General features: G+C 39.9%; 51 protein-coding genes. 22 read left to right on the top strand and 29 right to left on the bottom strand.

Going from position 1 to position 55248, the window contains the following annotated elements; all coding sequences use genetic code 11:
• Positions 1–326: 326 nt before the first annotated feature.
• Both H5090_RS16335 and H5090_RS16330 read right to left on the bottom strand, forming a co-directional pair.
• Positions 327–2111: a choice-of-anchor I family protein gene (locus tag H5090_RS16335; RefSeq protein WP_182696219.1), complete on the bottom strand. Its 1785-nt coding sequence runs from the start codon at positions 2109–2111 to the stop codon at positions 327–329.
• Between the two features lie 83 nt (positions 2112–2194).
• Complete coding sequence (locus H5090_RS16330; RefSeq protein ID WP_182696218.1) at positions 2195–3424, bottom strand: acyltransferase family protein; 1230 nt, start codon at positions 3422–3424, stop codon at positions 2195–2197.
• 144 nt (positions 3425–3568) lie between these two features.
• On the opposite strand from H5090_RS16330, the gene H5090_RS16325 reads away from it, so the two are divergent.
• The gene (locus H5090_RS16325; RefSeq protein WP_182696217.1) at positions 3569–4411 is read left to right on the top strand and encodes a LytTR family DNA-binding domain-containing protein; all 843 of its coding nucleotides are present in this window, start codon (positions 3569–3571) and stop codon (positions 4409–4411) included.
• Positions 4412–4439: 28 nt separating this feature from the next.
• Here H5090_RS16325 and glmU read toward each other — a convergent pair whose 3' ends face one another.
• The 20 genes from glmU to rpmH form a co-directional block, all read right to left on the bottom strand.
• Positions 4440–5798, bottom strand: a complete 1359-nt coding sequence (gene glmU / locus H5090_RS16320; protein ID WP_182696216.1) for a bifunctional UDP-N-acetylglucosamine diphosphorylase/glucosamine-1-phosphate N-acetyltransferase GlmU — start codon at positions 5796–5798, stop codon at positions 4440–4442.
• A 304-nt stretch (positions 5799–6102) separates the two neighbouring features.
• A complete protein-coding gene (locus H5090_RS16315) occupies positions 6103–6525 on the bottom strand; it encodes a F0F1 ATP synthase subunit epsilon (RefSeq protein ID WP_004335277.1) in 423 nt (140 codons plus the stop codon).
• A 13-nt stretch (positions 6526–6538) separates the two neighbouring features.
• Positions 6539–7924, bottom strand: a complete 1386-nt coding sequence (atpD, locus tag H5090_RS16310) for a F0F1 ATP synthase subunit beta (protein ID WP_004335274.1) — start codon at positions 7922–7924, stop codon at positions 6539–6541.
• A gap of 33 nt (positions 7925–7957) precedes the next feature.
• A complete protein-coding gene (gene atpG / locus H5090_RS16305) occupies positions 7958–8818 on the bottom strand; it encodes a F0F1 ATP synthase subunit gamma (protein WP_024597176.1) in 861 nt (286 codons plus the stop codon).
• 60 nt (positions 8819–8878) lie between these two features.
• Positions 8879–10420 (bottom strand): F0F1 ATP synthase subunit alpha, encoded by a 1542-nt coding sequence (atpA, locus tag H5090_RS16300; RefSeq protein ID WP_004335270.1) that lies wholly within the window; start codon positions 10418–10420, stop codon positions 8879–8881.
• Positions 10421–10434: 14 nt separating this feature from the next.
• Positions 10435–10968: a F0F1 ATP synthase subunit delta gene (gene atpH / locus H5090_RS16295; protein WP_004335267.1), complete on the bottom strand. Its 534-nt coding sequence runs from the start codon at positions 10966–10968 to the stop codon at positions 10435–10437.
• A gap of 16 nt (positions 10969–10984) precedes the next feature.
• The gene (gene atpF / locus H5090_RS16290; RefSeq protein WP_004335264.1) at positions 10985–11455 is read right to left on the bottom strand and encodes a F0F1 ATP synthase subunit B; all 471 of its coding nucleotides are present in this window, start codon (positions 11453–11455) and stop codon (positions 10985–10987) included.
• A 41-nt stretch (positions 11456–11496) separates the two neighbouring features.
• Positions 11497–11739: a F0F1 ATP synthase subunit C gene (gene atpE, locus H5090_RS16285; RefSeq protein ID WP_007585980.1), complete on the bottom strand. Its 243-nt coding sequence runs from the start codon at positions 11737–11739 to the stop codon at positions 11497–11499.
• A 61-nt stretch (positions 11740–11800) separates the two neighbouring features.
• Entirely contained in the window at positions 11801–12658 is an 858-nt protein-coding gene (gene atpB, locus H5090_RS16280) for a F0F1 ATP synthase subunit A (RefSeq protein WP_024597178.1), read from the bottom strand.
• A gap of 14 nt (positions 12659–12672) precedes the next feature.
• Positions 12673–13053: an ATP synthase subunit I gene (locus H5090_RS16275; protein ID WP_004335240.1), complete on the bottom strand. Its 381-nt coding sequence runs from the start codon at positions 13051–13053 to the stop codon at positions 12673–12675.
• 142 nt (positions 13054–13195) lie between these two features.
• Positions 13196–14122, bottom strand: coding sequence for a ParB/RepB/Spo0J family partition protein (locus H5090_RS16270; protein ID WP_154904168.1), 927 nt, complete (start codon positions 14120–14122; stop codon positions 13196–13198).
• Positions 14123–14142: 20 nt separating this feature from the next.
• A complete protein-coding gene (locus tag H5090_RS16265; RefSeq protein WP_004335235.1) occupies positions 14143–14928 on the bottom strand; it encodes a ParA family protein in 786 nt (261 codons plus the stop codon).
• A 14-nt stretch (positions 14929–14942) separates the two neighbouring features.
• Entirely contained in the window at positions 14943–15563 is a 621-nt protein-coding gene (gene rsmG / locus H5090_RS16260; RefSeq protein WP_004335232.1) for a 16S rRNA (guanine(527)-N(7))-methyltransferase RsmG, read from the bottom strand.
• 15 nt (positions 15564–15578) lie between these two features.
• The gene (gene mnmG, locus H5090_RS16255) at positions 15579–17468 is read right to left on the bottom strand and encodes a tRNA uridine-5-carboxymethylaminomethyl(34) synthesis enzyme MnmG (RefSeq protein WP_004335230.1); all 1890 of its coding nucleotides are present in this window, start codon (positions 17466–17468) and stop codon (positions 15579–15581) included.
• Between the two features lie 428 nt (positions 17469–17896).
• Positions 17897–18346 carry a flavodoxin domain-containing protein gene (locus H5090_RS16250; protein ID WP_024597180.1) on the bottom strand — a complete coding sequence of 150 codons (450 nt, stop codon included), beginning with the start codon at positions 18344–18346 and terminating at the stop codon, positions 17897–17899.
• Between the two features lie 1062 nt (positions 18347–19408).
• A complete protein-coding gene (gene mnmE / locus H5090_RS16245; protein WP_182696215.1) occupies positions 19409–20773 on the bottom strand; it encodes a tRNA uridine-5-carboxymethylaminomethyl(34) synthesis GTPase MnmE in 1365 nt (454 codons plus the stop codon).
• 134 nt (positions 20774–20907) lie between these two features.
• Positions 20908–22545 (bottom strand): membrane protein insertase YidC, encoded by a 1638-nt coding sequence (yidC, locus tag H5090_RS16240; RefSeq protein ID WP_182696214.1) that lies wholly within the window; start codon positions 22543–22545, stop codon positions 20908–20910.
• Positions 22546–22553: 8 nt separating this feature from the next.
• The gene (yidD, locus tag H5090_RS16235) at positions 22554–22829 is read right to left on the bottom strand and encodes a membrane protein insertion efficiency factor YidD (protein WP_182696213.1); all 276 of its coding nucleotides are present in this window, start codon (positions 22827–22829) and stop codon (positions 22554–22556) included.
• 129 nt (positions 22830–22958) lie between these two features.
• A complete protein-coding gene (gene rnpA / locus H5090_RS16230; RefSeq protein WP_004335217.1) occupies positions 22959–23381 on the bottom strand; it encodes a ribonuclease P protein component in 423 nt (140 codons plus the stop codon).
• A gap of 7 nt (positions 23382–23388) precedes the next feature.
• Positions 23389–23523, bottom strand: a complete 135-nt coding sequence (gene rpmH, locus H5090_RS16225; RefSeq protein ID WP_004335215.1) for a 50S ribosomal protein L34 — start codon at positions 23521–23523, stop codon at positions 23389–23391.
• Between the two features lie 518 nt (positions 23524–24041).
• Between rpmH and dnaA the strand changes: the two genes are divergently transcribed.
• From dnaA to H5090_RS16190, 7 genes are all read left to right on the top strand, one after another.
• Positions 24042–25424, top strand: a complete 1383-nt coding sequence (dnaA, locus tag H5090_RS16220; protein ID WP_004335207.1) for a chromosomal replication initiator protein DnaA — start codon at positions 24042–24044, stop codon at positions 25422–25424.
• 13 nt (positions 25425–25437) lie between these two features.
• Positions 25438–26541, top strand: a complete 1104-nt coding sequence (gene dnaN / locus H5090_RS16215; RefSeq protein ID WP_004335206.1) for a DNA polymerase III subunit beta — start codon at positions 25438–25440, stop codon at positions 26539–26541.
• A gap of 15 nt (positions 26542–26556) precedes the next feature.
• The gene (gene recF / locus H5090_RS16210) at positions 26557–27651 is read left to right on the top strand and encodes a DNA replication/repair protein RecF (protein WP_024597182.1); all 1095 of its coding nucleotides are present in this window, start codon (positions 26557–26559) and stop codon (positions 27649–27651) included.
• 12 nt (positions 27652–27663) lie between these two features.
• A complete protein-coding gene (gyrB, locus tag H5090_RS16205; RefSeq protein WP_182696212.1) occupies positions 27664–30090 on the top strand; it encodes a DNA topoisomerase (ATP-hydrolyzing) subunit B in 2427 nt (808 codons plus the stop codon).
• Positions 30091–30230: 140 nt separating this feature from the next.
• Entirely contained in the window at positions 30231–31133 is a 903-nt protein-coding gene (glyQ, locus tag H5090_RS16200) for a glycine--tRNA ligase subunit alpha (RefSeq protein WP_004335201.1), read from the top strand.
• Position 31134: 1 nt separating this feature from the next.
• Positions 31135–33204 (top strand): glycine--tRNA ligase subunit beta, encoded by a 2070-nt coding sequence (gene glyS / locus H5090_RS16195; RefSeq protein ID WP_182696211.1) that lies wholly within the window; start codon positions 31135–31137, stop codon positions 33202–33204.
• 74 nt (positions 33205–33278) lie between these two features.
• The gene (locus H5090_RS16190) at positions 33279–33728 is read left to right on the top strand and encodes a hypothetical protein (protein ID WP_182696210.1); all 450 of its coding nucleotides are present in this window, start codon (positions 33279–33281) and stop codon (positions 33726–33728) included.
• A 130-nt stretch (positions 33729–33858) separates the two neighbouring features.
• On the opposite strand, the gene tusA is transcribed toward H5090_RS16190, so the two are convergent.
• From tusA to fadB, 3 genes are all read right to left on the bottom strand, one after another.
• Positions 33859–34098 (bottom strand): sulfurtransferase TusA, encoded by a 240-nt coding sequence (tusA, locus tag H5090_RS16185; RefSeq protein WP_182696209.1) that lies wholly within the window; start codon positions 34096–34098, stop codon positions 33859–33861.
• 292 nt (positions 34099–34390) lie between these two features.
• Positions 34391–35560, bottom strand: a complete 1170-nt coding sequence (fadA, locus tag H5090_RS16180; protein ID WP_004335189.1) for an acetyl-CoA C-acyltransferase FadA — start codon at positions 35558–35560, stop codon at positions 34391–34393.
• Between the two features lie 4 nt (positions 35561–35564).
• The gene (gene fadB / locus H5090_RS16175; RefSeq protein WP_138489862.1) at positions 35565–37724 is read right to left on the bottom strand and encodes a fatty acid oxidation complex subunit alpha FadB; all 2160 of its coding nucleotides are present in this window, start codon (positions 37722–37724) and stop codon (positions 35565–35567) included.
• Between the two features lie 192 nt (positions 37725–37916).
• On the opposite strand from fadB, the gene H5090_RS16170 reads away from it, so the two are divergent.
• The 8 genes from H5090_RS16170 (at position 37917) to H5090_RS16135 (ending at position 45714) form a co-directional block, all read left to right on the top strand.
• Complete coding sequence (locus H5090_RS16170) at positions 37917–39803, top strand: transglycosylase SLT domain-containing protein (RefSeq protein WP_149601906.1); 1887 nt, start codon at positions 37917–37919, stop codon at positions 39801–39803.
• Positions 39804–40113: 310 nt separating this feature from the next.
• Positions 40114–41436, top strand: coding sequence for a Xaa-Pro dipeptidase (pepQ, locus tag H5090_RS16165; RefSeq protein WP_182696208.1), 1323 nt, complete (start codon positions 40114–40116; stop codon positions 41434–41436).
• A gap of 88 nt (positions 41437–41524) precedes the next feature.
• A complete protein-coding gene (locus tag H5090_RS16160) occupies positions 41525–42139 on the top strand; it encodes a YigZ family protein (protein WP_182696207.1) in 615 nt (204 codons plus the stop codon).
• Between the two features lie 96 nt (positions 42140–42235).
• On the top strand, positions 42236–43687 hold the full coding sequence (locus H5090_RS16155; protein WP_004335179.1) for a TrkH family potassium uptake protein: 1452 nt from the start codon (positions 42236–42238) through the stop codon (positions 43685–43687).
• 45 nt (positions 43688–43732) lie between these two features.
• A complete protein-coding gene (locus H5090_RS16150; protein WP_024597190.1) occupies positions 43733–44392 on the top strand; it encodes a flagellar brake protein in 660 nt (219 codons plus the stop codon).
• Positions 44393–44857: 465 nt separating this feature from the next.
• Entirely contained in the window at positions 44858–45070 is a 213-nt protein-coding gene (locus H5090_RS16145) for an EF-hand domain-containing protein (RefSeq protein WP_004335175.1), read from the top strand.
• 140 nt (positions 45071–45210) lie between these two features.
• Positions 45211–45423 (top strand): calmodulin, encoded by a 213-nt coding sequence (locus tag H5090_RS16140; RefSeq protein ID WP_004335174.1) that lies wholly within the window; start codon positions 45211–45213, stop codon positions 45421–45423.
• A 75-nt stretch (positions 45424–45498) separates the two neighbouring features.
• On the top strand, positions 45499–45714 hold the full coding sequence (locus H5090_RS16135; RefSeq protein WP_024597191.1) for an EF-hand domain-containing protein: 216 nt from the start codon (positions 45499–45501) through the stop codon (positions 45712–45714).
• 81 nt (positions 45715–45795) lie between these two features.
• On the opposite strand, the gene trkA is transcribed toward H5090_RS16135, so the two are convergent.
• The 4 genes from trkA to def form a co-directional block, all read right to left on the bottom strand.
• Positions 45796–47172 (bottom strand): Trk system potassium transporter TrkA, encoded by a 1377-nt coding sequence (gene trkA, locus H5090_RS16130; protein ID WP_154904167.1) that lies wholly within the window; start codon positions 47170–47172, stop codon positions 45796–45798.
• 86 nt (positions 47173–47258) lie between these two features.
• Positions 47259–48554: a 16S rRNA (cytosine(967)-C(5))-methyltransferase RsmB gene (rsmB, locus tag H5090_RS16125; RefSeq protein WP_004335167.1), complete on the bottom strand. Its 1296-nt coding sequence runs from the start codon at positions 48552–48554 to the stop codon at positions 47259–47261.
• Positions 48547–49500, bottom strand: a complete 954-nt coding sequence (gene fmt / locus H5090_RS16120) for a methionyl-tRNA formyltransferase (RefSeq protein ID WP_182696206.1) — start codon at positions 49498–49500, stop codon at positions 48547–48549. Before fmt ends, rsmB begins: the two co-directional genes overlap by 8 nt.
• Before the next feature lie 21 nt (positions 49501–49521).
• Positions 49522–50028: a peptide deformylase gene (def, locus tag H5090_RS16115; RefSeq protein WP_004335162.1), complete on the bottom strand. Its 507-nt coding sequence runs from the start codon at positions 50026–50028 to the stop codon at positions 49522–49524.
• A gap of 118 nt (positions 50029–50146) precedes the next feature.
• On the opposite strand from def, the gene H5090_RS16110 reads away from it, so the two are divergent.
• The 6 genes from H5090_RS16110 (at position 50147) to hemF (ending at position 55094) form a co-directional block, all read left to right on the top strand.
• A complete protein-coding gene (locus tag H5090_RS16110) occupies positions 50147–51265 on the top strand; it encodes a LysM peptidoglycan-binding domain-containing protein (protein WP_182696205.1) in 1119 nt (372 codons plus the stop codon).
• A gap of 31 nt (positions 51266–51296) precedes the next feature.
• On the top strand, positions 51297–52388 hold the full coding sequence (gene dprA, locus H5090_RS16105) for a DNA-processing protein DprA (protein WP_024594983.1): 1092 nt from the start codon (positions 51297–51299) through the stop codon (positions 52386–52388).
• A gap of 1 nt (position 52389) precedes the next feature.
• Positions 52390–52863, top strand: coding sequence for a DUF494 family protein (locus H5090_RS16100; protein WP_004335158.1), 474 nt, complete (start codon positions 52390–52392; stop codon positions 52861–52863).
• Between the two features lie 114 nt (positions 52864–52977).
• Positions 52978–53553 (top strand): type I DNA topoisomerase, encoded by a 576-nt coding sequence (locus H5090_RS16095; RefSeq protein ID WP_004335155.1) that lies wholly within the window; start codon positions 52978–52980, stop codon positions 53551–53553.
• A gap of 25 nt (positions 53554–53578) precedes the next feature.
• Positions 53579–54142, top strand: a complete 564-nt coding sequence (locus H5090_RS16090; RefSeq protein WP_004335153.1) for an L-threonylcarbamoyladenylate synthase — start codon at positions 53579–53581, stop codon at positions 54140–54142.
• Position 54143: 1 nt separating this feature from the next.
• The gene (gene hemF / locus H5090_RS16085) at positions 54144–55094 is read left to right on the top strand and encodes an oxygen-dependent coproporphyrinogen oxidase (protein WP_182696204.1); all 951 of its coding nucleotides are present in this window, start codon (positions 54144–54146) and stop codon (positions 55092–55094) included.
• The last annotated feature ends 154 nt before the right edge of the window (positions 55095–55248 follow it).

Raw genomic sequence — 55248 nt, 5'->3', positions numbered from 1 at the left:
TGTCAACACTTAAATTTAAACTTTCTAAAAAGATTCAATCTAAGTTTTACTTAACACCCTGAGTTGTTCGTGCCTCGCTATGCGTTGCTGTTTCCCGTCTCAGTGGGGTCGCATTATAGGGAGATTCGAGCGGGGGTCAATGTTTTATTTCAGCTTTTTGACAATTAAATGAATTTAGTATGAAAGCTATACAAATAAAGGGCTACAGGATACTTTTAGTTTAAAAAACACGCACAATATAAGTATCTATTGATGAGGTATTAGTAAGGTTTAAACTAAGCTGTATGTTAAACAAACAACACACAGCTTTATTTTAAATTAAAGGTTTATTTAGATGCTATTTCCCATACGGCAATGGAGCCTGATATTTCATTTCCAACGATTAATAGTGGGTTTCCTGTAGCACTTTGCTCAGCTGGAACGAATTCCATTCCTTCAGGCGCTAAATCGCCTGTAATATTAGCGTCTTTAATTAAGCCTCTATTATAGAAGTAGTCTTCAAACTGCACATTATATGGATTGGTAATATCATAAACCATAATCCCACCCATACGCTCAAGCCCTATAAAAGCAAATGTACGATCGTCAATTTTACCAATAGTCAGCGCTTCTGGCTCTGCGCCTTTATCATCTGAGCGTGAGTCACCTTTGTTTTCATCTTCATTGTTGTTAAATGCTTCACCATGAACCGATGCAGTAATTCGACCTATATCATCGCCTGAATCAAACACCACCAGCCCATTGCTGTCCAAAATGGTAAACGAACGTGCACCATAAGCATAAAGCGATTCGTATTGACCATCATTATTAGTATCGCCTTTTATTGTTGTTACTTTTAAGCGACCAATATCGTTATCGTCGTTATTTAAGTAATCAAAATTAGCTGCAAGCGTTAAGTCTTCAACGCGGCTCTCATCTATATAAGCTAAGCAGCCGTCGTCTTTATCGTAATCAAGTCCGCCCTTTGCTATACAGTCTGCTTCATCCGTTGTATCAAAAAAGTATTCTCTTGCGTCACCTTCGTTGGCAGTGACTATAAAGTTAGCGCCTTTCCAACTAAAGCTTGAGATAGTATCGGGCTGGTACATACCATAGAGCCCTGGGTATGATTTAAAATTAACGCCGCCATCTTTATCTGAGGCATCAAGTTGTAAGCTTGACCAATCTTTAAAGCCTAAGCCCTTTAGCTCAAGGCTGTTGTCTTGTAGGTTAACTATTGCAAGTGCATTGTTTTCTTGAATAGATACATAAGCGTATTTGTTATCTTTAGAAATGCTAACGTACTCGGGCTCTAAATCCATAGCTACTGTGGTATTTATCAGATTACCGTTAATAGTACGACCATTGGGGTTTGCAAAAACGACCCCTTGCGCTTCTAGTTCGGTTTGTTTGTTGTTATAGGCTTTAAAATCAATATTTATTGCCGTATCGGCTATTACATTATTTGTTATATCGATAATACTAATAGAACCTTCAGGATCTACGCTGTAGTCGCCACTTGGTTCACCTTCGTTAGCAACCACTGCCTTTGCGCCATCATGGGTGAACGTCACCATGTCTGGTAAAAATCCGACTGTAACATTTTTAATAAATACAGGTGAGTCGCCGCTTATATCGTAAAAAGCAATTTGACCTGCATCACCCGTGCTTTTAGCAGCCATTGCGAGCGCTAGTAAATTATTATTTTCATCAATAGCAATGCTGTTTGCATCGCCTTGGGTATGCTCGTTTAAAGACAACGTAATAACGGACGTTAAATTTGTGGCGCTGATAACCCCTTCGTTATCTTTAACGAGTGCGGCAGTATCAAAGGTATCGGCGGGTAAAATATTAATAACAGCGTCATCGCCTGAACTGTTAATAGCGTAAATCCATTTTTTAGATGCTTGGTAAGCAACTATTTCAGCGGCACCTTCTGGACTTTGTGCATTTAATACTCCTCTTCCTACGAGGCTAATATTTAATACTGAATTAGCATTTACACCATTTATCCCATTTGCGCCTTGTTCTCCCTGTAATCCTTGAGAGCCGTTTTGGCCATCGTCACCATCAAGTGAGCAACCAGTAAGAACAGATATAAGTGACAGCGCAATAATTGATTTTTTAAACATGTGATTTTCCTTAGTATTGTATTTGCTAAATATCAACACACAGGCATGACAAGATTATGGCAATTTTAATACAGCCCCTTAGCCTAAGTAATTAGCTTATACGCTAGCGGAGTTATTAAAATTAAAGCAGCCGTATAGCCAAGTATTTTTACAGTCGGGGAATAATCTCGTTTAATTGCAACCCCTAGCAAAGGTCTAAGTACATCAATACGTGTAATACCCCATGTAATAACACCGCAAAAAGACCAAGTCCCTGTAATAATGATGAATGGTTCAGCACCAGGCCCTAAACCTAAAGGCTGTAGTAAAAAACACAAAATAATCAAAATGCTTTGATGCAATAAATAAAAGGGAAACACCCATACATTGAGCTGTTTTAAATAGTAAGTATTAAAATTTAAGAATCGGTGAGCGAGCGCAAGTACAAAAAATACACCTACAACACGTTGAATATTGTAGCTAGCGCTTAAAATAAAATGAGGAAGAGTAAACACCTTCTGATAACTTAATATTATAAGTACAAACAAAACCGCAAAACTCAAAGCTAGTAATACTAATTTTTTATTTAAGCAGTTCCAAAAGTAAGTGTTTTTGGCAAGTATGTATCCTGTGAGTAGCAGTATTAAGCCGTTAGTCTCTCTAATTGAATCGCCAGTTAAGTAATGGCTTGTAAATAGTACGGCAATAGTGAGCAAGGTAATTAAAAGCCCAAATGACATATCCCCTTTAACAAAGGTTTTTAAAGGCGTAATAAAAGGCAAGCGTGCAAAAAGAGTTAAAACAATAATGATCAGCATAAATTGCCACAACGAGCGCAAATACCATAAGTGATTTACATCCACATTCGGCCACACTCCAGACTGATAATTAATAAAAAGCGTATTGTTAGTCTCTATAAAAGCTAAATAAAATTGCCAATAGCTAATATCAATAACACCTTGCTGTGACATTTCTGCAAACAGCTGTAAAGGCACTATTAACCATAACCCCACCAGCAAGGGTAACAGTAAAAAAATAGAGCGGTATAAGGTGAAATGTAACCAAGACTTAAAGCTGCGTACTTTATCAATCATAAAACGCAGTGCTACGCCCGATATAAACCAAATGAGCAACATGCGCCAAGGTGAAAACACCAACATTAAATATTCAACATACTGTGATGTATAATTACTTTTAAAATGAAATCCCCAGTTTTCACTATACAACATGCCAATGTGATAAAAAATTAGCGACGCAAATGCGATTATCCTAAGCCAATCAAGATAATATTTACGCGAATTAACTAATGAAGGTTGTTGTACTTGAGTGCTCATGCTTTTACTACTTTATGTATGTTATGCGTTATTCATACCTAAAGCTCTCGCTAAAACTATCTATAAGTGCTTATATTACAAGCAATAGTGATAAAAGGTGGTATACAGGGATAAGCGTGCCACGTCAGCAATAAGCATATATTTATGAACCTACAGCACTTTCAACGTTTTCAAAGCATTTACGCATCAGTATTACTGTGTGCTTACGTATTAATTAATAATACAGTAAACGCTACAACCCAAATAATGGAAGCCCAAAGAGAAGGAGCTTTAACTTTTTTAATGTGGGAGCCATTTATTTGGGAGTATTCAAGTGCCTTGAGTACTTTGCTTATATTCCCTATTTTAATTTGGTTTTTAAGACACTTATCTTTTAATTGGCAAAATATTACGGCCTCATTAGGTATGTACTTTGCTGCCTCTATTATATTTAGCGTGTTACACGTTGGTATTATGGTAGGGGTTCGTAAATTCATATATTTGTTGAATGATGGGTCTTACAACTTTGGACTTAGCTGGTTTGAGCTTATTTATGAATACCAGAAAGACGCTATAAGCTTTGTGTTTTTCATCGTACTTATCAAAGTATATCAATATGTGGTGCAGCAGTTACTAGGTGAAGCCTCTTCAATTGAAGAAAGTGAGCAGCAAACAACATCGACCATAAACCGCCTATTAGTTAAAAAGCTCGGAAAAGAATTCATTATAAAAATAGAGGATGTTGATTGGCTTGAATCGTCGGGTAATTATGTAAACCTACATATAGGCTCACGTATATATCCGTTAAGGGCAACGCTTACAGCATTAAGTAAACAACTTGAAGTGCAGGGGTTTTGTAGAATTCACCGCAGCCATGGCGTAAAACTCGATAAAGTGGAGTCTATTACACCACTATCCAGTGGCGACAGTGAAATAAAATTAACTACAGGTAAAGTACTAAACCTATCTAGACGCTATAAAGAGCAATTTAAACTTCAACTAAAATAAAAAAGGCTACCTAAGTAGCCTCTAATTGTTATTTTTTAACTGGGCGTTTCCAACCCGTTAAATTACGCTGTTTAGAGCGTGCAATTGCTAATTGGTCATCTTCAACGGTACTGGTGATCACAGAGCCTGCACCAATTGTTGCAGTTGCACCTATATTTACTGGGGCAACAAGTGATGAATTAGAACCAATAAAGGCGTTATTCCCAATAATAGTTTTTGCTTTATTAACACCATCGTAGTTACAGGTAATAGTGCCAGCGCCAATATTCACTTTTTCACCAATTTCAGCATCACCTAAATAACTTAAGTGGTTGGCTTTAGAGCCTTTACCTAATCTGGTTTTTTTCATCTCTACAAAGTTACCAATGTGCGAGTCTTCTTCCATTACAGCGCCAGGGCGAAGGCGAGCATAAGGACCAAGCGTACATTTATCAGCAACTGTAGCATCTTCAATCAGAGTATTAGCTTTAATGACAACGTTATCGCCAATACTACAATTTTTAAGTACGCAGTTAGGGCCAATTTGTACATTGTTACCAAGCGTGACTGTGCCTTCAAAAATAACGTTTACGTCGATAAGTACATCTTCACCGGTAGTAACTGTTCCACGCACATCTATACGGGCAGGGTCGGCAAGTGTTGCGCCATTTAACATTAACTCTTCTGCTTGCCATGCTTGGTAAGCGCGCTCTAAGCCTGCAAGTTGTACGCGGTTATTTGCGCCTTCAACTTCCATTGCATGATCTGGTTGCGCTGAAGTGATCTCTACGCCTTCACTGTGAGCCATTGCAACGATATCTGTTAAGTAGTACTCGCCTTGTGCATTATTGTTAGATAAGTTACCTAACCATGTTTTTAATAGCTTACCGTTAACAGCCATAATGCCTGTATTTACTTCGTTAATAAGTAACTGCTCTGAGCTTGCATCTTTTTGCTCAACAATACCGACTAACTTACCACCAACACGAAGCATGCGACCATAGCCATTTGGGTTTACCAAATTTACCGTTAATACCGCTAAACCATTTTTAGGTGTTGCAGCTAATAAACGCTCTAGAGTTGATTGTTTTGTTAGCGGTACATCGCCGTATAAAATCAATACTGTGTCTTCATCGTTAATATGAGAGTTGGCTTGCGCTACTGCGTGGCCAGTACCGAGTTGTTCTGCTTGAAGTACCCAATTTACATCGTTATCGGCAAGTTGTTGTTGTAATAGATCGCCGCCGTGTCCGTAAACTAAGTTTGTAGTCGTTGCACCTAATGCCATCGCATTATCAATAACGTGCTGTACCATTGGTTTACCTGCAACATTGTGCAAAACTTTAGGTAGAGCAGAGCGCATACGAGTACCTTTACCCGCAGCAAGAATAACAGTTGTTAGAGCCATTAAAACAATTTCCTTTTTCCGTTGTTTTAGCTAAATAAGTATTATGTTTGTGCAGAAGATTACGTAAATCACTTCTTGTGCAGATACTCAGTAGGTTAGTTTATTCGTACTGAATCTTGACTGAAAAACACACTTAATTGGATGACGTTATTGTAGCGAGGATTGGTGAAGGATATAAGTGATAAAGCACAGATAATAGTCTGATAGACCTGTTATTTAACAATTATAAATAAGCGATACACCATGTTTAAATTACAGACACAAAAAAGCCCACATAAAGTGGGCTTTTCAAAACCGGATAGGCTTACTTGTGACGTAATTGCTGAATTACGCGTAACTGAGCAACTGCTTCTGCCAGTCGCGTAGCCGCTTGTTGATAATCAAACTCAACAGCTGACGAATTCGCCATATGTTCTTCAGCTTCACGTTTAGCTTTTTGTACAGAATCTTCATCTAAATCTTCACCACGAACCGCAGTATCTGCAAGAATCGTGATGTGATTTGGTTGAACTTCTAATGTACCGCCAGCAACATATAACACATCTTCGTGACCATATTGCTTAACTAAACGTACCATACCAGGTTTAAGGGCAGTTAGTAGTGGAGCATGACCTAGGTTTACACCCAGCTCGCCTTCACTACCAGATACTTGAATCGATTCAACAAGACCAGAGAACAAGCTCTGCTCTGCGCTTACTACGTCAAGATGTACAGTCATAGCTGTCATACTACCCTCCTAGTTACATGCCTTTGGCTTTTTCTTGAGCTTCTTCGATAGAGCCAACCATGTAAAACGCTTGCTCTGGAAGCTCATCAAACTCGCCGTTTAAAATGCCTTTGAAGCCAGCAATTGTATCTTTCAGTGATACGTATTTACCTGACGCGCCTGTAAACACCTCTGCCACGAAGAATGGCTGAGATAGGAAACGTTGGATTTTACGTGCACGAGATACAAGTTGCTTATCTTCGTCAGAAAGCTCGTCCATACCTAGGATTGCAATGATGTCTTTAAGTTCTTTGTAACGCTGAAGAACTGTTTGAACGCCACGTGCTGTATCGTAGTGCTCTTGACCAATTACTTGTGGGTCAAGTTGACGCGAAGATGAATCAAGTGGATCTACCGCTGGGTAGATACCAAGTGATGCGATATCACGTGAAAGTACTACTGTTGCGTCTAAGTGAGCAAAGGTAGTTGCTGGAGATGGATCCGTTAAATCATCCGCTGGTACGTATACCGCTTGGATTGATGTAATTGAACCCGTCTTAGTTGAAGCGATACGCTCTTGAAGCACACCCATTTCTTCAGCAAGTGTAGGCTGGTAACCTACCGCTGACGGCATACGACCAAGAAGTGCAGATACTTCAGTACCAGCAAGTGTATAACGGTAGATATTATCTACGAAGAAAAGTACATCGCGACCTTCATCACGGAACTTTTCAGCCATAGTAAGGCCTGTTAACGCTACGCGTAAACGGTTACCTGGAGGCTCGTTCATCTGACCGTATACAAGCGATACTTTATCAAGTACGTTTGAATCGTTCATCTCATGGTAGAAATCGTTACCCTCACGTGTACGCTCACCAACACCTGCGAATACTGAGTAGCCGCTGTGCTCGATTGCGATGTTACGGATAAGTTCCATCATGTTTACAGTTTTACCAACACCGGCACCACCGAATAAACCAACTTTACCACCTTTAGCAAACGGACATACAAGGTCGATAACCTTGATACCAGTTTCTAAAAGCTCAACTGAACTTGATTGCTCTTCGTATGAAGGCGCTGCACGGTGAATAGACATACGGTCTTCTTCGCCGATTGGACCCGCTTCATCGATTGGCTCACCAAGTACGTTCATGATACGACCAAGTGTTGCTTTACCAACTGGAACTTGAATCGATTCACCTGTATTCATAACTAAAGCACTACGACGTAAACCATCAGTAGTACCCATAGCGATAGTACGCACTACACCGCCACCTAGCTGTTGTTGAACTTCTAAAGTCAAACCAGCTAAATCGCCATCTGTTACTCTTAGTGCGTGGTATACCGCTGGCACGCTATCTTGTGGAAATTCAATATCCACAACGGCGCCGATAATTTGGACGACCTTACCTAAACTCATGTCTATTCCTCTCGTTAATCTTTACCCGAAGCATTAAACTGCTGCTGAGCCAGAACAAATCTCACTAATTTCTTGTGTGATTGCTGCTTGGCGAGCCTTGTTATAAACAAGCTGTAGCTCGTCCATAAGGTCACCTGCGTTATCAGTTGCAGCTTTCATTGCAACCATACGAGCAGCCTGTTCTGAGGCAGCATTTTCTACCACACCTTGGTATGCTTGAGACTCAATAAAGCGTACTAACAAAGACTCTAAAATAGCCTCTGGGTTTGGCTCGTATAAGTAATCCCATGTGTGAGCAGATACTTCTTCTTCAGCTTTTGGCAAAGGGAGTAACTGATCTATAATTGGCTCTTGCTTCATGGTGTTAACGAATTTGTTATATACCAAGAATAAACGGTCTATTTTGCCTTCAGAAAATGCATCAAGCATAATTTTTACAGGACCAATAACGTCTTGTACTGAAGGTTTATCTCCTAGGCCCGCTTTTTTAGCGAGTAGTTGACCACCAAAACGTTGAAAGAAGCCTGCTGCCTTACTACCTAAAGTAGCAAATTCAGCATCAACACCTTTCTCTTTCCACGCTTTAACATCAAGTGCAACTTTCTTAAACTCGTTTGAGTTTAGACCGCCACACAGACCACGGTCTGTAGAGATAACAATATAACCAACTCGTTTCACTTCACGTTCTTTTAAGAACGGGTGAGTAAAATCAAGATTTGCTTGAGCAACACGACCAATTACTTCACGTAATTTATTAGCGTATGGACGGCTTGAAGCAACGCGTTCTTGCGCCCTTTTCATTTTAGACGCAGCAACCATTTCCATTGCGCTAGTGATCTTTTGAGTATTTTTAATACTCCCGATCTTGCTTTTAATCTCTTTTCCGCTGGCCATGACTCTCTCTCCGAATCAAGGTGTGCTTTAGTTTCCTAAAGCGCACCATTAATAACTAAATTACCAAGTTTGCGTAGACTTGAACTTCGTAAGAAGTTCTTTAAGCTGCGCTTCGATCTCGGCATTCAAGTTACCAGTTTCATTGATTTGAGCCACAAGCTCTGCGTATGTGCTAGTTGCATAAGAAAGTAAAGCTGCTTCAAAGTCACCGATTTTCGCGATTTCGATGTCTTGAAGGAAGCCTTTTTCAGCAGCAAATAACGATAAAGACATTTCAGCAACAGACATTGGCGCGTACTGTTTCTGCTTCATTAGCTCTGTTACACGCTCACCATGCTCAAGTTGAGCACGAGTTGCATCATCAAGGTCAGACGCGAACTGCGAGAACGCAGCTAATTCACGGTACTGAGCTAGGGCTAGACGAATACCGCCACCTAGTTTCTTAACGATTTTAGTTTGTGCAGCACCACCAACACGCGATACCGAGATACCAGCATTTACTGCCGGACGGATACCTGAGTTGAATAAGTCAGTTTCTAAGAAGATCTGACCATCGGTGATAGAGATAACGTTAGTCGGTACGAACGCAGAAACGTCGCCGCCTTGAGTTTCAATGATTGGCAATGCCGTCAATGAACCAGTTTTACCTTTCACTTCACCATTAGTGAACTTTTCAACGTAATCTGCGTTTACACGCGATGCACGCTCTAAAAGACGAGAGTGAAGGTAGAATACGTCACCTGGGTATGCTTCACGGCCTGGTGGACGCTTAAGTAGTAATGAAATTTGACGGTAAGCAACTGCTTGCTTAGACAAATCATCATATACGATTAATGCGTTTTCACCACGGTCACGGAAGTATTCACCCATAGTACAGCCCGCGAACGGTGCTAAGTACTGAAGTGCCGCAGATTCAGAAGCAGATGCAACAACTACGATAGTATTTGCTAGTGCACCATGCTCTTCTAATTTACGAACTACGTTTGCAATAGTAGATGCTTTTTGACCAATCGCAACGTACACACACTTAACGCCTGTGTCTTTTTGATTGATGATTGCATCGATTGCTAGTGCAGTTTTACCTGTTTGACGGTCACCGATGATAAGTTCACGTTGACCACGACCAACTGGAATCATCGCATCGATAGATTTATAACCAGTTTGAACTGGCTCATCTACTGATTTACGCTCGATTACACCAGGTGCAATTTTTTCTACAGGTTCAAACCCGTCGTTATCTAAAGCGCCTTTACCATCGATTGGAGCACCTAGTGTGTTTACAACACGACCAAGTAGACCAGGACCAACAGGAACTTCTAAAATACGACCAGTTGTATATACTTTTACGCCTTCAGTAAGGTCAGCGTACGGACCCATTACTACTGCACCAATTGAGTCGCGCTCAAGGTTTAGTGCGATAGCATAACGGCTGCCAGGAAGCTCAATCATTTCACCTTGCATACAGTCAGCAAGACCGTGGATGCGGATGATACCGTCAGTAACAGATACAATAGTACCTTCGTTACGAGCTTCACTTACAACTTCGAACTTCTCAATACGTTGTTTGATCAGATCTGAAATTTCAGTGGAATTAAGTTGCATGCTCTTTTTCCCAATTACGATTGTAGTGTTGTAGCTAAGCGGCTTAATTTACCGCGAATAGTACCGTCGATTACAGTGTCGCCAGACCTAATAATAAGTCCACCAACCACTGACGCGTCTTCACTACAATTCAGCTTAACTTTGCGTGCGAAACGTTTTTCAAGTGCCGCTACCAATGACTCTTGTTGCGCAGCAACAAGAGGAGTTGCAGAAATCACATCTACTTCGATTTCTTTATCGTATTCTGCTTTAAATTCAGCAAATAACTCAGCAACGTCAGGTAGAGCTGTCAAACGTCCATTTTCAGCCATCACCTTAACTAGGTTCTGACCTTGTTCGTTGAGCTGCTCAGCACAAAGTTGAATAAATAATTCAGCTTGTGCAGTAGCTGTAGGCATACCTGCTAAAGCAGATGATGCTTGTTCATTGCTGGCTACGTGGCCTGCAAAGAACAACATATCATTCCAGCTTTCTAGAGTGCCTTTCTCAACGGCAAGTTCAAAAGCCGCTTTAGCGTATGGGCGAGCGATAGTAGTCAAATTAGACATGCTCATACCCTCCTAATTACAGCTCAGCGACAAGTTTTTCAACGATGTCACTATGTGCGGCTTGATTAATTTCACGCTCTAAAATACGTTCTGCACCAATCACTGCCAGAGTTGCTACTTGCTTACGTAGCTCTTCTGTTATGCGATTACGTTCAGACTCAACTTCAGAGTGCCCTTGAGCAATGATACTTTCACGCTCTTGCTGACCACGAAGTGTTTCTTCGTCAACAATTAGCACTGCACGCTTTTTAGCTTGATCAATGATATCAGCCGCTTGAGCTTTTGCATCTTTAAGCTGTTCAGCAGCTTTCTTTTGCGCAAGTTCTAAGTCTTTTTCGGCTCTATCAGAGGCAGCTAAACCATCTTCGATTTTTTTCTGGCGAGCTTCAATTGCACCGTTCAATGGTGGCCATACGTATTTCATACAAAATAATACGAACACCGTAAACGCAATCAATTCACCGATAAGAGTGGCGTTTAAATTCACAACCGCTCCTCCTTAAATAGTAAGCTGTTCAAAAAATAAAATTAAAGTACGAACAACAATACCATAGCGATACCAACACCAATCATTGCTACAGCATCGATTAGACCAGCAAGAATAAACATCTTAACTTGTAGCGAAGGTGCAAGCTCAGGTTGACGCGCACATGCTTCAAGGAATTTACCGCCCATGTTACCAAAACCGATTGCTGTGCCGATTGCACCAAAACCGATTAGTAAAGCTACTGCGATGTATTTTAAGCCTGTTAATAATTCTAAAGCTTCCATTTATTTCTCCAAAGTTTCAATTGTAAAGTTAAAAGTAAAAGTAAAATTGTAAATCTAAAAATTAGTGATTATCTGAACTTGCCATGCTTAGGTATACAATCGTAAGCATCATAAATACGAATGCTTGCAATACAATTACTAAGATGTGGAATACAGCCCAAACAAAATGCAATGGTAATTGCATAAATCCGATAGCGCCGATCAAGATGAAAATCAATTCACCTGCATATAAGTTACCAAACAGACGTAGCGCTAATGAAAACGGTTTAGAAACCAGCGCAATCAGTTCAAGTAATAAGTTAAACGGGATTAAAAGGATTTGTAGTGCAGTATTATTTGAACTAAACGGGTGAAGTGTTAGTTCTTTAATAAAACCACCGATTCCTTTTATTTTAATTGAGTAGCCTATCATTAAAATAAATACACCCAGCGCTAGCGCTGCAGTCATATTAATGTCAGTCGTTGGTACAATTTTCATGTACACATCGTGTGAATCCATACCAAACGCAGTTTCACCAACAAAACCAGCTAATGCAGGTAAAAAGTCAACCGGTATTAAATCCATTAAGTTCATTAAAAATATCCAAACGAATATTGTTAATGCTAATGGTGCAATAAGCTTGCTTTTACCATGGAAAGTATCACGTACGTTGTCACCAACAAACTCTACTACCATTTCAATGAAACATTGAAATTTTCCAGGTACACCTAGTGTTGATTTTTTAGCGGCACTACGAAAGATCCATAAAAATATAAGACCTAAACCGATAGACCATGCGAGGGTATCTATATGCCATGTCCAGAAACCACTATCCGTACATGCTTTATTGAAGGCGAGACCTGTATCGGTCGAACACATCTTAGCATTGGTCAAATGGTGCTGGATATGGCCAGATAGAGTAACTTCTTCTGCTGCCATGTTATATCCCAAAGTTAATGTTTAAAAAAAACGGGTGCGAACAATCCAGTAAAGAGCGCCAGTATATAAGTACTAAAAAAGGGTAATAAAATTACCGGAAAATGCTTCAGTACTAGCGCAAACAATACAATTGTTAGCATAAATTTTAATCCGTTGCCGCGTTTCAACGAGGCATACGCTTGATTTGCTCGACTTGCACCCATATGTCTGAATGCATAAAGACCAAATACAAAGTGCGGAAGTACTGCGACAACTCCACCAGCGAGTGATGAAAGCGCTGCATTGACTCCCGAACTAAAACAAATAATTACAGCAGCAACTAATGCTACAACACCCTGAAGGCAAATTAACTTTAATACGGCAAGTCGATATGGACTCGCTAACTTATCAGTCACGTTTAGTTAACCTTTATTGCGTTCTAATTGTTAGGGTGTGAAAACTGGCGAAATTATACTTAATCCTGCCAGATTTGCAACTTGAGTAGACGCTTTGTAACACGAAATAGCTACAAATGTCCCTTTTTAGACATGTAGAAAACTAATGGTGGGTATTGTCTTGATTAATGCGATTTAAAATGCCGTCAAGTTCGTCCAAATTAGTATAAGAAATAACAAGCTTACCTTTGCCTTTTTTGTTGTAATTTATTTCTACTTTGGCACCTAGGTTTTCAGCGAGTTGTTGCTCTAACTGTTTAACATCTGGATCTTTTTCAGCTATTTCTTTAGCTGGCACGGGTTCTAAAATTGAACGAACTAACTTCTCGGTTTCACGAACGGTTAGTGCTTTAGCAACAGCTAAACGAGCAGCATCTGATTGTGCTTCTCCCTCAAGGGCTAATAAACAACGAGCGTGCCCCATTTCAATGTCGCCATGTTCTAACAGAATTTTTACATCACTGTTTAAATTATTTAAACGAAGTAAGTTAGTCACTGTAGTGCGTGATTTGCCAACCGCATCTGCTACTTGTTGATGTGTTAGTTCAAACTCATTGAGTAAGCGATTTAACGCAACCGCTTCTTCCATGGCATTTAAGTCTTCACGTTGAATATTTTCTATTAGCGCAATAGCTACAGCAGCTTCATCTGGTACGTCTTTAATAATACAAGGTACTGTTTCAAGCTTAGCTATTTGCGCTGCACGCCAACGACGCTCACCGGCGATAATTTCAAAACTATTATGTGCAATAGGGCGCACGACTATAGGTTGAATAATACCTTGTGAGCGAATAGAACTAGCAAGCTCTTCTAGTGCCTCTTCGGACATGTCTTTACGAGGTTGATATTTACCAGAGTGTAAAAACTCGATTGGGAGTTTTTGTAATTCACTGTTATTTGGCCCAGCCGCATTTTTTACAGCTTCAGTCACGTTTGATGTGTCTTGTTCCTTGCTTGCGCTCGGTGTAGGCTTTGACGAACTTAAAAGTGCATCGAGTCCTCGGCCTAAACCTCGTTTTTTAGCAGACATGTTATTTTTTTACCTCAAAGTTAGGCGACAACGGACGCTGTTTTTTCTTTTCTACGTAACATTTCACCAGCGAGTGCTAAATATGCTTTAGCGCCACTTGATGCCCGGTCATAATACATAGCAGGTGTACCAAAACTAGGTGCCTCTGCTAAACGAACATTACGCGGGATCACCGTACGGTATACTTTGTCGCCAAAATGTTGTTTTAATTGTTCTGATACGTCATTCGCTAAACGGTTACGCGGATCGTACATAGTACGAAGTATGCCTTCAATTTGTAAGCTAGGGTTTACTAACTTAGCAAGCTGCGTAATCGTATCCATTAATGCGGTTAACCCTTCAAGTGCATAATACTCACACTGCATTGGCACTAAAATAGAATCAGCTGCGGCCATTGCGTTAACAGTTAACATATTTAAAGAGGGTGGACAGTCGATAAAAATAAATTCGTACTGATCCTGAATTTTTTCAAGTGCGTTACGTAAACGCACTTCACGGGCAAATAATTCCATAAGTTTAACTTCTGCAGCGGTTACATCACCGTTTGCAGCAATCATATGGTATTCGCCAGACGTTTCTTTGATAATAACGTCTTCTATAGGTTTATCTTCAATGAGTAAGTCGTAAATAGTTGGTACGTCGCCGTACTTATCTACGCCACTTCCCATAGTCGCATTGCCTTGCGGATCGAGATCAATTAACAGCACTTTACGTTTCGTTGCAGCCATAGACGCAGCGAGGTTAACAGCGGTTGTAGTTTTACCCACTCCACCTTTTTGATTTGCTAATGCGATGACTTTTGCCACAGTGTCTCTGATCCCTAGTCTTTAGAAAGAATAATTAAATGTCGTTGTGCATCTAACTTAGGTACTTCTAATGCAATTTTTTGCTCAAACTTAACGCCAGTAGGTAATGACTCTAGCTCTTCACTAGGGAACACACCTTTAAGCGCTATAAATTTACCCGAATGATCAATTAAGTGCGAACACCAGTCAACCATATCTTGTAATGAAGCAAATGCACGACTGAGTACGCCATCTAATTTAACACTTGGCTGATATTCTTCAACTCTTGACTGAACAGGTGTTACGTTATCAAGGCCAAGCTCATGTTTAACATGCATTAAAAAGCGAACGCGTTTACCTAGACTATCTAGTAACACAAATTGTGTGTTAGGTAATGCAATCGCTAATACAATGCCTGGAAGGCCAGGCCCTGTGCCAACATCAATATAATGATGACCGGGTAAGTGAGGTGCAACAACTAAACTATCCATAATATGCTTAATCATCATTTCTTCAGGTAAGCGTACCGAAGTTAAATTATAAGCTTTATTCCACTTATCTAATAACTCGACGTAACGAACTAGCTGTTGCTGTTGTTTTTCCGTTAGCGCAATATCAGTTTGCGCTAACAATGTAGTTAATTGTTGCTGTAACACTATGTACCCTTATCGTTACGCAGATTTGCGTAATAAGCCTTGCTTCTTCAGATACACTAATAATAGCGAAATCGCCGCTGGGGTGATACCAGAAATACGCGATGCTTGGCCAATAGTGTCTGGACGTGACTCAATAAGCTTAGCAACAACCTCATTTGATAAACCTGATACAGTTTTGTAATCAAACTCTTTTGGTAAAATTGTTTGCTCATGACGAAGCTGCTTATTGATCTCATCTTGTTGACGCGCAATATAGCCTGCGTATTTAGTATGGATCTCAACTTGTTCAAGTGCTGCTACGTTTGTAAATTCAGATCCTAAACCGTCAATAGCCATAAGATCGTTATAACGAATCTCTGGACGACGAAGTAATTCTTCTAAACTTGCTTCACGAGTTAATGGTGTTTTTAGTAATGCATTTACTTGATCAACAACGACGTGATCTTTATGAATCCACGTATCTTTAATGCGTTGCTTCTCTTTTTCGATTACTTCCATTTTTTCGTTAAATGCCTGCCAACGTTCGTCATTAACTAAACCCAGCTCACGGCCTTTTTCAGTTAAGCGAATATCTGCATTATCTTCACGAAGTAGTAAACGGTATTCGGCACGGCTAGTAAACATGCGGTACGGTTCTTTCGTACCTAGTGTTGCTAAGTCGTCAATTAATACACCCACGTAAGCTTCATCGCGACGTGGTGTCCAAGAATCTTTACCTTGCACTTTTAACGCAGCATTCATACCTGCAATTAAGCCTTGTGCACCCGCTTCTTCATAACCGGTAGTGCCGTTAATTTGACCCGCGAAAAATAAGCCTTCGATAAATTTTGTTTCTAAAGACTGTTTTAAGTCGCGTGGATCAAAGTAGTCATATTCTATTGCATAGCCTGGTCGACAAATATGTGCATTTTCAAAACCAGAAATAGATTGCACAATCTCAAGTTGTACATCAAACGGTAAACTAGTAGAAATACCATTTGGATATAATTCGTATGATGTTAAGCCTTCAGGTTCAACAAATATTTGGTGCTTATCTTTATCCGCAAAACGTACAATTTTATCTTCAATTGATGGGCAGTAGCGTGGACCAATACCTTCAATTACACCTGAGTACATAGGTGAGCGATGTAGGTTTTTACGAATAACATCATGTGTTTTTTCGTTGGTGTAAGTGATGTAACACGGTATTTGTTGTGGGTGATCTGATTGTTTACCCATAAATGAAAATACAGGTGTTGGCATATCACCAGGCTGTGCTTCCATTTTTGTAAAATCAACAGTACGTGCATCAATACGTGGCGGAGTACCTGTTTTTAAGCGATCCACTCTAAAAGGGTGTTCGCGTAAACGTTCAGCCAATGCAATTGATGGTGGATCACCAGCACGACCGCCTTTGTAATTTTCTAAACCAATGTGTATTTGGCCACCTAAAAAAGTACCCACGGTTAAAACAACACTTGGAGCACTAAAACGTAAACCCATTTGAGTTACTACGCCAGTAACACGATCGTTTTCAACAATAAGATCATCACATGATTGTTGAAAAATCTTAAGGTTATCTTGATTTTGTAATGTTGTTTGAATAGCTGCTTTGTACAAAGCGCGATCTGCTTGTGCTCGAGTTGCACGAACAGCAGGTCCTTTTGAAGAGTTTAGTGTGCGAAATTGGATCCCGCCTTTGTCAATGGCCTGTGCCATTGCACCGCCAAGCGCATCAATTTCTTTTACCAAATGACCTTTGCCAATCCCACCAATCGCTGGGTTACAAGACATTTGACCAAGGGTATCCATATTGTGAGTCAGTAGCAGGGTATTCATCCCCATACGGGCAGCTGCTAATGCGGCTTCAGTGCCAGCATGTCCACCACCTACTACGATAACGTCAAAATTTTCGTGAAAAATCATTAATGGGATCCTACTTAAATCAAACCGGTAAACTTCAAAAGGGAGCGTATTCTACCTAGAAATTGGCAGAAGATAAATGATTAAACAAAGAGCAAGATCTAAGTATGTGATCTCTAATAATATAAAGGATCTTTTAAAGAGATCTTTTATTACTATTACTACTACTGATCAGCTTTTCTGTTGATAAGGTTTAGATCTTCATTTAAAACATGAAATTAGATCAGATCTAAAGGTGTTAATATGATCGGATCATCCAGCAAATAAGCTCTGATCAAAAAGGCACCTTATGCACAGGGCTGAATCAGTTGGATCTTATCCCATGGATAAGCATGCTTTAAAAAGCAGTTTATTCAATCTTTATCCACAAAATCTATTAAATTATTAGTAAATTGTGGGTAACTTTATATATAACTTTTTACTTGATCTATCTATTTTAAGCCTGTTTTGGTTATCCAAGAGTCTAACCATGCTAATGCCGTGTCTTCTGGTAGTGCTTCATCGAGAATATTAAGCTCTAAGCGTTCTGCTACTTTTATAGCGCCTTTTTGAGATAATAAGGCATCTATATTACGTCCAGCTTGGTTGTAAGTGTCATAACTGGTATCACCTAAAGCGATTACTGAGTATTTTAATTCCGATAAATCATTAGCTTGAGTCACATCTTCAACAAAGCTAATAAAGTTTTCAGGATAATCACCTGCACCATAAGTAGATGTGCAAATTAACCAAATAGTATTTTGCTGATCAATATCGCTAAATTCAGGTTGATCATGTAGTTGTGTAGTAATACCAAGGCTATTAAGCGCGTAGCTTAGTTGCTCTGCAACATACTCGGCTGATCCCATTTGGCTGCCAACAATAAGATTTACTGAACTCATGAATATTAGTGATCACATTGGTTTTAATTGCTGCCTATGATAACTGAGTGTGAGTAACAGTAAAGTTAAGAGTGCTTTTTTGTATAACTATTTTTGTGCTAATTTTACTCTTATTTGAAAGCGCCTCCTTAAGTTGTTGATATTATAAGGCTTAACAAAATATCTTTAAATGTAATCTTCTGATCAAGTTGTTGATAACAGTGGGGAAAGCTCTGTTTAAACACACCTTTTAGGTTGTTTAATAATCGCTAAGTTATTGATATTACTATTTAGTGAAAGACTTAATTGTAAATCTAGGCATAAAAAGCACAAGGTGATCATAATGTGGATATAAAGGTTGTTGATAACCTTAAATTTAGATCGAAAATAATTTTATTAAATGATCTAATTGGGCTGATCTAACGAAATTAATTAAAAATAAGCTTATAAACAGATAATATTTAATAGATCATTAGATTTTTTCGAGTGTGGTAGCTCAATTTACTATTTATTAGAGCTAAAAATTAGGTTTTGTGGATAAGTGATCTCAATATATTTAATTTAATGCGTATTTATAGCTGCTTTTTTTATGTATTTTGCTGGTGGATTAGTAGATCAAAAGTTTGATGCACTCAAATCTCGAGTCATTTTTATTAAAAAGCCGCAGTGATCGTCTGTCCATATGTTGTATAAAGTTGGTTTTTTAGAGTACTGAACGTCACGTTTTAGCTCTTAAATTGAGCAAATAACATCAGTTTTTATGAGCTAGGTAATTATAAAAAAGCTATTTATAACTAACTTTTGTGTGGAGGATAATTATTTTAAAACGTATTTTTGTTTGAAATATGTATCAGTTTTGACCTTAAAATGGGTGTTACGTGAGCTATTAATACCTTACTTAAAGGCTCTTTTCACTGTCTAATCTACATGATCTGGCTGGTAATAATTATCGCTTTGGGTATGATTTTATTGGCAGAACTGGCTGGGATTGACGGTACAAATACATATTTTATAGTGAATATTTTACATAAAAAAAGAGCACCTAAGTGCTCTTATAATAAACATATATCTGTAATAAGGTGCTTATTTACCAATACAAAATGAGCTAAATATCTTGCTAAGTAAGTCGTCTGAGGTAAATTCACCGGTTATTTCGTTTAAATACTGCTGTGTTAAACGCAGTTCTTCAGCTAATATTTCACCAGCAATGTGCATTTCTAATTGTGTTTTACCTGTTTCTAAATGATACGCAGCACTCTCTAGCGCATCCAAATGACGACGGCGCGCCATAAAGCCACCCTCTGTTGCGCCTTGAAAGCCTATACAGGCTTTTAAATGCTCGCGAACAAGTTCAATACCGTCAGCATTTTTAGCACTTAAGCTGATGACCGGGTATTGTTGCTCTTGCTCCATTCCTACTATATCACCCGATAAATCAGCTTTATTTCTGATGACCGTAACCCCCATACCTTCTGGTAATTTGGCCATAAATTCAGGCCAAATTTTATGCGGGTCAGTATCTATAGTGTCAGTGCCATCAAGCATAAATAAAACGCGATCGGCTTGGTTTATTTCATCCCACGCCCGCTCAATACCTATTTGCTCTACGCGGTCAGGGCTCTCTCGTAGGCCTGCGGTATCTATAATATGCAGTGGCATACCATCTATATGTATATGCTCTCGTAGTACGTCGCGAGTGGTACCGGCTATTTCTGTTACGATTGCAGCTTCACGACCGGCTAGGGCGTTTAGTAGGCTTGATTTACCGGCATTTGGGCGACCAGCAATAACAACACGCATACCTTCGCGCATGATGCTGCCTTGCTTGGCTTGGTTGGTTACAGTGTTAAGCTGAGTAATAATAGCGTCTAAGTCGCCTGACACTTTACCGTCTGATAAAAAATCAATTTCTTCATCTGGAAAATCTATTGCCGCTTCTACATACATACGTAAGTGAATTACTTTTTCTACAAGCGTTTCTATGTGTTTAGAAAATTCACCTTGGAGAGACTGTAGGGCGCTTTTGGCAGCTTGTTCGCTCGTAGCATTAATTAAGTCGGCGATGGCCTCTGCTTGTGTTAAATCAAGCTTGTCATTCATAAATGCGCGCTCAGAAAACTCACCAGGCTTTGCTAAACGAACGCCCTCTATTTTACTAATTTCTTTAAGTAGCATATCAAGTACTACAGGACCGCCGTGGCCTTGTAATTCAAGTACGTCTTCACCAGTAAATGAGTTAGGACCTGCAAAGTAAATGGCAATACCTTGGTCAAGTTGCTCGCCAGCTAGGCTTTTAAATGGCACGTAATCGGCGTAGCGAACTTTAGGAATTTTACCTACTACTTTTTCGGCGACACTTTTAGCAAGGCTGCCTGAAACGCGAATAATACCAACACCACCACGTCCGGGGGCAGTTGCTTGTGCTGCAATTGTATCTTGATTGATCATGCTATTAATTTGCCAACGATAAGTAACTTTATGGCGGTATTGTAACCTATGAAATAAACACTCGCGAATACTCTGGTGAAAAACAGGCAATAAAAAAGGCGACCGAAGTCGCCTTTATATAAGTAGGAGCTTAGTTAGCCTCTTACTTTAATTCCTTTCTTTTCCATGCCACGGTAGATGATTAACATCTGGACAATAGAAATAAGGTTAGACACTAACCAGTAAAGAACTAAACCCGATGGGAACCATAAGAAGAATACAGAGAAGATAACCGGCATAAAGGTCATCATTTTTTGCTGCATTGGATCAGTTACCGTCATAGGCTGAAGTTTTTGCGTCACAAACATACTCGCACCAAATAAGATTGGTAATACGTAGTACGGGTCTTGTGCAGAAAGGTCTGTTAACCAAAAAATAAATTCAGCATGGCGAAGTTCAGTTGACTCTAAGAATACGTAGAACAAGGCTAAGAAAATTGGCATTTGTAGCAAAATAGGGAAACAGCCACCCATTGGGTTAACTTTTTCTTTTTTGTACATTTCCATAGTTGCTTGGCCGAACTTTTGACGGTCGTCACCAAACTTTTCTTTAAGAGCTGCCATTTTAGGCTGTAGCGCACGCATTTTTGCCATTGAAGTGTATTGCGCTTTAGTAAGTGGGTACATTAACGATTTAACGATAATAGTGATGGCAATAATTGCTACACCCCAGTTACCTAAAATGCTATGTAGCCATTTTAGCAATACAAATAAAGGTTGCGAAATAAACCATAACCAACCGTAATCTACAGTTAAGTCTAAGTCTGGGTGAATCGCTTCAAGAATATCTGACTCTTTCGGACCCATATAATAAGTAGCAGTTAGTGTTTGCTCACTACCAGCTTGAATATTTACAGCGGGATCTTTAGCACCAATAATAGCGGCATTACTTTTTGTAATTAAGCTATAAATTGTATTTGTTTGATCCTGCATTGGAACCCAAGCACTTACAAAGTAATGTTGTATAAATGCAACATAACCACCTTGCGTGTTTTTGTTTAGGTTTTTATCAGCCATATCTGAAAAACTATACTTTTCGTATGGTTCTTCGTCAGTACCGTATGCAGCACCTAAATAGTTTTGATCAACCATGCTACCTTTTTCTTGTACGGTACGCTTAATTTGCGTGTATAGCTGTACTTGAAGAGGTGCGCTGGTAGTGTTGTTGATCTTGTATTCTAAGCCTACGTCATACTGACCTTTTTTGAATACGTATGTTTTAGTAAAACTAACATCATTACTATCAGTAAACTGAAGTGGAACGCGAAGCTCATCACCCGTTAAGGTATATGATTTTTGTTCGGTACTATAAGTAGGGCGACCGTTAGCTGATGCGTCAGGGCCATTTAAGCCAATTAAGCCACTTTGTGAAAAGTATTGTTTGCCACTATCAAGCTGACCAAGAAGCATATAAGGTGTTTCACTTCCTTTAGTTTCTTCGTATTGAAGAAGGTCTGTTTCAACAATGTCACCGCCTTTGGTGTCAATTTTAACTTTAAAAACGTCAGTTGTGATTTCAATAACTGAACGTTTAGCTAAAGTTGCTGAAGCGGGTAAACCTGAATCTGACGATGAAGGAATATAATCATCCGACTCTGGTGAATTTGCTTGTAGTGTTTGTGTTGTGGCACTTGGATCGGCTTTAGGCTTGTTGTAATCATTATCCCATTCTTGGAACAATAAAAACGACACTAGCATTAGGCCAATTAATAAAAACGTGCGTTGCGATTCCATAACAGCTCTTATTTCTCGTGTTGGTGGTTAATATGGGTTAATTTTTCAGGTACGGGATCGTTTCCACCTGAATGTAAAGGATGACATTTTAATATGCGTTTTAAAGCTAACCAACTACCTTTTATAAATCCATGCAAATTAATTGCTTGAATTGCATAATGTGAGCAGCTTGGATTAAAACGACAATGCGGACCTAACAGCGGGCTAATCCACTTTTGATAACCGCGGATAAATAACACTAAACAAATCTTAGGAAAAGCAACAAGTGGTTTAATTAACCTCATGATGTTTATGCCCCTACTTAAGTTTAGTGAGATAGATATCATGTATTTAAAGACTCAATTAGAAATTTTAAATGCATGATTAAAAGGTGAGCTAAAGATACATTAATTAACCCTGCAATTCTATTGCAATTAGGTTTGTTTATTAGATTTAGCTGATTTGTTTGGGCGTTTCTTAAAAGGTGGCGGTTTAGGTGCACCTGGTTTACAGCGTTCGTTAATTTTTCGCCATAATTTAGTAAGTTGTTTGGTTAATTCTTCATTAGACTGTTCATCAATACCACTTTTCACCATAAGCACAATATCAATATTATCGATGCTGTGTTGATTTAAACGAAAACTTTCGCGAGCGAGACGTTTAATACGGTTTCGTTGGCATGCCTTTTTTACGCGTTTTTTAGCAACAGTAAGACCTAACCGAGGTTTTTCTTGGTCATTTGGTTTAGCTAATAGAGTAAAGAAAGGAGTTGCAGCCCGAGCGGGTTCATTAAATATGCGAGAGTAATGCGAGGGAGTTAACAGACGTAACTCCCTGCCAAAGCTAAAGTCTTCCACTTATAAATTAAGCAGAAAGAACTTTGCGGCCTTTAGCGCGGCGACGTGCTAATACTTTACGGCCATTTACAGTTGCCATGCGAGCACGGAAGCCGTGTGCACGTTTGCGTTTTAAAACGCTAGGTTGAAAAGTTCTTTTCATAACAATCTCATCCGATCGGTTAAAGTTAAAACATCCTATACAGGTCGCGATCCTGGCATAGGTGCCATTGCGAGCGCGAGATATTATAGAGTAAGTAACGTAAAGTCAATCATAATTACGTTCGCAGTATAGAGCCCACTTATGGTTCATAAAGAGATCATGTAGAGCGATCTGATAGGATCATCATAAATAAGAAGTTTTCCACAGCCCCTGTATAAAAAGTGAATAAAAGCGGGGGAAAAGAAAATTGGATCGTAAATTTGGTTCGCGATCTTGGTGTTATTTTGTTATGATCTCCTCTTCGGATCTAAAATAAAAACTGTTTTAAATCAGGTTGTTAATGATTTTATACATCGATATCAACAATTTTATAAAAATCAATCTTTTACTTGTGGATAAAGTGCCTTCATAATACGCGGTCTTGGGTCGCTTATTGGACCATTTGAACGCAATAAATGTATGATTTATAATCATTAATGATGTGCGGGAATAACAATTATATCTCTGGGAGTTTAACTGTGTATCTGTCGGTTTGGCAAAGTTGTTTATATGTATTGCAAGATGAGCTGCCTTCGCAGCAATTCAGTATGTGGGTAAGACCACTACAAGCAGAAAGTACCGAAGATACCTTGACGATTTATGCACCTAATCGCTTTGTGCTTGATTGGGTAAGAGAAAAGTACCTAAATAGAATTAACGAATTATTAGTAGAAATTTGTGGTGTTGAAGCACCAAAGCTACGTTTTGATGTAGGTAGTAAGCCTTTATTAAATGCACAAGCTGCACCGGTTATAGAAACGCAATCAGCACCACAAGCTTCTACAAAACAACAGCCTCGTGAGCAAAAGCCTGTTGTTGAACCTGCACCTAAGTCAGGTTACAAATCTAACATTAAAGAAAATTATACCTTTGACAGCTTTGTTGAGGGTAAATCAAATCAATTAGCAAAAGCAGCGGCTACTCAAGTTGCCGATAATCCTGGCTCTGCTTTTAACCCTGTATTTATTTACGGTGGTACTGGTTTAGGTAAAACTCACTTATTACATGCTGTAGGTAACGGCATTATGGCAAACAAGCCAGATGCTAAAATTGTTTACATGCATTCAGAACGCTTTGTTCAAGACATGGTAAAGGCACTACAAAATAATGCGATAGAAGAATTTAAGCGTTATTACCGCAGTGTTGACGCATTAATGATTGATGATATTCAATTTTTTGCTAATAAAGAGCGTTCACAAGAAGAGTTTTTTCATACCTTTAATGCATTGCTTGAAGGCAACCAACAAATTATTTTAACCTCTGACCGTTATCCAAAAGAGATTGAAGGGGTCGAAGACCGTCTTAAATCACGTTTTGGTTGGGGATTAACAATCGCGATTGAGCCACCAGAGCTTGAAACTCGCGTTGCTATTTTGATGAAGAAAGCACAGCAAAGTAAGATTAACTTACCACATGAAGTTGCCTTTTTTATCGCCAAAAAATTACGTTCAAATGTACGTGAACTAGAAGGCGCACTTAACCGTGTAATTGCTAATGCTAATTTTACAGGTCGTCCAATTTCAATTGATTTTGTAAAAGAAGCACTACGCGATTTACTTGCCTTGCAAGATAAGCTGGTTACGATAGATAATATTCAGCGCACCGTTGCTGAGTACTACCGAATTCGAGTGTCAGATCTATTGTCTAAGCGCCGCAGCCGCTCTATAGCAAGGCCACGCCAAGTTGCCATGGCATTATCTAAAGAATTAACTAATCACAGCTTACCTGAGATTGGTGACGCATTTGGTGGACGCGATCATACGACCGTATTACACGCATGTCGTAAGATAAAATCACTACGTGACGAAAGCCACGAAATTAAAGAAGATTACCAAAACTTAATAAGAACATTGTCATCTTAGGGCTGACTTTATTATGCAAATAACAATATCAAGACAACAATTTTTAAAGCCATTGGTGCAAGTGTCGGGTGCAATAGAGCGCAAACACACGCTACCAATCTTATCTAACGTTTTGTTAGTGGTAGAAAACGGACAACTTTCAATGACGGGTACTGACCTTGAAATTGAATTAGTTTCTGGCGTATTTGTAGGTGATGATATTGCCGATACAAAACTAACGTTACCCGCTAAAAAGTTACTCGATATTTGTAAAAGTCTACCTGATGGTTCAGACATTACTTTAAGCTTGCAAGAGCACCAATTACTTTTAACCAGTGGTAAAAGCCGTTTTTCATTAACGACTTTATCTGCTGATGATTTTCCTAATTTAGAGCAGTGGGATGGTGAGGTTGAATTTCAACTAACTCGTTTAGAGCTTCGTAAATTACTCGAAAGCACACATTTTTCGATGGCAAATCAAGACGTACGTTATTACTTAAACGGTATGTCGTTTGAAGTAGATAATACAGACATAAAAACAGTAGCAACAGATGGTCACCGTTTAGCTATTGCACAAAAGCAATTAACGCAATCGCTTAATACTCAACGTCAATTAATTATACCTCGCAAAGGTGTGCAAGAAATTATGCGCCTTATGGTAGCTGACGACGAATTGGTTACAATTCAGTTTGGTGCTAACCATATACGTATTATTGATATTGAGTTTACATTTACAAGTAAGCTAGTTGATGGACGCTTTCCTGATTACCGTCGTGTATTACCACGTGGTGGTGACAAAGTAATTACAGCTAACCGAGAATGGTTACGAAATGCGTTTCAACGAGTGTCTATTTTATCGAATGAAAAATTTCGTGGTGTACGCTTGAACCTATCAAACGGTTTATTAAAAATTACTGCCAATAACCCAGAGCAAGAACAAGCTGAAGAAGTTGTTGAAGTAAGTTACGAAGGCGCGGACCTAGAAATAGGATTCAACGTGTCTTACGTATTAGATGTACTAAACACATTAAAAACAGAAGACGTACTATTTACATTAGCCGACTCAAACAGCAGTGCATTAATTGAAGGTGCAGGCGATGAAGAAGCAATGTACGTTGTTATGCCTATGCGTTTATAAGACTATAAATACATAATGAGCTTAAGTCATTTGAGCCTCAAATATTTTCGTAATATTGAGGCGCTGACGCTAGAACCAGTCAACGGCGTTAATATAATTTATGGTGAAAATGGCAGCGGAAAAACCAGCCTTTTAGAGGCTATATATTACCTTTCTCATGGCAAATCTTTTCGTACTCCAAAACACAAAAGTATTATTGCGCACCAGCAAGAGCAATTTGTAATTCACGGGCGTAAAACAATACACGATTTATCAATTCCAATTGGTATTAGTAAAACGCAAACGGGTGAGACCAATTTAAAAATTCAAGGTAAGGCGAGCCGTAAGATATCAGAACTCGCTCAACTTATGCCTGTACAAATTATTACACCAGAGAGTTATTCTTTGTTTTTTGGTGGACCTAAAGAGCGCAGAAAGTTTTTAGATTTAGGTTTGTTCCACGTGGAACATGAGTTCTTTTTTTTGTGGCAATCATTTAATAAAGTACTTAAACAACGTAATGCATTATTAAAAACTAAGCCCAAGAATTATTTTGACCAAATTAAGTTTTGGGACAAAGAATTTGTTAGACTGGCTGAAGAAATAAATAAATTAAGATTGGCGTATATAAGTAGGTTTAAGCAGCAATTTTTTGATAAAATGTGTGCAGAATTGACGCTTGTACGTGATTTAGAAATGACCTTTAGCGCAGGCTGGAAAGAGACTGAATCTCTTGCAGATGCGTTAGAGCAAAACTTTGAGCGAGATGCTCGCCAAGGGTTTACAAGTAAAGGCCCTCATAAGGCCGATTTTAGTTTTAGTGTCGCTGGCAACAGTGTGGAGAATACATTCTCACGCGGTCAATTGAAGCTATTATTGTATGCGTTGAAAGTTACGCAAAATAGCTTAATTGAGTCAGAGACAGATAAGCAATCTATATTGCTAATAGATGATCTACCTTCAGAATTAGGCGAAGATACAAAAGAGAAAGTGGGACAATTACTTGCTCACTGCAGTTCTCAAATTTTTATCTCTTCAATTTTATCTGAAAGTATTTCTGCTGTGGTGGAACCCATGCAACGAGAACTACAAATGTTCCACGTGAAACATGGCAACCTAATAACAAGATAAGTGGGATTAACCATGTCTGAGAATTATGACTCGTCGAGTATTAAAGTACTTAAAGGATTAGACGCAGTAAGAAAGCGTCCTGGAATGTATATTGGGGACACCGATGATGGCACAGGCTTACACCACATGGTGTTTGAGGTCGTTGATAACTCGATCGATGAAGCCTTAGCAGGTCATTGTGATGATATTTATGTAACGATTCACTTAGACGGTTCTGTCTCAGTTCGAGATAACGGTCGTGGTATCCCAACTTCTATCCATGAAGAAGAAGGCGTATCTGCAGCCGAAGTTATTATGACGGTACTTCATGCCGGTGGTAAGTTTGATGATAACTCTTATAAAGTATCAGGTGGCTTACACGGTGTTGGTGTTTCTGTTGTAAATGCACTTTCAGAAAAACTAAAACTGACTGTTCGTCGTGAAGGAAAGCTTCATGAGCAGTTTTATACTATGGGTGTTCCAGATGCACCTTTAGCTGTAATTGGTGACTCAGAAACAACTGGTACAGAATTACGTTTTTGGCCAAGCGCTGAAACATTCACAAATTTAGATTTTCATTACGACATTTTAGCTAAGCGTTTACGCGAGCTTTCATTCCTAAACTCAGGTGTGAGCATCATCTTAAATGATGAGCGTGAAGAAAATAAATCTGACCACTTTAAATATGAAGGTGGTATTCAAGCTTTCGTAGAATACTTAAACCGTAATAAAACACCTATACATAAAGGTGTGTTCCATTTTACTCACGAACGTGAAGAAGATGGTATTAGTGTTGAAGTATCAATGCAGTGGAATGATGCATACCAAGAAAACATTTACTGTTTCACAAATAATATTCCACAACGTGATGGTGGTACTCACTTAGCCGGTTTTAGATCAGCGCTAACACGTACACTTAATAACTACATGGAAAAAGAAGGCTTTAACAAAAAAGCTAAAACAACCAGCAATGCTACCGGTGATGATGCCCGTGAAGGCTTAACGGCTGTTGTTAGTGTTAAAGTTCCTGATCCTAAGTTCTCATCACAAACTAAAGACAAGCTAGTATCAAGTGAAGTTAAATCTGCGGTTGAACAAGCAATGGCTGAAAAATTCACTGAGTTTTTACTAGAAAACCCAACTGATGCCAAAATTGTTGTAGGTAAGATTATTGATGCCTCACGCGCACGTGAAGCGGCGCGTAAAGCCCGTGAAATGACACGACGTAAAGGTGCAATGGACTTAGCAGGCTTACCAGGTAAGCTAGCTGATTGCCAAGAAAAAGACCCAGCCCAATCTGAACTATATATAGTGGAAGGGGACTCTGCTGGCGGATCAGCCAAGCAGGGACGTAACCGTAAAAACCAAGCTATTCTTCCGCTTAAAGGTAAAATATTAAACGTAGAAAAAGCACGTTTTGATAAAATGCTATCTTCGCAAGAAGTAGCAACACTAATTACTGCATTAGGGTGTGGTATTGGTCGTGACGAATATAACCCTGAGAAATTACGTTATCACCGTATCATCATCATGACCGATGCGGACGTGGATGGTTCTCACATTCGTACGTTACTACTAACATTCTTCTATCGTCAAATGCCTGAAATTGTAGAACGCGGTTATATTTATATTGCTCAACCACCACTTTATAAAGTGAAAAAAGGTAAGCAAGAGCGTTATATTAAAGATGATCCTGCATTAGTAGAATACTTAACGTCGCTTGCGCTTAATAATGCTGCGTTATATCCAAGTGCAGATGCTTCTGCGCTAGAAGGTGAAGCGCTAGAGAAAGTCGTTCACGATTACCAAAATACAGTTAAAGTTATTGATCGTTTAAAGCGTAAATATCCTAACACGGTAATGGAACGCTTAATCTACCAAACAGAGTTGAAAACTGATGACCTTTCTGACGAAGCTAAAGTAATTGCTTGGACAAAAGAGTTAGTTGATGACTTGATTGCACGTGATGAAGATGCAACTATTTTCCATGCAGGCACAGAGTTTGACGCTGAGCGTAATATGTATTACCCGGTTGTGAATATTCGTCAGCACGGTGTTGATAAAGCACATGTACTTCATTATGACTTTATTGCATCACGTGACTACCAACGCATTGCTGTGACTGGTACTAACATTGCAAACATCCTAAAAGAAGGTGCTTATATTCAACGTGGTGAGAAAACAAAACCTGTTGATAACTTTGTGGATGCTTTGGAATGGTTGATCACAGAATCTAAGCGCGGGATCTACATTCAACGCTATAAAGGACTGGGTGAAATGAACCCAAGCCAGCTTTGGGAAACGACAATGGATCCTAGTGCTCGTCGTATGTTACAAGTAACGATTGAAGATGCTGTTGGCGCGGATCAATTATTTGCCACCTTAATGGGTGATCAAGTAGAGCCTCGTAGAGAGTTTATCGAAACTAACGCTCTACGCGTAGTTAATCTAGACGTGTAAAAATATCACTTGCACCGAAAAAGGAGCCTAATGGCTCCTTTTTTATTTTTTCAATTACACAAACTGCTTAAAACCTGAGTGTACACACGGTATACTAAGGGTAATTTTCACGCTACTTCTTAGATAGTAAAAAGCCAAATATGCAAAAATATGACGTAAAAACCTTTCAAGGTTTGATCCTGGCTTTACAGGATTATTGGGCGCAGCAAGGCTGTGTCATTATTCAACCACTTGATATGGAAGTGGGCGCCGGGACATTTCACCCGCAAACATTTTTAAAGTCTATTGGCCCAGAGCCAATGTCGAGCGCGTACGTTCAGCCTTGTCGTCGTCCTACGGATGGCCGCTATGGTGAAAACCCAAATCGCTTACAACATTACTACCAATTCCAAGTAGTTTTAAAGCCATCACCAGATAACATCCAAGAGCTTTACTTAGGCTCATTAGCGGCAATGGGTATCGATACCCTTACTCACGAAGTTCGCTTTGTAGAAGATAACTGGGAATCACCTACGCTAGGCGCATGGGGCTTGGGATGGGAAATTTGGTTAAACGGCATGGAAGTAACGCAGTTTACCTACTTTCAACAAGTGGGTGGCTTAGAGTGCTCACCAGTAACAGGCGAAATTACTTACGGCCTAGAGCGTTTAGCAATGTACATTCAAGGCGTAGATAGCATTTACGACCTAGTATGGGCAGACGGTCCACTAGGGCGCGTAACATACGGCGACGTGTTCCATCAAAATGAAGTAGAGCAATCTACTTATAATTTTGAACATGCAAACGTAGAAGACTTATTTGCACAGTTTGATAAGTGTGAAGCAGAAAGCCAAAAGTTAATTGAAGCTAACTTACCACTACCTGCATACGAGCAAGTAATGAAAGCATCGCACGCATTTAACTTACTAGACGCACGCCACGCAATTTCGGTAACCGAACGTCAGCGTTATATTTTACGCGTTCGTGCGTTATCAAAAGCGTGTGCACAAAGTTACTATGACAAACGTGAAGCGCTTGGTTTCCCGCTGTGTAAGGATAAGTAAAATGTCAGCACAAAATTTATTAGTAGAAATTGGCACTGAAGAGTTACCACCAAAAGCACTGCGTAAATTAGCAGAAGCCTTTGCTGCAAACTTAACTCAAGAGCTAGAAACATTAGAATTAGCACACCAAGGCGTAAGCTGGTATGCATCGCCTCGTCGTTTAGGTTTACAAGTAAAAGCGCTTGAAGCTAAACAACAAGACAAAGAAGTTGAAAAGCGTGGCCCAGCAACAAAGGCAGCGTTTGACAGCGAAGGTAACCCAACAAAAGCAGCAATGGGTTGGGCACGTGGTTGTGGTATTGAAGTAAAAGACGCACAAACACTTGAAACTGATAAAGGCGCTTGGTTATTGCACATTGCTAAAGTAGCAGGGCAAGAAACTAAAACCCTAATGACAGATGCAATCACAAAAGCATTAAGTAAATTACCAATCCCTAAACCAATGCGTTGGGGCGCGAATAAAACACAATTTATTCGCCCTGTGCATACAGTAACTATTTTATTTGGTGATGAGCTACTTGAAGGCGAAATTCTTGGTAAGCAAATAACTAACCAGCTTCAGGGTCATCGTTTTCATCACCCAGAAAAAATTAGCCTTAACCATGCAGATGACATTTTTGACGTACTTAAATCTGCTTACGTTATTGCTGATTACGAGCAACGTAAAGCGCAAATTCGAGCACAAATAGAAGAGGCTGCAAGCGCAGTTAACGCTGTTGTTGCAATGGATGAAGATTTACTAGAAGAAGTAACATCACTTGTAGAGTGGCCAGTTACTTTAACGGCAACATTTGAAGAAGCATTTTTAGATGTACCAGCCGAAGCGTTAATTTACACCATGAAAGACGATCAAAAATATTTCCCGTTATTAGATCAAAACGGCAAACTTTTAAATAAGTTTTTGTTTGTATCTAACATCGAAAGTAAAGATCCAAGTGTGGTTATTTCTGGTAACGAAAAAGTAGTGCGCCCGCGTTTAGCCGATGCACAGTTCTTCTTTGAAACAGATAAAAAGAAAACCCTAGAAAGCCGATTAGAGTCGCTTGATAGCGTATTGTTCCAAAAGCAACTTGGTACGCTTAAAGATAAGTCTCAGCGCATTAGTGAACTTGCAGGTTATATTGCTGAGCAATTAGGTGCTGATAAAGACCTAGCACAGCGTGCAGGCTTATTAAGTAAAACTGACCTAATGACTGAAATGGTTATGGAATTTACCGACGTGCAAGGTGTAATGGGAATGCATTACGCTCGCCACGATGGTGAAGCCGAAGATGTAGCCGTAGCGCAAAACGAGCAGTACATGCCACGCTTTGCAGGGGATAACTTACCAACAAACTTAATTAGCTGCGCAGTAGCGATTGCTGATAAGTTTGACACGCTGGTGGGTATTTTTGGTATAGGCCAAGCACCTAAAGGTGACAAAGACCCATTTGCTCTTCGTCGTGCTGCTATTGGTGCACTGCGCATCATGGTAGAAAAAGAACTACCACTTGATATTTTAGACCTAGTAGCTAAATCGCAAACATTGTTTGGCGACAAGTTAACTAACTTAAATGTATCAACTGACGTATTTGAGTTTATGCTAGGGCGCTTCCGTGCTTGGTATCAAGACGAAGGTATTGAAGTAGACGTAATTCAAGCAGTGCTTGCACGTCGTCCGACTAAACCTGTTGATTTTGACCGCCGTGTTAAAGCCGTAAGCCACTTCCGTACATTAGACGCAGCAGAAGCGCTTGCAGCAGCTAATAAGCGTGTAGGTAACATTCTGGCTAAAAACGATATTACCAGCCAAGGTAGTGTTGATGAGAGCTTATTAAGCGACGACGCCGAAAAAGTATTGGCATCACAAGTAGCAAAATTTGCCACTGACCTTGCACCACTTTACGCAGATGGAAACTACCAAGAAGCATTAAGCCAATTGGCGGGTATTCGTGAAAGTGTTGATAACTTTTTTGACAACGTAATGGTTATGGCCGACGATGAAGCTGTTAAGCAAAATCGTCTTGCGCTATTAAGCCAGTTAAGCGGATTGTTTTTAGGTATTGCAGATATTTCTGTGTTACAAAAATAAGCTAACTTAGCAATTTAAAAAGCCAGCGATTTGCTGGCTTTTTAGTTTTCACAGAACGTAAAGGATACCTATTGATGAACCCAATGAAACGAATTTTAACCCTTGCTATTGCCGGCTTACTTACAGCCTGTACTAGCCAAATTTCTATTAACGACGTACTGCTACAGCAAGAGCTTGACCGCACAATTTACTTACGTGGCGACTTTACACTGTGGGATGCAGAACCCCAGTATCAGTTTGCGCCAGTTGGCCCTGCGCTTTATCAAGCACAAGTTAAATTTTCGACCCCAGGTAAAGTGTACGAATTTAAAATAGCCGATGCCGATTTTAGTGAAGGTTACAACTGTGGTTACAGCGATGCACAACCAGCAGGGCAAAAACTAACACTCGGCCAGCCAGCTATCGCAGACTGTAATACTATTTATAACTACTTTAGTTTCACACCAGCAATAAAAGGCACGTACATAGTAAGTATTGATTACAGTGACTACGATAAGCCACAAGTGACAATAACGAAGAAGTGATTTTTAGCTATTTAATAGCCCTAGTGGGTTGATGGACTTGTGACAAGGACGTTGTAGGATTTATTCAGCATTAACACCAAGGGGGTTTCGTAGTTTGGGTTTCGTAAAACTCAACCCGACCTACGTGAGTTTAAAGCCCTTTCTTCACCACATATCTATACGGTGCTGCTTCTGCATCTTTAGCCACCAGGGTGTGATCCATAAACGTACAAAAACTCGGAATGTCGCGAGTGGTTGATGGGTCATCAGCAGTTATTAATAACGTTTCACCATCGTTCATTTTACGAATAGCAGCACGTACCATCATTACTGGCTCTGGGCAGCGAAGGCCTATGGCATCTAATTGGTGATCGGGATTATCAAAGCTCATAATAAATTGGCCTGTTTAATTAAAGTGATTGCTGAGTACGCGAGTGCTTAGGTATAGCAATTAATAAGTTTGGCAGTTTAACGCAATTTTATGTGTAATTTAACTATTTTACTTAATGCTTTTAGCAGTTTCAAAATGCTTTATTTAATAATACGCCCGATCACATAATTACGCTGTTACATACTTGTTTGATAAAGGGACGTTTTTATAAATGAAGCTAATAAAAAAGGCGAACTGAATAAAATCAGTTCGCCTTTTTAATCACCAAGATGGTTTTACATGCTTAAACTAATTAGTCTTGAACACGTTCAAATACAGTTGCAATGCCTTGGCCTAAACCAATACACATAGTTGCTAAACCATATCGTACATTTTTGTCTTCCATTAAGTGAATAAGCGATGTGCTAATACGCGAACCCGAACAACCCAGTGGGTGACCAAGTGCGATTGCGCCGCCATTTAAATTCACTTTTTCGTCAACTACATCCATTAACCCTAAATCTTTCATTACAGGTAATGATTGAGCTGCAAAGGCTTCGTTAAGTTCTACTACGCCTAGGTCATCAATTGTAATACCGGCTTGTGCAAGTGCTTTTTTACTTGCTGGTACTGGGCCGTAACCCATAATTGATGGATCGCAACCAGCGACTGCCATTGCTTTAATACGTGCACGAATTGGTAAACCAAGTTCTTTTGCTTTTTCTTCGCTCATTACTAACATTGCAGATGCGCCGTCAGAAAGTGCAGAAGACGTACCGGCTGTTACCGTACCCGATGCAGGATTAAATACAGGGCGAAGCTTTGATAAGCCTTCTACTGTTGTTTCTGGGCGAATTACTTCGTCGTCTTCAACTAAGATAAGCGAACCATCTGCTGCGTGACCTTCCATTGCTAAAATTTCGCGACGGAAACGGCCTTCAACAGTTGCAGCTTGTGCTCGTTGATGTGAACGGTAAGCAAATTCATCTTGTTGCTCACGGCTAATGCCATGAAGCGTAGCAAGGTATTCTGCTGTTAAGCCCATAGAGCCAGACGCTTGTGCAATTGATGTTGCTAAGCCTGGGTGAAAGTCGTTGCCGTGAGTCATAGGTACGTGACCCATGTGCTCAACACCACCAATTAGGTAAGTGTCGCCAGCGCCTGTCATTATTGCGCGTGCTGCGTCATGCAATGCTTGCATAGAAGAGCCACATAAACGGTTAACCGTAACAGCAGGAACGCTGTGAGGAATACCGGCAAGCAATGATGCGTTACGTGCTACGTTAAAGCCTTGCTCTAATGTTTGCTGTACACAACCCCAATAAATATCGTCAATTGATGCTGGATCAACTGCAGGGTTGCGATCTAGTAAGCCTTTCATTAAATGTGCGCTTAAGTCTTCTGCACGTTTATGTTTGAATACACCACTTTTAGAGCGACCCATTGGTGTGCGGATACAATCTACAATTACTGGATTATTCATGATATTAACCTTCCACCTTATAGAAAACACGACCTTCTTCGGCCCACTTGCGAGTTTGTTCAGATACTTGGTAAATCGCACCTAGGTGAGCGTATTTGTCTGCTGCTGCAACAAAGTTAGCTAAACCAGTTTGATCTAAGTAACGGAACGCGCCGCCTCTAAATGGAGGGAAACCAACACCGTAAACTAATGCCATATCTGCTTCTTGCGGCGAGGCAACAATGCCTTCTTGCAAACACAGTAGCACTTCGTTAATCATTGGAATCATACAACGGTCGATGATTTCTTGTTTATCAAATTCTTTTGGTGCGTCTGTGATTGGGCTTAGTAGCTCAATTGCTGTCTCGTCATGAGACTTTTTAAGACGACCGCGACGATCTGTTTCGTATTTGTAAAAACCGGCTTTGTTCTTTTGTCCAAAACGTTTTTCGTTGGCAAAAATAGTCACAGGGTCTTTATCAGCACGAGCCATACGCTCAGGGAAACCGTCAGCCATTACGCCAGTACAATGGAACGCTGTATCAATACCTACAACATCAAGTAGGTAAGCCGGACCCATAGGCCAGCCAAATACGTTTTCCATTACTTTATCTACTTTTGCAAAGTTAGCGCCTTCAACCACTAATTTGCTAAAACCTGCAAAGTAAGGGAATAAAACACGGTTTACAAAAAAGCCTGGGCAATCGTTAACAACAATTGGCGATTTACCTAATTTAAGCGCGTAATCAACTACTGCATTAATTGTTTTATCTGAGGTTTTTGCACCACGGATAATTTCTACTAATGGCATTTTTGGCACAGGGTTGAAAAAGTGCATACCACAGAAGTTTTCTGGCTTATCTAGCGCTTGTGCTAGTAAATCAATACAAATAGTCGATGTATTTGAAGTAAGTACAGTGCCTTCTGGCATGTTCTTTTCAAGATCAGCGAGTACTGCTTGCTTAACTTTAGGGTTTTCTACAACGGCTTCAACAATGATGTTGGCACTTTGTAGGTCTGACTCGTTAAGTGTTGGTTTAATTTTGCTAAGTGTTGCCAACATTTTTTCCATTGGCATGTGGCCACGCTTAACTTTTGCACCTAACAATTTAGATGCTTCACCCATACCTAAATCAAGCGCATCTTGTTGGATGTCTTTCATTATAATAGGCGTGCCTTTATAAGCAGACTGGTATGCAATACCGCCACCCATAATACCAGCACCTAATACAGCGGCTTGTTTAATTTCTACATCGCTGTGCTTAGCAAATTTACGTGCTTTACCTTTAATGTATTGGTCAGCTAGGAATATACCAGTTTGTGCTGCTGCTTCTGGTGTACGTGCTAATTTAGCAAAGTTAGCGTTTTCGATTGCCATTGCTTCATCGCGAGTACAGTTTGCCGCTGCTTTAATAGTACGTACAGCCATAACCGGTGCAGGATAGTGGCCTTTGGTTTTACCCATTACCATACCTTCTGCCATAGCAAAGCTCATGCCTTGCTCAACACGGTTTAATTTAAGTGGCTGTAGTTTTACGTTGCGTTTTGCTTGCCAATCTAGCTTGCCAGCAATCGCCAGTTCAAGTGTTGATACACTTGACTCTAGAAGTTTGTCAGCACTAACTACCGCGTCAAACGCACCTACTTTAAGGGCATCTGCTGCGCGGTTTTCTGCGCCTGAGGTAATCCACATCATCGCGTTATCGGCGCCAATGATACGTGGTAAGCGCACTGTGCCACCAAACCCTGGCATTATGCCAAGTTTAACTTCTGGTAGGCCCATTTTAGCTGTTTCGCTTGCCACACGATAATCGGTAGCAAGTGCCCACTCACAACCACCACCAAGTGCCATACCGTTTATAGCGCTTAGAGTTGGGAATGGTAAATCTTCAATTGCATCAAAAACGTCTGTTGCGTTTTTGATCCACACTACTAATTCTTCTTCAGGTTTAGTAAATGTAGGTAAAAATTCGAAGATATCGGCACCAATAATAAAGTGGTCTTTATCACTGGTAAAAATCATGCCTTTGATATCAGTATTGGCGGCTAATTCTTTTAATGCTGCTGCGCAATCTGAAAGAGTTTTTTGAGATAGTGTGTTTACAGAACCTGCAACACAAAACTTAAACTCGGCGATGTTTTCCTTCAGGAAGCTAACTTCAAAGGAATCGCTTTTATATAACATTATTATTCTCCCTAGTTGACGAACTAAGACTGGTACGATGAGTTTGCATTTCAATCAGTGTGCTTGCTTTAAATTAAAAATGCAACGAAAAATTTAACTCGGTTACAATCGACTGGTTAAAATATAGCTGGTTTGGTGCTAAGGTGGTTGAAAAGTTTTTATTCACAACTTTAATTTTTATTAAAGGACATTATGAAAAAATATTTACTAAGTGTTGCGGCAGCTGCATTCATTTTTCCTCTTCATTCTGCCGAGGCAAGTAACGATAACGATGCATTTTTAGATGCCGAAAAAAAAGTAAGGTACGGCAGTTACCAAGACTTTAAACAAGCGGTTAGTAACCTAAATCATCCGTTAAAACCTTATGTTGAAAAAACGTATTGGCAACGCCATCCGAGCATTAAACATCAGGCAGAAATAGAAGAATATTTAAATATATACCAGCATACGCCGCTTGAGTGGCCGGTCCGTAAAGCGTGGTTAGAGTATTTAAAAGATAACAACGAAAAGGCGGCGTATATCCGCAACTATCGTGAAACGTCTAATACGGAGCTTACTTGTACTTATTTAGATTTTCAGCTTGATTTAGGTGCGCCCGAAAAGGCAATTCTAAATCAGGTGACCGACTTATGGGCTGTAGGTAAATCGCAACCTAATGGTTGTGATAGTTTATTTTCTACGTGGCGTAAAAAAGGCTACATGAAAGAAGAAACGGTTTGGAAGCGTGTAACACTTGCTGCACAAGGCGGAACGCAAAGCTTATTACCTTACTTAAAAACTTTATTACCAAGTAAGGAGCGTTACTTAGCTGACTTATATTTAAAAGTGCGAAAAGATCCAAGCGCAGCCGCTGGATTATATAGATATAAAAACAAGTCGGCTAAAGAAGGGCAAATAGCTATTTATGGTGTTAAGCGTTTGGTTTGGCGCGATAAAGAGCTAGCTTTAAAAGCATGGGAAAAGCTAGAAAAAATATTTAAGTACAGCGATGAAGAAAAAGCGGATGTGTATTACACTTTTGCATTGTCACTTGCCTCTAGCGGGCATAAACAAGCGAGCTTTTGGCTAAATAAAGTGCCAAAAGAGCGACTAGACAGCAAGCTTATTCAGTGGCAACTGGGCAATATGCTCAAAACCCAAGATTGGGAAGGGATTGCTGCATTTTTTACAGGTAAAGAAAATTTAAGTCTTGGTCAGCAATATTGGTTAGCTTATAGCTATGCACAACGTGGCGAGCAACAAAAAGCAGACGACATTTGGAAAAAAGTAGCGGCTAATCGTGATTATTACGGCTTTTTAGCCGCAGCACGTTTGGGGTTGCCCGTTGATTTAAATAATCAGCCTTTAGCAGTCGATAAGGTACTTGTAGATAAAGTGAGTAATGCACCAGGCTTTAAGCGTGCAAAAGCACTTTATGATATTGAGCGCTTTACGTCGGCGCGCCGTGAATGGAATTACTTAACGGATACCTCTAGCGATGAAGAAAAGCTGGCAGCATCACAGTTATCTACCGATTTAGGTTGGCACGACAGTACTATTTTTACTTTAGCAAAAATTAAAGCATGGGATAATGTAGAGCAACGTTTTCCGTTTGCGTTTCAAGATGTTTTTGAGCGCTACAGTAAACGTAGCAAGATAGATGTTGCTTGGAGTATTGCTATTGCAAGGCGCGAAAGCTCTTTTGCGCCAGATGCACGCTCGCATGCTAATGCGCGTGGTTTAATGCAGTTATTACCTAGTACTGCTGAGTATGTAAATAAAGGCAGTGTGACAAGTAGTCGTTTATATCAACCTAAAACAAATATTAGGTTGGGTACGAGTTACTTACAATACTTAAAAAAGAAAAACCATGGCAATGAAGTGCTGGCTACGGCTTCTTATAATGCGGGTTATCACCGTATAAAGCGTTGGTTACCTGATGACGCTATTCCGGCTGAGTTATGGGTAGAGCTTATTCCGTATCGCGAAACCCGCGATTACGTAAAAAATGTATTTGCGTACAGGCAGGTTTACCATACAAGAATGGGCCGAGAAGGTAATGTATTAGCGCCGCTACTCGAAATGAAAATGGGCGGTTGAATATATGATACCAATCGACCAATAACTTAACACGATAGGTATAGGTATTAATAAGGGGGATGTTTACATGTTAAATATCCCCCTTTTTTGAGCGCTGAGGGTCATACCAATTTTATTAAAAACATGATCATTCTAGCGTATTAAATAATTCAATAACTGCGTTAAAAATTATTTATATAGAACAACTATGTATCATAATTTTAGCCTTGTTATTAAGCTATTTTCTTATCGCTATAATAGATCATTAATTTAATGCAATTGGTATAAGTGATAGACTCATAGCAAGTTAAATTTAACAGATGGATTAACAATGGATAAATTAGCCGTTTTATACGCCGAACATATTGCAACACTGCAACAGCGTACTCGTACAATTTGTAATAGCGAAGGGTTAGAAGGATTAGTAATTCATTCAGGCCAAGCTAAGCGCCAGTTTTTAGATGATATGTATTATCCATTTAAAGTTAATCCACAGTTTAAAGCATGGTTACCGGTTATTGATAATCCTCATTGCTGGATTGTGGTAAATGGCTGCGACAAGCCAAAACTCATATTTTATCGCCCGGTAGATTTTTGGCATAAAGTACCAGACGAGCCTCGCGACTTTTGGGCAGAGTACTTTGATATAGAGCTACTACTTCAGCCTGATCAAGTAGAAAAGTTATTACCATACGATAAAGCTAAATATGCTTACATGGGTGAATACATTGAAGTAGCGCAAGCACTTGGTTTTAGTATTATGAACCCTGAGCCTGTACTTAACTATTTTCATTACCACCGCGCTTATAAAACCCAGTACGAACTTGAATGTTTACGCAACGCTAACCGCATTGCAGTAGATGGGCATAAAGCTGCACGCGATACATTCTTTAATGGTGGTAGCGAGTTCGACATTCAGCAAGCGTACTTAATGGCGACACGTCAAAGCGAAAATGAAATGCCGTACGGCAACATTGTTGCGCTTAACGAAAACTGCGCTATTTTGCACTACACGCACTTTGATCCAAGAGTGCCACACACCCACAACTCATTTTTAATTGATGCCGGTGCAAACTTTAATGGTTACGCTGCTGATATTACTCGTACGTATGATTTTAAAAAGCAGGGTGAGTTTGCTGAGCTTGTACAAGCGATGACTGTTCAACAAATCGAGTTAGGTAAAGGTTTAAAGCCGGGTATGCTTTATGGTGATTTACACGTTGAATGCCATAACCGTATTGCACAAATACTTAGTGACTTTAAAATTGTTAACCTACCCGCTGAGGAAATTGTAGAGCGTAAAATTACCTCTACTTTCTTCCCGCATGGACTAGGGCATCACCTAGGTTTACAAGTGCATGATATGGGCGGTTTTATGAGTGACGAAAAGGGCACGCATCAGCCATCGCCTGAAGGGCATCCGTTCTTGCGTTGTACTCGCCTGATCGAAAAAAACCAAGTGTTTACTATTGAACCCGGTTTATACTTTATTGACTCACTGCTTAGTGATTTAGCGCAAACCGATAATAAACAGTTTATTAATTGGGAAAAGGTTGAGTCATTCAAACCATTTGGCGGTATTCGTATTGAAGATAACATTATTGTTCACGAAGATAGCCTAGAGAATATGACGCGTAATTTAGAACTCGATTAATTCTAGTTAACACTAATTAATTTATACACGTTAAAATACGTACATTACTTAAAGGGGCCTTTTGGCCCCCTTTTTACAAGTTTAAAATATGTCTGAATATAAATATCCTGCTGCTGACGTTTTTCATCAAGAAGAAATTAAAAAAAGTACGTTTATAGTCCACATTGCACATACCCCCGATTTAAATTCAGCCAAAGCATTTATTAAAAGCATTGAAGAAAAGTATAGCGATGCACGTCATAACTGCTGGGCACATGTGGCAGGAAACCCCGGTGGCAGCCATGTTTATGGTTTTTCGGATGATGGTGAACCTAATGGCACTGCAGGAAAGCCTATGCTAAATGTGCTGGTGGGTTCGGGCCTTGGCGAAATTACTGCCGTGGTGACACGTTATTTTGGCGGCATAAAATTAGGCACCGGCGGACTAGTACGTGCTTATGGTGGCTCATTAAATAATGCACTAGTAAAATTGCAAACGGTGCTTAAAGTTCCCTGCGTTGAAATTACTGGGAGTAGTGAGTACAGCATGCAAGGCGCGATTGAGCAGTTATTAAAAACAAAGTATCAAGTGCTTAATATTGATAAGCAATTTACTGCTAATATTGAGTGGGTGATTACAATCGATAGCCGCGAAGCCAAGCAAGCAGTCAAAGATATTTTTGATTTAAGTCACGGCGCAGTTGAGTTAACTATTAAAGAGTAATAACCTACACAAATTGCATATAATGCATACTGACCCTATTTAATTTGGTTGATACTACTCAGCCTGAATTTACTAATAATAAAAGCGACAAGCTAAATGCAATTTCGTACCATCATAAAAATTCTTGGCCAACTTGTTGCGCTGTTTAGTATTACCATGGTGCCTCCGGCACTGGTGTCTTTAATATACAAAGACGGTGGTGGTGTTCCTTTTGTTTTAGCATTTATCTTTAGTGTTGTTATTGGCATGATGGCTTATTACCCAAACCGCCATGAAAACGGTGATTTAAAAGCACGTGAAGGCTTTTTAATTGTTGTTTTGTTTTGGCTGGTACTTGGGGCGTTTGCGTCCTTGCCGCTTATCTTTTTACAAGAACCTAACTTATCGCTCGCCGATGCGGTATTTGAAGCATTTTCTGGCTTAACAACCACCGGCGCTACGGTGCTTACCGGTATTGAGTATTTACCCAAGTCGGTATTGTTTTATCGCCAGCAACTCCAGTGGTTTGGCGGTATGGGTATAATCGTACTCGCTGTTGCTATACTCCCAATGCTAGGTGTTGGTGGTATGCAGTTGTACCGCGCTGAAATACCAGGGCCTGTAAAAGATTCTAAAATGACCCCGCGAATTGCCGATACTGCAAAGCACCTTTGGTATATTTATGTGTCGTTGACTATTACTTGTATGCTGGCTTATTGGGCTGCGGGAATGGAGTGGTTTGATGCTATATGCCATGCATTCTCAACGGTGGCGATAGGTGGTTTTTCTACTTACGACGCCTCCATGGGGCACTTTGACAGCCCTGTAATTAACTTTATTTGTGTGTTCTTTTTAATTATTGCCGCTGTTAACTTCTCCCTGCATTACGCCGCAGTGGCGAGCCGAAATATACAAGTTTATATTAGAGACCCAGAGTTTAAGGTGTTTTTGTGTATTCAATTAGCGCTGGTGGTTATTTGTTTTACCGTACTTTCCTCTAACGAAATATTTGCTAATGGCGATGAAACCCTCGATCAGGCGTTATTTCAAGCTGTTTCAATGAGTACAACAGCAGGCTTTGCTACTGATAACTTTTCAACATGGCCTTTGTTTTTACCTATTTTACTTATATTTTCGAGCTTTATTGGTGGCTGTGCAGGCTCTACCGGTGGTGGTATGAAAGTAGTGCGCGTATTTTTACTTTATTTGCAGGGCGTGCGTGAGCTCAATCGTTTAGTGCACCCACGGGCTATATATTCAATCAAGCTGGGTCGTAAGGCGTTGCCAGACAAAGTAGTAGAAGCCGTGTGGGGATTTTTCTCTGCATATGCGCTTGTATTTATTATTATCATGTTAGCGCTTATGGGCACGGGTATGGATAACATAACTGCGTTCTCAGCCACTGCGGCTTGTTTAAATAACTTAGGGCCTGGCTTAGGAGATGTAGCGTCGCATTATGGTGCTATAACCGATGGTGCTAAATGGTTGCTTACTATTGCAATGGTGTTTGGTCGCCTAGAAATATTTACTTTATTAGTGTTATTTACGCCTACTTTTTGGCGTGGATAAACGAGCGGCTTAAGTTTTAAATTACAAAATATTGGAAAAAGGGATATGCCAACAAATTTAGAAAAGCTAAAGCATATAGGTGTAGGCAGTTTAGTTGACCTAGAAATATTAACACCTACAAGCAGTAAGCGTGTTAAAACTGAATTAGTTGGTTTACTCGATAAACAGTTTATTATTTTAAATTATCCCAATGCTAAGCGTTTACCTGCAGCGAGTGACTATTTACGTGATGGTGTAATGGTTGTTGTAAGAGCACTGATTGAAGGCAGTGGCGGGCAAGTTATTGCGTTTCGCCAGCAAATTATGTCAGTAGCCTCTCATCCCGCTAAACTCGTCTTTATTAATTTTCCTAAGCAAGTGCAGCTATTTGCGCTACGCTCGCAAACACGCATACCTACCTTGTTACCTGCAAAGCTAAAACTAAGTGACGATAGAGTGCTTGAAGGCCTTATTAAAGACATTTCACTCACTGGTGTAATGTTTGATATTAGAGGCGATCAGCAAGCTGAAGGTATTAAAGATATGCAATGCACTGTCGTACTCAATAGTAGTGATAAAGATTTTGAAGGTGAAATTTGCAGTGTTAAAGAGCATGTCGCAGGTGTGCACTGCGGAATTAAGCTACTAGCAAGCGAGGATGAAATGAAAACCTTTATGAAAGAGCATTTTATAGACCCATCTGCGCTTGAGCCCACCGTTGACTAAATCGTTTTTCGCTTATTTGCAACAAAATGTCGTTTTACGTGAGTATTTATAAAGTGTTTTTTTGTTTTTATATAATTAAAAATATTATTCATATAAAACAATGTTTTACGTATTTTTTGTTATGGCTTGTTTTTTGTTGTTATAGCTACTTCGTTAAAATTAACCTTAATTATTTTTTAAAATCCCTCCTTTTATAGCTCTACATTTTAAAATGTATCTTTTTATATAAACATAACTAGTTGTTTTTAATGGCTTTATTTTTTCACCTCTAAAGCGTGTTGCGAAAAGGCAACAGTAATGACTCTGAAAATTCCTACTTATTGTATGTTTTGTTTTTAACTTTTTGAAAGTTAATGGCTTTTCAATGTTGGCATTTAAGTTGTAATAGTCAGGGTGTACTGAACGAAATCGTGATTCAAAGTGAAACACTTAATCGCACACACATAAATTTGAAGGATACATATTATGAAAAGCATTAATAAAACTTTAGCACTTATCGCTATTGCATCTTCTTCAGCCGCTTTTGCAGCAACAGATTTTGACACACTTGATGTAGACGGCAGTGGCACAATTAGCCAAGCAGAAGCATCAGTAGACGCAAAATTAATGAGCATGTTTTCTGAGCTTGATACTGACCAAAATGGTGAGTTATCAAAAGAAGAATTTTCAGAAGCTTAATTAAAAAGTATTTATCCTGAGTTGCCAAAGACAACCTAAGTAGGCAAGGGAGCTTACGAAAGAGGATAACAAGGAAGTGAAAAATTACGTTTTAAGTTAAACGAAGCAATTTTTTTGATAGAACATTGAAGGATTAAGTTATGAAACATTTAAATAAAGCATTAGCACTTATAGTACTAGCATCTTCTTCAGCTGCATTTGCAGCATCAGATTTTGACAGCCTTGATATCGATGGTAGCGGCACAATTAGCCCAAGCGAAGCGGCTGTCGATACCGATTTAATGGCTGAATTTATTGAGCTAGATACCGACGGTAGCGGCGAGCTTTCTAAAGAAGAATTCGCTAATTACTAATCTTTTTTCAGATTAAACATTTTTCACAGTCAGGGATCTTTGAAAAGGACTTCCCATATTACTAGGAATATTATTATGAAAACATTCAATACAACACTTGCAGTTATCGTTTTAGCATCTTCATCAGCAGCATATGCTGCAGTAGATTTTGCCTCTTTTGATGCAGATGGCGACGGTGCGATTACAATGGAAGAAGCGAAGGTTAACCCTCAACTTGTGAAGATTTTTGATGATTTAGATACTGATGGAAATGGTGAAATCTCTAAAGAAGAGTTTTCAAAGGTACAGTAATCAATATTCGAAGATACTCCACTAAAGCCGCCTTAGTCAGCGGCTTTTTTGTATTTTAAATTAACTAATTAGCGTAACTAGTTAAAGGAATATAGCACTTACTTGGAATAGTTTTTCTACAACGGTAATATGTTTTTTGTCGATTAAAAACATAATGACATGATCGCCCGACATAATAATTGTATCATCGTGAGCTATCAGTACATCGTCATTACGTACTATTGCGCCAATAGTTGTACCCGCTGGAAGTTTTATGTCGGCAATCGCGCGACCAACAACTTTAGATGTGCTTTCATCACCATGAGCAACCGCTTCTATGGCTTCTGCCGCACCTTTACGCAGTGAATACACATTAACAATATCACCACGGCGTACGTGCGTTAATAACGCTGATATTGTTGCTTGTTGTGGCGATATGGCAATGTCTATTTCGCCGCCTTGTACCAAATCAACGTAAGCACCACGCTGGATAAGCACCATGGTTTTCTGTGCGCCCATACGTTTTGCAAGCATGGCTGACATAATGTTTGCTTCATCGTCATTGGTTACGGCAATAAACACATCTACTTGTTCAATATGCTCTTCTGAGAGCAGTTCTTGATCAGATGCGTCACCACAAAAAACGACCGTGTTATCGAGCATTTCTGAGAGTTGCTCAGCACGTTCTTTACTGCGTTCAATTAGTTTAACGGTGTGGTTTTTTTCAAGTGAGCGGGCAAGGCCTGCCCCAATGTTACCGCCACCAGCTATCATAATTTTTTTGTACGAACGCTCAAGTTTTTGTAGCTCGTTCATTACTGCGCGTATATGTTTTGTAGCGGCAATAAAGAATACTTCGTCATCGGCTTCAATAACGGTGGTACCCAATGGTTTTATTGCTTTACCTTGACGATAAATAGCGGCAACACGAGTTTCTACATTAGGAATATGTTCTTTAAGTGCAGATAACGCATAACCTACAAGTAAACCGCCATAGTAAGCTTTTACGGCTACTAACGAGAGCATGCCATCAGCAAACTGCAATACTTGCAGAGCACCAGGGTAGTCAATTAAACGGCGAATATACTTAGTGACCAGTGCTTCGGGAGCAATGTAATGATCGATTGGTAAATCATCGTTTTGAAATAGTTTTTCGCGGTATTTTAAATATTGCTCTGAGCGAATGCGGGCAATTTTAGTGGGCGTTTTAAAAATACTGTACGCCACTTGGCATGCAACCATGTTCACTTCATCTGAACTGGTTACCGCTATAATCATATCGGCATCTTCAGCACCTGCACGGCGTAATACATCAGGATGCGCACTGTGGCCCATAACCCCTTGTAAGTCGTACTTATCTTGAAGTTCACGTAATCGGTTACCGTCTATATCAACAACGGTAATTTCGTTTTGTTCGCCAACTAAGTTTTCAGCAAGCGTAGCACCAACTTGCCCGGCACCGAGTATAATTATTTTCATTATTTACCCGTGGTATTGATCATAATTTAATTAAAAAAATAGCCATTTAATGTTTCATAAATGGCTAACTATTTAGTGTACGGCTATTAGGCTTTTTTAACTAGCTTAGCGTAATAAAATCCATCACTTTCACCGGGCAGTAACTGCAAACCTGGCGTTGTTACGGTATCGTTTTCGTGTAGAGGTATATGTTCTACATCATCGTTATTAGCTAAAAACTTAGCAACTTGCTGTTGGTTTTCTTGTGGAAGAACCGAACACGTAGCATATACCAATGTGCCACCTGGTTTTAACAGTGGCCAAATGCTATCAAGAATATCGCTTTGTAACTTGGCTAAGTCTTCGATATCTGATGCGCGACGTAACCATTTTATGTCAGGGTGACGGCGAATTACGCCAGTGGCCGAACAAGGCACATCAAGTAAAATACGATCAAATAATTTTTCATCCCACCAGGTATGTGGTTGCGATGCATCGCCACATTGTAGGTCTGCACCTAAGCCAATACGAGTTAAGTTTTGCTTAACACGTTCAAGGCGAGTTGAGTCGCTATCAAGTGCAAGTACATCTGCATCAGCAAGCTCTAAAATATGACATGTTTTACCGCCAGGGGCTGCGCAGGCATCCAAAATATAGTCGTCTGCTTTAGGTTCTAAAAAGCGAGCTGCAAGTTGTGCGGCAGCATCTTGTACTGAACATGCACCTGTATCAAACTCAGGTAACGAAAATACATCACGTGGTTTGGCAAGCTTAATCCCATCAATAAAATCAGGGTTTAAGGTGTGTTCAATATCGTTAGCGCTAAGCATGTCGCTGTATTCTTGCGTGCTAAATTGTGCTTGGTTTACACGAAGCCACATAGGCGCTTGTTGCTGGTTTTCTTCAAGTAGTGCTTCCCAGCTATCTGGGTAGGCTGTTTGCACCTGTTTAATAAACCAATTTGGATGGTTGTATAAACATACCGGAATAAGCTTCGCTTTTTCTTCAAGCTCAGCTTGTTGACGCTGAAAGCTACGTAAAATGGCGTTTATCAGTCCTTTTAATCCTAAAGCGCGTAGTTGAGCCAGTGCGTTAACCGTTTCTGAAATGGCAGCATGAGGTGGTACGCGCATATGCTGCAGTTGATAAATACCTACGTATAATAAAAACTGAAATATTCTACGTTTACCTTTTAATGGCTGCTCTACTAAGTGTTGGCAGTAATTTTCAAGGCTCGGTAAGTAGCGTAAAACGCCATAACAAATTTGCTGTAGCAACGCTTTATCTTTAGGCGGCAAGCCTTGGCTTGCAAATGGAAGTTCTTGATTAAGCGATGCGCCTTTATCAACTACGTTATATAAAGTTTCAGCGGCAAGCGCTCGTACGTTTGGAACATTACTCATTGTTTTCGCCTAATATTGTGCCAGGAGTAACCCAGTCACTACGACCATTTAAAAAGTCGTTAATTGCCATTGGTTTTTTACCTTGCGGCTGTAATTGCGTAATACATAAAGCGTGTTCGCCACACGCCACTACTACGCCATTTTTGTCGCTTGATAAAATTTGCCCAGGATCACCTGATTGCAGCATAACCTGCGCTTGATGAATCTTTACTGTTTGCCCACCCATTTGGGTAAAGCACATTGGCCACGGGTTAAAAGAGCGAATGTTTCGCTCGATTTGAAGCGCACTCATGGACCAGTCGATATCAGCTTCCTCTTTAGAAAGCTTTTTAGCGTAGTTAGCAAGTTCATCGTCTTGAGGTTCAGGGGTGATCTCACCATTAGCTAATTTATTAATGGTTTCAATTAACGCATCTGGACCTAGCTCAGCAAGCTTTGTATATAAGCTTGCGCTAGTTTCTGTTGTGCTAATAGGGCAGCGGCTTATATGTAGCATATCGCCGGTATCTAGCCCTTCATCCATTTGCATTATTGTTACGCCGGTTTGTTCATCACCTGCCCAAATTGCGCGTTGAATAGGTGCAGCACCGCGCCAGCGCGGTAATATAGAGCCATGCACGTTTAAACAACCTAAACGTGGCGCTTCTAAAATAGCTTTAGGTAAAATTAAGCCATATGCTACAACAATCATAATGTCGGCATTTAAGCTTGTTAGCTCAGCTAGTGCTTCATCATTTTTTAATGACTGTGGCTGAAAAACCGGTAAGTTGTGCTCAAGCGCTAGCTCTTTCACTTCACTGGCTTTTAATTTTTTACCACGACCTGCAGGGCGATCTGGCTGGCTATATACACCCACTATTTGGTGTTCGCTTTGTATCAGCGCTTGTAAATGACGTGCGGCAAAGTCCGGCGTACCGGCAAATATAATGCGTAATGGTTGAGTCACTGAGTTTTCCTAAGGTGCTTATTACTGTTCTGCAAACTTGGCTTCTTTTTCAAGCTTTTTACGAATACGTTGGCGCTTTAATGGAGATAAGTAATCAATGAATAGCTTACCTTGAAGGTGATCTAGTTCATGTTGAATACAAATAGCCAATAATTCATCTGCATCTAGTACAAATTCTTCACCGTTTTCGTTAAGTGCTGCGACTGTTACTGTTTCTGCGCGATCTACTTTTGCATACGAGTTAGGTACTGATAAACAGCCTTCTTCGCTAACGGTAGAGCCGTCTTTTTTAATGATTTGTGGATTAATTAATACCAGTGGCTCATTGCGCTCTTCTGATACATCAATAACAACGATTCGTTGATGAATATCTACTTGCGTGGCCGCAAGTCCAATGCCATTTTCATCGTACATTGTCTCTAGCATGTCTTTTACAATTTGGCGTACTGTGTCGTCAACTTGTACAACATCTTTTGCTACAGTACGTAAACGTTCATCTGGAAATCTTAAAACTTCTAACCTAGCCATAGTTACCTTTTTCACTTGTGCTTAATTTAGGGTATTGTATGCTCTTATTTTAGCCATTCGCGTTCACCTTTAACAGGTTTTGGGCAATAATAATGAAAAAACAATACAAGGAAGCTCGATGAAATCTCCACTACTTGCAATCATGCTTACGTTAAGCGCTGCGTTTCCCGCAGTTGCTGATGTACTTAAAATAAAAAAAGACGCACCAAAACAGTATGTTGTAAAAAAAGGCGATACACTTTGGGATATTTCTGGCATCTATTTAGATGAGCCTTGGCTATGGCCTGAACTTTGGCAAATGAATCCACAAATTGACAACCCACACCTAATTTACCCCGGTGATGCATTAGCGTTGATATACGATGCAGATGGAAACCCACGTTTAGTGATAAATAAAGGATATAGAAAGCTATCTCCTCAGGGTCGTATTACACCAAAAGGGCGTGATGCTATAACTACTTTGCCGCTTGAAATGATCAAACCTTATATCAGTTACGAGCAAGCAATGAACAGTGACGATATTAAAGGCAAACCTTATATTTTAGGTGCAAACGAAAATACTAAAACACAAACGCTAGGCCATATTTTATATGTTAAAGGCGACTTACAAGTACATAAAGCATATGCTATTTACCATAAAGGTGACCCCTACACTGATTTAACCGGTGAAGTGTTAGCAACGCGTGCATCTTACGTGGGTATAGCACGTGCTTTTAGAGCGGGCGATGAGAAAAATGGCGTGCCTTCGTCATTACGCGTTGAGTCTGTTAAACGAGAAATTCAGCAAGGTGATTTTTTAATGCCGGCAATGGAAGGCCAAATGCTTCCTGCGTACTTTGATATACACCGTCCTTTAGAACCTGTAACAGGTAATATTATTGCTTCACCACGCGAAGTTAGAGAATTCAGCACAATGGATGTTGTGGTGCTAAACTTAGGCAGTGAACACAATATAGAAGCGGGTCATGTATTAGATCTAGAGCGTCAATCACCAACGGTTATTGATGGTCCTCGTGGCCCTCGTTATCCAGAAGATTCTAGTAAATATGAGAAGCTTTTATCTGATGTGAGCCAATTATTTGGTGATGAGTCTGACGAACAAAACACAACGTGGACCATGCCTAAAGAAAAAGTTGGTGAGCTAATTGTCTTTAAAGTGTATGACAAAGTAAGTTATGCATTAATAACTAAAAACCAGCACCCAATTCGCATTGGAGATATTGCAGTTATTCATTAAGAAGTAGCGAGTCGGTGCTCTAGGAGAGAGCATGGATCAGTCATCTGGCAAGCTAGCCCACTGGCTTGCCTTTTATATGTGTAAAGGGTTGGGTATAAAAACCCTTTTAGCACTATCTACAAACTATTCCCTTGGGTCGTTATTCGACTTATCTCATGACAAGCTTTTACAGCTTGGGTTAACCGCTAATCAAGCGAGTAATTTACTCAACACCAATTGGCAACAAGTCAGTCATTATGAGCAATTAATAGCGCTGAACAACATTACTGTTGTCTGTATTTTTGATGCGCTTTACCCAGAAGATCTCCGGCAGATTGCCAGTGCGCCTTTATTACTATTTTGCAGGGGAGATGTCTCGTTATTATCAACTCCACAAATTGCAATTGTTGGCAGTCGTAATGCTACACCTACCGGGCTTGAAATAGCCTCAGAATTTGCATACGAGTTAACTTTGGCGGGTATTACAGTTACTTCAGGTATGGCGCGGGGAATAGATGGTGCAGCACATAAAGGTTCTCTTGCTGGTACAGGTAAAACCATAGCTGTGCTTGGTACTGGGGTTGATATTTACTACCCCAAACGCCATAAACTATTAACAGACCAAGTTTTAGAAAGCGGTTTGCTGGTGAGTGAGTTTTTACCAGGCACAGCTGCTCATGCGCACAACTTTCCGCGCCGTAATCGTATTATTTCTGGGTTATCGTTAGGAGTGCTTATTGTTGAAGCTGAAATTAAAAGTGGTTCGTTAATTACAGTACGCTATGCGCTTGAACAAAATAAAGAGGTATTTGCAGTACCGGGTTCTATTAAAAACCCGTTAGCGCAGGCAAGTCACTTTTTAATAAAGCAAGGTGCTAAGCTGGTAGAAAACGTGGCTGACATTCTTGATGAGGTGAGTTTCACTTACGACAATAATGTATTTAATAAAGAGCAGCCGATTCAAGCCAATTCTCAATGTGAGGTTTTAAATAGTATTGGCTTTGAAGTAACCAGTGTAGATGACATTGTGCGTCGTGCGCAGTGGCCAATAGATAAAGTACTCAGTAGGTTGCTCGATTTAGAATTAGACGATCAGATTGAGCGAGTCTTAGATGGTTACATCAAGTTAAGCGCAGGAAGGTAATATGTTTGATATTCTTTTGTATCTTTTTGAAAATTACATTCATAGCGAAGCGGATATATTTGCAGAGCAAAATGAGTTAACCGATGAGCTACTGCGTGCGGGCTTTAATAAGCCTGAGATATTTAAAGCTCTTGATTGGTTAGAGCAACTAGCCGATTTACAACACAGCGATGAGTCTCCTTATCTTATTGCTAACCCTAAAGATGCTGTGCGTATATTTACCGATAGTGAATGCCAAAGGCTCAGCGCTGAGTGTCGTGGCTTTTTAATGTTTATTGAACAAATAGGCGTAATTAACAATGTAACACGTGAAATGGTAATGGACTGTTTAGCCTCTCTCGATAAACCAACTATAAGCCTAGAAGACTTAAAGTGGATTGTACTTATGATCTTGTTTAACGTTCCTGGCTCTGAAGAGGCATATGAGCAAATGGAAGATTTGATTTTTGATGAACCCAGCGAACTTCTTCATTAGAGATAATTATCTTGATTGTACTCAAATTACTTAAAAGGATAAGCACGGCATTGCTTGTATCTTTAAGTGGTTTGGGTATATTAGGCGAAAATTCACCAACCTATTAGGATCACCATGAGTAAAATCGACCATTCGCTTTTCTCGGCGAACAAGCACGCCCTCGAAAAAGAATACGAGATATGCCCACAGTGTGGTTCAGAGTTAGTGATCCGCAATAGTAAATCAGGCCCTTTTTTAGGATGCGCAAGTTATCCCAAATGCGACTTTATTAGGCCGCTGGCACATCACGACAGTAACGAAATCAAAATATTAGAAGATTCTGCATGTCCTGAGTGTAGCAAACCGCTGGTGGTTAAAAATGGCCGCTATGGTATGTTTATTGGGTGTACGGGTTATCCAGAGTGTCATTATATTGCTAACGAAAATGAAGAAAAGCAAAGCGAAGATACTTTGCCTAGTTGCCCTAAATGCAAAAAAGGTCATTTAGTCGCGCGCAGTAATAAGTTTGGTAAAGTATTTTATTCTTGTGATTGCTACCCAAGTTGTAAATACACGCTTAATAATAAACCGGTTGAACATCCGTGTCCTGAATGTGACTGGCCTATCGTCATAGAAAGAAATATGGCAAACGGCATATTATTGCAATGCCCACAAAAAAGCTGCATGCATAAGCTCACCCCAACTGAATAACGTTTAATTATATCTGGAGACTACTTTGTCAGACCTTTCAAATACGCCCACTGCAATAACATGCTTAACGCAAGGCGAAGTTATTTTATACCCAACAGAAGCTGTATATGGTTTAGGTTGTGATCCAGATAATCAACAAGCCGTTGAGGCACTATTAGCTATTAAGCAGCGCCCGGTTGAAAAAGGGCTTATTTTAATCGCTGATAACTACGGACAATTATTAAAATACGTAGATGATGCAAAAATACCAATGGATAAACGCGCTGATATTTTTTCGAGTTGGCCTGCTGCAATTACATGGGTTATGCCTGCATCTAAAAATACGCCTAAATGGCTCACAGGGCAGTTTGATACCATCGCGGTAAGAGTAACAAACCATCCAACAGTAAAGCGTTTGTGCCAAGAGTTTGGCAAGCCATTAGTATCAACCAGTGCAAACTTAACCGGTCAAGAAACGGTAATTAGTATTGAGCAAGCCAAAGCGCAATTTGCAGAACAAGTTGGCTTTTACGTTGACGAGCCGTTAGGTGGTAATACTCAACCAAGCACAATAAAAGACGCCATGACTGGCAAAATATTTAGAGGTTAATATGCAAAGCGAATTATTAAATCAAGTAAAAGCATACTTTATGTCTTTGCAAGACACTATTTGCCAAGGTTTGGAGGCTGCAGATGGCAGTGCTAAATTTATAGAAGATAACTGGCAGCGAGCAGAAGGCGGTGGTGGTCGTACACGCGTAACCACTAATGGCACTGTAATAGAGCAAGGCGGAGTTAATTACTCTCATGTATTTGGCGCTTCAATGCCTGGTTCGGCAACAGCGCACAGACCAGAGCTTGCAGGGCGCAGCTTTCATGCGTGTGGTGTGTCGTTAGTTATTCACCCTAAAAACCCTCATGTACCAACAAGTCATGCCAATGTGCGCTTTTTTATAGCCGAAAAAGAAGGCGAAGAGCCAATATGGTGGTTTGGTGGCGGGTTTGATCTCACTCCTTTTTATCCAGTATTAGAAGACGTACAACATTGGCATCAAGTTGCTCACGACATTTGTGCGCCTTTTGGCAGCGACGTTTATCCAAAATACAAAACCTGGTGCGACGAGTACTTTTATTTAAAGCACAGAGATGAGACTCGCGGAGTAGGCGGTTTATTCTTTGACGATTTAAACGAACTTGGTTTTGAAAAGAGTTTTGCGTTTATGCAATCGGTGGGTAATGGATTTTTAGATGCCTATTTACCTATTATTGAACGTCGCAAAAATGACGAATACACAGAGCAACAACGTGATTTTCAGCTTTATCGTCGCGGGCGCTACGTTGAGTTTAATTTAGTATGGGATAGGGGCACTTTATTTGGATTGCAAAGTGGCGGGCGCACTGAGTCTATATTAATGTCTATGCCACCACTTGCACGCTGGGAATATAACTATAAACCAGAGCCAAGTAGCCCAGAAGCTAACCTATATCAGTATTACTTACGCCCGCAAGAGTGGTTAACGAGTCAACCAAGTGAGCTGATAGCCAGAGAGTGGCAATTATAAAAATTAAACAATAATCAAAAAGGCGCTAATTAGCTGTCTCTTATACACAAATCCCTGCTAAGAAATTAGCGGGGATTTTTTTGAACTAAATCTCAATGTCATGATCAGATCTTCAAATCTTGTTTGAGGGCACATTATGATTAACGAACATACT

This window comes from Pseudoalteromonas sp. SR43-5 (assembly GCF_014163835.1).
Lineage (GTDB): Bacteria > Pseudomonadota > Gammaproteobacteria > Enterobacterales > Alteromonadaceae > Pseudoalteromonas > Pseudoalteromonas distincta.
Note: the sequence above shows the minus strand (reverse complement) of the source record. Positions and strands in the feature narration are given on the sequence as shown.

Coding starts and splice junctions, on each gene's coding strand:
- H5090_RS16335 (WP_182696219.1), bottom strand. CDS start 2,111: ATGTTTAAAAAATCAATTATTGCGCTGTCACTTATATCTGTTCTTACT.
- H5090_RS16330 (WP_182696218.1), bottom strand. CDS start 3,424: ATGAGCACTCAAGTACAACAACCTTCATTAGTTAATTCGCGTAAATAT.
- H5090_RS16325 (WP_182696217.1), top strand. CDS start 3,569: ATGAACCTACAGCACTTTCAACGTTTTCAAAGCATTTACGCATCAGTA.
- glmU (WP_182696216.1), bottom strand. CDS start 5,798: ATGGCTCTAACAACTGTTATTCTTGCTGCGGGTAAAGGTACTCGTATG.
- H5090_RS16315 (WP_004335277.1), bottom strand. CDS start 6,525: ATGACAGCTATGACTGTACATCTTGACGTAGTAAGCGCAGAGCAGAGC.
- atpD (WP_004335274.1), bottom strand. CDS start 7,924: ATGAGTTTAGGTAAGGTCGTCCAAATTATCGGCGCCGTTGTGGATATT.
- atpG (WP_024597176.1), bottom strand. CDS start 8,818: ATGGCCAGCGGAAAAGAGATTAAAAGCAAGATCGGGAGTATTAAAAAT.
- atpA (WP_004335270.1), bottom strand. CDS start 10,420: ATGCAACTTAATTCCACTGAAATTTCAGATCTGATCAAACAACGTATT.
- atpH (WP_004335267.1), bottom strand. CDS start 10,968: ATGTCTAATTTGACTACTATCGCTCGCCCATACGCTAAAGCGGCTTTT.
- atpE (WP_007585980.1), bottom strand. CDS start 11,739: ATGGAAGCTTTAGAATTATTAACAGGCTTAAAATACATCGCAGTAGCT.
- atpB (WP_024597178.1), bottom strand. CDS start 12,658: ATGGCAGCAGAAGAAGTTACTCTATCTGGCCATATCCAGCACCATTTG.
- H5090_RS16270 (WP_154904168.1), bottom strand. CDS start 14,122: ATGTCTGCTAAAAAACGAGGTTTAGGCCGAGGACTCGATGCACTTTTA.
- mnmG (WP_004335230.1), bottom strand. CDS start 17,468: ATGATTTTTCACGAAAATTTTGACGTTATCGTAGTAGGTGGTGGACAT.
- H5090_RS16250 (WP_024597180.1), bottom strand. CDS start 18,346: ATGAGTTCAGTAAATCTTATTGTTGGCAGCCAAATGGGATCAGCCGAG.
- mnmE (WP_182696215.1), bottom strand. CDS start 20,773: ATGATCAATCAAGATACAATTGCAGCACAAGCAACTGCCCCCGGACGT.
- yidC (WP_182696214.1), bottom strand. CDS start 22,545: ATGGAATCGCAACGCACGTTTTTATTAATTGGCCTAATGCTAGTGTCG.
- yidD (WP_182696213.1), bottom strand. CDS start 22,829: ATGAGGTTAATTAAACCACTTGTTGCTTTTCCTAAGATTTGTTTAGTG.
- rpmH (WP_004335215.1), bottom strand. CDS start 23,523: ATGAAAAGAACTTTTCAACCTAGCGTTTTAAAACGCAAACGTGCACAC.
- dnaN (WP_004335206.1), top strand. CDS start 25,438: ATGCAAATAACAATATCAAGACAACAATTTTTAAAGCCATTGGTGCAA.
- recF (WP_024597182.1), top strand. CDS start 26,557: ATGAGCTTAAGTCATTTGAGCCTCAAATATTTTCGTAATATTGAGGCG.
- gyrB (WP_182696212.1), top strand. CDS start 27,664: ATGTCTGAGAATTATGACTCGTCGAGTATTAAAGTACTTAAAGGATTA.
- glyQ (WP_004335201.1), top strand. CDS start 30,231: ATGCAAAAATATGACGTAAAAACCTTTCAAGGTTTGATCCTGGCTTTA.
- glyS (WP_182696211.1), top strand. CDS start 31,135: ATGTCAGCACAAAATTTATTAGTAGAAATTGGCACTGAAGAGTTACCA.
- H5090_RS16190 (WP_182696210.1), top strand. CDS start 33,279: ATGAACCCAATGAAACGAATTTTAACCCTTGCTATTGCCGGCTTACTT.
- tusA (WP_182696209.1), bottom strand. CDS start 34,098: ATGAGCTTTGATAATCCCGATCACCAATTAGATGCCATAGGCCTTCGC.
- fadA (WP_004335189.1), bottom strand. CDS start 35,560: ATGAATAATCCAGTAATTGTAGATTGTATCCGCACACCAATGGGTCGC.
- fadB (WP_138489862.1), bottom strand. CDS start 37,724: ATGTTATATAAAAGCGATTCCTTTGAAGTTAGCTTCCTGAAGGAAAAC.
- H5090_RS16170 (WP_149601906.1), top strand. CDS start 37,917: ATGAAAAAATATTTACTAAGTGTTGCGGCAGCTGCATTCATTTTTCCT.
- pepQ (WP_182696208.1), top strand. CDS start 40,114: ATGGATAAATTAGCCGTTTTATACGCCGAACATATTGCAACACTGCAA.
- H5090_RS16160 (WP_182696207.1), top strand. CDS start 41,525: ATGTCTGAATATAAATATCCTGCTGCTGACGTTTTTCATCAAGAAGAA.
- H5090_RS16155 (WP_004335179.1), top strand. CDS start 42,236: ATGCAATTTCGTACCATCATAAAAATTCTTGGCCAACTTGTTGCGCTG.
- H5090_RS16150 (WP_024597190.1), top strand. CDS start 43,733: ATGCCAACAAATTTAGAAAAGCTAAAGCATATAGGTGTAGGCAGTTTA.
- H5090_RS16145 (WP_004335175.1), top strand. CDS start 44,858: ATGAAAAGCATTAATAAAACTTTAGCACTTATCGCTATTGCATCTTCT.
- H5090_RS16140 (WP_004335174.1), top strand. CDS start 45,211: ATGAAACATTTAAATAAAGCATTAGCACTTATAGTACTAGCATCTTCT.
- H5090_RS16135 (WP_024597191.1), top strand. CDS start 45,499: ATGAAAACATTCAATACAACACTTGCAGTTATCGTTTTAGCATCTTCA.
- trkA (WP_154904167.1), bottom strand. CDS start 47,172: ATGAAAATAATTATACTCGGTGCCGGGCAAGTTGGTGCTACGCTTGCT.
- rsmB (WP_004335167.1), bottom strand. CDS start 48,554: ATGAGTAATGTTCCAAACGTACGAGCGCTTGCCGCTGAAACTTTATAT.
- def (WP_004335162.1), bottom strand. CDS start 50,028: ATGGCTAGGTTAGAAGTTTTAAGATTTCCAGATGAACGTTTACGTACT.
- H5090_RS16110 (WP_182696205.1), top strand. CDS start 50,147: ATGAAATCTCCACTACTTGCAATCATGCTTACGTTAAGCGCTGCGTTT.
- dprA (WP_024594983.1), top strand. CDS start 51,297: ATGGATCAGTCATCTGGCAAGCTAGCCCACTGGCTTGCCTTTTATATG.
- H5090_RS16100 (WP_004335158.1), top strand. CDS start 52,390: ATGTTTGATATTCTTTTGTATCTTTTTGAAAATTACATTCATAGCGAA.
- H5090_RS16095 (WP_004335155.1), top strand. CDS start 52,978: ATGAGTAAAATCGACCATTCGCTTTTCTCGGCGAACAAGCACGCCCTC.
- hemF (WP_182696204.1), top strand. CDS start 54,144: ATGCAAAGCGAATTATTAAATCAAGTAAAAGCATACTTTATGTCTTTG.